The 42,794-nt window shown below is 75.6% G+C and carries 41 protein-coding genes; 18 read left to right on the top strand and 23 right to left on the bottom strand.

Translation table 11 applies throughout. The features are described 5' to 3' along the window. Positions 1-37: 37 nt before the first annotated feature. The 4 genes from mmsB to ACI78Q_RS20245 form a co-directional block, all read right to left on the bottom strand. A complete protein-coding gene (mmsB, locus tag ACI78Q_RS20260; protein ID WP_456925251.1) occupies positions 38-1,303 on the bottom strand; it encodes a multiple monosaccharide ABC transporter permease in 1,266 nt (421 codons plus the stop codon). Continuing rightward, entirely contained in the window at positions 1,300-2,838 is a 1,539-nt protein-coding gene (gene mmsA / locus ACI78Q_RS20255) for a multiple monosaccharide ABC transporter ATP-binding protein (protein ID WP_456925250.1), read from the bottom strand. Before mmsA ends, mmsB begins: the two co-directional genes overlap by 4 nt. A gap of 168 nt (positions 2,839-3,006) precedes the next feature. Next, positions 3,007-4,164 (bottom strand): multiple monosaccharide ABC transporter substrate-binding protein, encoded by a 1,158-nt coding sequence (chvE, locus tag ACI78Q_RS20250; protein WP_456925249.1) that lies wholly within the window; start codon positions 4,162-4,164, stop codon positions 3,007-3,009. Between the two features lie 418 nt (positions 4,165-4,582). Continuing rightward, complete coding sequence (locus ACI78Q_RS20245) at positions 4,583-5,521, bottom strand: DUF5926 family protein (RefSeq protein ID WP_456925248.1); 939 nt, start codon at positions 5,519-5,521, stop codon at positions 4,583-4,585. 50 nt (positions 5,522-5,571) lie between these two features. On the opposite strand from ACI78Q_RS20245, the gene ACI78Q_RS20240 reads away from it, so the two are divergent. Beyond that, positions 5,572-6,780, top strand: a complete 1,209-nt coding sequence (locus ACI78Q_RS20240) for a cytochrome P450 (RefSeq protein ID WP_456925247.1) — start codon at positions 5,572-5,574, stop codon at positions 6,778-6,780. A 166-nt stretch (positions 6,781-6,946) separates the two neighbouring features. Continuing rightward, positions 6,947-8,566, top strand: a complete 1,620-nt coding sequence (locus tag ACI78Q_RS20235; protein ID WP_456925246.1) for a long-chain fatty acid--CoA ligase — start codon at positions 6,947-6,949, stop codon at positions 8,564-8,566. A gap of 39 nt (positions 8,567-8,605) precedes the next feature. Here ACI78Q_RS20235 and ACI78Q_RS20230 read toward each other — a convergent pair whose 3' ends face one another. Next, positions 8,606-8,935: a rhodanese-like domain-containing protein gene (locus tag ACI78Q_RS20230; RefSeq protein WP_456925245.1), complete on the bottom strand. Its 330-nt coding sequence runs from the start codon at positions 8,933-8,935 to the stop codon at positions 8,606-8,608. A gap of 57 nt (positions 8,936-8,992) precedes the next feature. Between ACI78Q_RS20230 and ACI78Q_RS20225 the strand changes: the two genes are divergently transcribed. Beyond that, the gene (locus ACI78Q_RS20225; protein ID WP_456925244.1) at positions 8,993-9,502 is read left to right on the top strand and encodes a PH domain-containing protein; all 510 of its coding nucleotides are present in this window, start codon (positions 8,993-8,995) and stop codon (positions 9,500-9,502) included. Positions 9,503-9,579: 77 nt separating this feature from the next. Beyond that, entirely contained in the window at positions 9,580-11,061 is a 1,482-nt protein-coding gene (locus ACI78Q_RS20220; RefSeq protein ID WP_456925243.1) for a PH domain-containing protein, read from the top strand. On the opposite strand, the gene ACI78Q_RS20215 is transcribed toward ACI78Q_RS20220, so the two are convergent. From ACI78Q_RS20215 to ACI78Q_RS20205, 3 genes are all read right to left on the bottom strand, one after another. After that, positions 11,012-12,343, bottom strand: coding sequence for a glutamate mutase L (locus ACI78Q_RS20215; RefSeq protein WP_456925242.1), 1,332 nt, complete (start codon positions 12,341-12,343; stop codon positions 11,012-11,014). The two genes, ACI78Q_RS20220 and ACI78Q_RS20215, sit on opposite strands and share 50 nt — an antisense overlap. Further along, positions 12,340-13,440, bottom strand: coding sequence for a saccharopine dehydrogenase family protein (locus ACI78Q_RS20210; RefSeq protein ID WP_456925241.1), 1,101 nt, complete (start codon positions 13,438-13,440; stop codon positions 12,340-12,342). The genes ACI78Q_RS20215 and ACI78Q_RS20210 overlap by 4 nt, the downstream gene beginning before the upstream one ends. A gap of 83 nt (positions 13,441-13,523) precedes the next feature. Next, positions 13,524-14,210 (bottom strand): response regulator, encoded by a 687-nt coding sequence (locus ACI78Q_RS20205; RefSeq protein WP_456925240.1) that lies wholly within the window; start codon positions 14,208-14,210, stop codon positions 13,524-13,526. Positions 14,211-14,277: 67 nt separating this feature from the next. On the opposite strand from ACI78Q_RS20205, the gene ACI78Q_RS20200 reads away from it, so the two are divergent. The 3 genes from ACI78Q_RS20200 to ACI78Q_RS20190 all read left to right on the top strand — a co-directional run bounded on the left by ACI78Q_RS20200 (position 14,278) and on the right by ACI78Q_RS20190 (position 16,349). After that, positions 14,278-15,009, top strand: coding sequence for a sensor histidine kinase (locus ACI78Q_RS20200; protein WP_456925239.1), 732 nt, complete (start codon positions 14,278-14,280; stop codon positions 15,007-15,009). Positions 15,010-15,149: 140 nt separating this feature from the next. Beyond that, complete coding sequence (locus ACI78Q_RS20195) at positions 15,150-16,010, top strand: manganese catalase family protein (protein ID WP_456925237.1); 861 nt, start codon at positions 15,150-15,152, stop codon at positions 16,008-16,010. A gap of 108 nt (positions 16,011-16,118) precedes the next feature. Continuing rightward, positions 16,119-16,349 (top strand): hypothetical protein, encoded by a 231-nt coding sequence (locus ACI78Q_RS20190; RefSeq protein ID WP_456925236.1) that lies wholly within the window; start codon positions 16,119-16,121, stop codon positions 16,347-16,349. Positions 16,350-16,456: 107 nt separating this feature from the next. Here the strand turns inward: ACI78Q_RS20190 and ACI78Q_RS20185 are convergent, their stop codons facing one another. Together ACI78Q_RS20185 and ACI78Q_RS20180 are read right to left on the bottom strand one after the other, a co-directional pair. Next, entirely contained in the window at positions 16,457-18,103 is a 1,647-nt protein-coding gene (locus ACI78Q_RS20185) for a solute symporter family protein (protein ID WP_456925235.1), read from the bottom strand. Next, positions 18,093-18,482, bottom strand: a complete 390-nt coding sequence (locus ACI78Q_RS20180; RefSeq protein ID WP_456925234.1) for a DUF485 domain-containing protein — start codon at positions 18,480-18,482, stop codon at positions 18,093-18,095. Before ACI78Q_RS20180 ends, ACI78Q_RS20185 begins: the two co-directional genes overlap by 11 nt. Positions 18,483-18,641: 159 nt before the next feature. On the opposite strand from ACI78Q_RS20180, the gene ACI78Q_RS20175 reads away from it, so the two are divergent. Further along, entirely contained in the window at positions 18,642-19,949 is a 1,308-nt protein-coding gene (locus ACI78Q_RS20175; RefSeq protein WP_456925233.1) for a Rieske 2Fe-2S domain-containing protein, read from the top strand. A gap of 10 nt (positions 19,950-19,959) precedes the next feature. Here the strand turns inward: ACI78Q_RS20175 and ACI78Q_RS20170 are convergent, their stop codons facing one another. Then, a complete protein-coding gene (locus ACI78Q_RS20170; RefSeq protein ID WP_456925232.1) occupies positions 19,960-20,103 on the bottom strand; it encodes a hypothetical protein in 144 nt (47 codons plus the stop codon). A gap of 166 nt (positions 20,104-20,269) precedes the next feature. Here ACI78Q_RS20170 and ACI78Q_RS20165 point away from each other — a divergent pair, with 166 nt between their 5' ends. Next, complete coding sequence (locus tag ACI78Q_RS20165) at positions 20,270-21,484, top strand: MBL fold metallo-hydrolase (RefSeq protein ID WP_456925231.1); 1,215 nt, start codon at positions 20,270-20,272, stop codon at positions 21,482-21,484. A 44-nt stretch (positions 21,485-21,528) separates the two neighbouring features. Here ACI78Q_RS20165 and ACI78Q_RS20160 read toward each other — a convergent pair whose 3' ends face one another. The 6 genes from ACI78Q_RS20160 to ACI78Q_RS20135 form a co-directional block, all read right to left on the bottom strand. Further along, entirely contained in the window at positions 21,529-22,167 is a 639-nt protein-coding gene (locus tag ACI78Q_RS20160) for an HAD family hydrolase (RefSeq protein ID WP_456925230.1), read from the bottom strand. A gap of 13 nt (positions 22,168-22,180) precedes the next feature. After that, positions 22,181-23,035, bottom strand: a complete 855-nt coding sequence (locus tag ACI78Q_RS20155; RefSeq protein WP_456925229.1) for an Fpg/Nei family DNA glycosylase — start codon at positions 23,033-23,035, stop codon at positions 22,181-22,183. A gap of 81 nt (positions 23,036-23,116) precedes the next feature. Beyond that, positions 23,117-24,619 (bottom strand): malic enzyme-like NAD(P)-binding protein, encoded by a 1,503-nt coding sequence (locus tag ACI78Q_RS20150; RefSeq protein WP_456925228.1) that lies wholly within the window; start codon positions 24,617-24,619, stop codon positions 23,117-23,119. A 99-nt stretch (positions 24,620-24,718) separates the two neighbouring features. Next, positions 24,719-25,159: an SRPBCC domain-containing protein gene (locus ACI78Q_RS20145; protein WP_456925227.1), complete on the bottom strand. Its 441-nt coding sequence runs from the start codon at positions 25,157-25,159 to the stop codon at positions 24,719-24,721. A gap of 9 nt (positions 25,160-25,168) precedes the next feature. Then, on the bottom strand, positions 25,169-25,969 hold the full coding sequence (locus ACI78Q_RS20140) for a class I SAM-dependent methyltransferase (RefSeq protein WP_456925226.1): 801 nt from the start codon (positions 25,967-25,969) through the stop codon (positions 25,169-25,171). Positions 25,970-26,002: 33 nt separating this feature from the next. After that, the gene (locus tag ACI78Q_RS20135) at positions 26,003-26,497 is read right to left on the bottom strand and encodes a DUF309 domain-containing protein (protein WP_456925225.1); all 495 of its coding nucleotides are present in this window, start codon (positions 26,495-26,497) and stop codon (positions 26,003-26,005) included. A 155-nt stretch (positions 26,498-26,652) separates the two neighbouring features. Between ACI78Q_RS20135 and egtA the strand changes: the two genes are divergently transcribed. The 9 genes from egtA (at position 26,653) to egtE (ending at position 35,298) form a co-directional block, all read left to right on the top strand. Continuing rightward, positions 26,653-27,936, top strand: a complete 1,284-nt coding sequence (gene egtA / locus ACI78Q_RS20130) for an ergothioneine biosynthesis glutamate--cysteine ligase EgtA (protein ID WP_456925223.1) — start codon at positions 26,653-26,655, stop codon at positions 27,934-27,936. Beyond that, positions 27,933-29,234 (top strand): ergothioneine biosynthesis protein EgtB, encoded by a 1,302-nt coding sequence (gene egtB / locus ACI78Q_RS20125; protein WP_456925222.1) that lies wholly within the window; start codon positions 27,933-27,935, stop codon positions 29,232-29,234. The genes egtA and egtB overlap by 4 nt, the downstream gene beginning before the upstream one ends. Next, on the top strand, positions 29,234-29,923 hold the full coding sequence (gene egtC / locus ACI78Q_RS20120; RefSeq protein ID WP_456925221.1) for an ergothioneine biosynthesis protein EgtC: 690 nt from the start codon (positions 29,234-29,236) through the stop codon (positions 29,921-29,923). The genes egtB and egtC overlap by 1 nt, the downstream gene beginning before the upstream one ends. Before the next feature lie 16 nt (positions 29,924-29,939). Next, positions 29,940-30,908: an L-histidine N(alpha)-methyltransferase gene (gene egtD / locus ACI78Q_RS20115; RefSeq protein ID WP_456925220.1), complete on the top strand. Its 969-nt coding sequence runs from the start codon at positions 29,940-29,942 to the stop codon at positions 30,906-30,908. 328 nt (positions 30,909-31,236) lie between these two features. Next, positions 31,237-32,052 (top strand): DUF4397 domain-containing protein, encoded by an 816-nt coding sequence (locus ACI78Q_RS20110; RefSeq protein WP_456925219.1) that lies wholly within the window; start codon positions 31,237-31,239, stop codon positions 32,050-32,052. Between the two features lie 21 nt (positions 32,053-32,073). Next, the gene (locus ACI78Q_RS20105; RefSeq protein ID WP_456925218.1) at positions 32,074-32,754 is read left to right on the top strand and encodes a class F sortase; all 681 of its coding nucleotides are present in this window, start codon (positions 32,074-32,076) and stop codon (positions 32,752-32,754) included. Positions 32,755-32,801: 47 nt separating this feature from the next. Further along, positions 32,802-33,386, top strand: a complete 585-nt coding sequence (locus ACI78Q_RS20100; protein WP_456925217.1) for an RNA polymerase sigma factor — start codon at positions 32,802-32,804, stop codon at positions 33,384-33,386. Further along, entirely contained in the window at positions 33,367-34,116 is a 750-nt protein-coding gene (locus ACI78Q_RS20095; protein ID WP_456925216.1) for an anti-sigma factor, read from the top strand. Before ACI78Q_RS20100 ends, ACI78Q_RS20095 begins: the two co-directional genes overlap by 20 nt. Before the next feature lie 48 nt (positions 34,117-34,164). Further along, positions 34,165-35,298 carry an ergothioneine biosynthesis PLP-dependent enzyme EgtE gene (gene egtE / locus ACI78Q_RS20090; RefSeq protein ID WP_456925215.1) on the top strand — a complete coding sequence of 378 codons (1,134 nt, stop codon included), beginning with the start codon at positions 34,165-34,167 and terminating at the stop codon, positions 35,296-35,298. A gap of 4 nt (positions 35,299-35,302) precedes the next feature. On the opposite strand, the gene ACI78Q_RS20085 is transcribed toward egtE, so the two are convergent. The 6 genes from ACI78Q_RS20085 to ACI78Q_RS20060 all read right to left on the bottom strand — a co-directional run bounded on the left by ACI78Q_RS20085 (position 35,303) and on the right by ACI78Q_RS20060 (position 42,455). Next, positions 35,303-36,670: an 8-oxoguanine deaminase gene (locus ACI78Q_RS20085; protein WP_456925214.1), complete on the bottom strand. Its 1,368-nt coding sequence runs from the start codon at positions 36,668-36,670 to the stop codon at positions 35,303-35,305. Positions 36,671-36,715: 45 nt separating this feature from the next. After that, positions 36,716-37,018 carry a DUF4333 domain-containing protein gene (locus ACI78Q_RS20080; RefSeq protein WP_456925213.1) on the bottom strand — a complete coding sequence of 101 codons (303 nt, stop codon included), beginning with the start codon at positions 37,016-37,018 and terminating at the stop codon, positions 36,716-36,718. A 121-nt stretch (positions 37,019-37,139) separates the two neighbouring features. Then, on the bottom strand, positions 37,140-38,735 hold the full coding sequence (locus ACI78Q_RS20075; protein ID WP_456925212.1) for a methyl-accepting chemotaxis protein: 1,596 nt from the start codon (positions 38,733-38,735) through the stop codon (positions 37,140-37,142). A gap of 99 nt (positions 38,736-38,834) precedes the next feature. Further along, positions 38,835-39,950, bottom strand: coding sequence for an allantoicase (gene alc, locus ACI78Q_RS20070; protein WP_456925211.1), 1,116 nt, complete (start codon positions 39,948-39,950; stop codon positions 38,835-38,837). Between the two features lie 70 nt (positions 39,951-40,020). Further along, the gene (allB, locus tag ACI78Q_RS20065) at positions 40,021-41,337 is read right to left on the bottom strand and encodes an allantoinase AllB (protein WP_456925210.1); all 1,317 of its coding nucleotides are present in this window, start codon (positions 41,335-41,337) and stop codon (positions 40,021-40,023) included. Further along, a complete protein-coding gene (locus tag ACI78Q_RS20060) occupies positions 41,334-42,455 on the bottom strand; it encodes an epoxide hydrolase family protein (RefSeq protein ID WP_456925209.1) in 1,122 nt (373 codons plus the stop codon). The genes allB and ACI78Q_RS20060 overlap by 4 nt, the downstream gene beginning before the upstream one ends. Positions 42,456-42,794 lie beyond the last annotated feature (339 nt).

Genomic DNA, 42,794 nt, shown 5'->3' with positions numbered 1-42,794 from the left:
GCGGTCCCGCGGCCCCCCGCGGGACCGCCCCGGCGACTCAGCGCGAGGCGCCGGCCCGCCGCTTGTTGTAGACGTCGAAGGCCACGGCGAGGAGCAGGACCAGGCCCTTGACCACCGACTGGATGGACTGGTCGATGCCCATGAGCTGCATGCCGTTGCTCATCACGGCCATGATCAGACCGCCGACCATGGCGCCGACGACCGTGCCGACACCACCGGTGACGGCCGCACCGCCGATGAAGCACGCGGCGATCGCGTCGAGCTCGAACATGTTGCCCGCGCTGGGCTGGGCGCCGTTGGACCGCGACGAGAAGACGATGCCCGCGACCGCGGCCAGGAAGCCCATGTTGACGAAGATCCAGAAGTTGACCGCCCGGACCTTGACGCCGGACAGCGTCGCGGCGGCCAGGTTGCCGCCGATCGCGTACACCTGGCGCCCGAACACGGTGCGCTTGGTGATGACGCCGTAGGTGATGATCAGCACGGCCAGGATGATCAGCACGATCGGCAGGCCGCGGGCGTGCGCCAGCTGCCAGGCGAACCACATGACCACCGCGCCGACGAGGACGATCCTGGCGACGAACAGCGGGAAGCTCTCCACCGGCTGCTGGTACTTGATCCGGGCCAGGCGGGTGCGGAAGCTGCTGAACGCGTAGCCCGCGACGGCGATCGCGCCGATGAGCAGGGTGAACGCGTCGTAGCCGTTGCCGCCGATGAGCCCGTTGAGGAAGCCGCTGGCGATGCGGCCGTACCCGGGCGGGAACGGCGAGAGCGAGATGTTGTCGAGCACCTGCAGCGTGAGCCCGCGGAACAGCAGCATGCCGGCGAGGGTCACGATGAACGCGGGGATGCCGACGTAGGCGACCCAGAAGCCCTGCCAGGCGCCGATGGCGAGGCCGACCGCGATCGCGGCCAGCGCACCGGCCCACCACGGCATGCCCTGGCGGATGACCAGGACGGCGGAGACCGCCCCGGTGAGCGCGACCACCGACCCGACGGACAGGTCGATGTGCCCGGCGATGATCACGATCACCATGCCGATGGCCAGGATCAGGATGTAGCTGTACTGCAGGACGATGTTCGTGACGTTGCCGGGGCTCAGCGAGGTGCCGCCGGTCAGCACCGCGAACAGCGCGACGATGACCACGAAGGCCACGTAGATGCCGCTCTGGCGCAGGTTGCTCGTGAGCAGGGTGCGGACGTTGCTGGTCCCGGTGTGCAGCGCGACAGCGGGGGCGACGTCCTTGGGAGCCGTGGCGGTCTGGGCCTCCGGGTCCGACGAGGGGGGAACGGTCCTGGTCATGCCGCGAGCTCCTTCTCCTTGGTCATGAGCTCCATCAGGTTCTCCTGGGTTGCCTGCCCGACGGGCATCTCGCCGGTGATCCGGCCCGCCGACAGCGTGTAGATCCGGTCGCTGATGCCCAGCAGCTCGGGCAGCTCGGAGGAGATGACCAGCACCGCCTTACCGGCGGCGACCAGCCGGTTGATGATCGTGTAGATCTCGTACTTCGCCCCCACGTCGATGCCGCGGGTGGGCTCGTCGAGGATGAGCACCTCGGGGTCGGTGTACAGCCACTTGGACAGCACGACCTTCTGCTGGTTGCCACCGGAGAGCTTCCCGACGACCGACGTCACGCTGGGCGCCTTCACGTTCATGCTCTTCCGGTAGCCCTCGGCGACCTTGATCTCCTCGTTGCCGTTGACGAAGCCCTTGGTGGCGAGCTTGTTCAGGGCGGCGGCGGAGACGTTGCGCCGGATGTCCTCGATCAGGTTGAGGCCGTAGTGCTTGCGGTCCTCGGTGGCGTAGGCGATCCCCGCGTCGATCGCCTCGGCGACGTTCTTCGGCCGGACCTCCTTGCCGTGCACGAACATCCGTCCGGTGATGTTCCGCCCGTAGGCCCGCCCGAAGATGCTCATGGCCAGCTCGGTGCGCCCGGCGCCCATCAGGCCCGCGATGCCGACGACCTCGCCGGCGCGGACGGTGAAGGTGGCGCCGTCGACGATCTTGCGGTCCTGCGTGGGGTGCCAGACGGTCCAGTCCTCGACGCGCAGCACCTCCTCGCCGGGGTGCGACTCGCGCTCGGGGTAGTAGCTGTCCAGGTCGCGGCCGACCATCCCCCGGATGATCCGCTCCTGGGTGACCTCGCCGGCGTGCAGGCTCAGCGTCTCCACAGTCTTGCCGTCGCGGATGACGGTCACGTTGTCGGAGACCGCGGTGATCTCGTTCAGCTTGTGCGAGATCATGATGCAGGTGATCCCGCGCTCGCGGAGGCGCCGCAGCAGGTCGAGCAGGTGCGCGGAGTCGTTGTCGTTGAGCGCCGCCGTCGGCTCGTCGAGGATCAGCAGCCGCACGTCCTTGGACAGCGCCTTGGCGATCTCCACCAGCTGCTGCTTGCCGACGCCGAGCTGGCCGACCGGCGTGACCGGGTTCTCCGCCAGGCCCACGGACCGGAGCAGCTCGGCGGCCTCGGCGTTGGCCTTGTTCCAGTCGATCAGCCCGCCGCGGCCGCGGCGCTCGTTGCCGAGGAAGATGTTCTCGGCGATCGACAGGTAGGGCACCAGGGCGAGCTCCTGGTGGATGATCACGATGCCGACGTGCTCGCTGTCGCGGATGCCGTTGAAGCGGACCGGCTGACCGTCGTAGATGATCTCGCCGTCGTAGTCGCCGGCCGGGTAGACGCCGGAGAGCACCTTCATCAGCGTCGACTTGCCGGCGCCGTTCTCGCCGCAGATGGCGTGGATCTCGCCGCGGCGGACCTTCAGGTTCACGTCCGACAGCGCCTTCACGCCGGGGAACGTCTTGGTGATGGAGCGCATCTCGAGGATGTGGTCGTCCATGGGACCTCGTCGTCCTGTCGTCGGTGCGCACCGAGCGCGCCCGCGGATGGTGGAGAGTGTGCGCCACCCCCGCACGGGGTGGCAGGTCGGACGGGACGGATGTCCCGGGGGCCGGCCGGGCCCGGCAGCGACCGCTGCCGAGCCCGGCCGGGGCTCAGGTGACGGAGGTCAGTCCGCCTGGCCGGCGGCGACCTCTTCCTGCGTCCAGTACTCGGAGTCGATCAGGACCGACTGGATGTCGTCGGCGAAGACCGTCTCGACCGGGAGCAGGTACGACGGGACGACCTTGACGCCGTTGTCGTAGGTCTCGGTGTCGTTGGCCTCGGGCTCGTTCCCCTCGGCGAACGCCGAGGCGGCGGCGACGGCCTGCTCGGCCAGCAGACGGGTGTCCTTGAAGATCGTGGAGCTCTGGACCCCGTCGGCGATCAGCTTGACCGAGGCGATCTCGGCGTCCTGACCGGTGACGATCGGCATCGGGTTGGCGGCGTCGAGGGTCGGGCCGTACCCGGCGTTCTGCAGGGCGGTGATGATGCCGCGCGAGATGCCGTCGTAGGGCGAGAGGACGCCGTCGACGCGCGAGCCGTCGTTGTAGGTGGAGGTCAGCAGGTCCTCCATGCGCCGCTGGGCGGTCTCCTGCTGCCAGCGCAGGATCGCGGCCTGCTCGATGTCGGTCTGGCCCGACTTCACGACCAGAGTGCCGTCGTCGATCTTCGGCTGCAGGACCGACATCGCGCCGTTGAAGAAGAAGAAGGCGTTGTTGTCGTCCAGCGAGCCGGCGAACAGCTCGATGTTGAACGGCCCGGTGGCGGTGCCCGGCGAGCCGTCGGCGTTGAGCAGGCCGAGGCCGGTCAGGAGCGCGTTGCCCTGGGCCACACCGACGGCGAAGTTGTCGAACGTGACGTAGAAGTCGACGTTCTCACTGTCGCGGATCAGCCGGTCGTAGGCGATGACCGGGATGTTGTTCGACGCCGCGTTCTCCAGCTGGCCCGCGAGCGCGGTGCCGTCGATCGCCGCGATGACGAGGATGTCGGCACCCTCGGTGATCATCTGGTCGATCTGCTGCGACTGGGTCGGGATGTCGTCGTTGGCGTACTGCAGGTCGACGGTGTACCCCTCTCCCTCCAGCTGCTCCTTGACGTTGTTGCCGTCGGCGATCCAGCGCTCGGAGGTCTGGGTCGGCATCGAGACACCGATCGTCAGGTCCTCCGCGTCGCCGCCGCTGCCGGCGCCTCCGCTGCCCCCGGCGCCCTCGCCGCCGCAGGCCGCCAGCGAGAGCGCGAGCACCGCGCTCGCGGCGGTCAATCCGAGCCTTGTCCGCACTGCCATCTCCTCCTCGAGACGTCTGCCCGCCGAGAACCCCGGCGCTCAGGCTCGCCCCGGGGCGAGCGCATAAGTGTGAGCGCTAACAAGCGCAGTGCGTCAACTCCTGGCCGCCAAGAAACCGTCACGTTCTCGTAACGTCGCCGTCGTTCGGGCGCACTCTGTCGGGATGGCGTCGCAGCGCGTCGCGACGACCCTTACCCTCCGGTAACTTCGCGCCGCCTCACGACACCGAGCGGCTCGCCCGGACCGGGGCTGACGCGCGAGATCGGCGGTCTCGTGGCGATCAGCCGCTGATGGTCACGAGATCGCCGATCTCGGCGCGGGGAGAGCCCGTCCACCCCCGCAAGGCAACCGTGCCCCGCCCACCGGGGTGGACGGGGCACGGGGTCGCGAAGGGGCCGCCCGGGCGGGCGGCGGGCGGTCAGCGCAGGGTGATCTGGCGGGAGAGCAGGCCCGCGCGGGCCCGGCGCTCGTCGGAGGTGAGCGGGTCGGTGACGGCCAGCGCCTGCTCCAGTCGCTCCCCGAACTCCCGGGCCGGGCCGGCCCACTCGGCGGCCGGGGCGTCGGCCGGCAGGTCCCACACCGGGACGACGAGCCCGTGGGCACGGAAGGCGCCGGCGTACCGGGTGCTCTCCCCGAGGGTGATCTGCTCGGCGGCGCGCAGCCTGGCCAGGGCGTCGAGCAGCGGCTCCTCGGCCTCCGGGCGGACCCAGCGCAGGTGCGCCCGCTCGCCCCCGGGCCGCACCCAGTAGGCCGCGCCGAGGCCGGGCAGCAGCTCGGTGGGCAGCACGGCGGCGTTGGCCTGCTCCAGCCCGGCCCTCGCGGCGGGCCCGGCGTCGGTGCCCTCCAGCCAGAACCCGAAGTCGGCGTGCACGGTCACCTCGAGCGGCGCGTCGAGGTCGAGCAGCTCCTGCAGCCGGGGCCCCGCCGAGCCGGCGCCACCGATCGGACCGGGCTCGACCGGCGCACCCTTCGGCGCCTCGAGCGCCGCGGCCAGCGCCGTCCCGAGGTCGCGGCTGACGTCGTCGGAGGAGGCCTGCAGCTGGACGCCGAGCAGGATCTCCCCGTTGGCCCGCACCAGCGCCGGGGCGCCGCCGGGCAGCACGCTGGCCAGGGTGACCTCCCGGCCGTCGGCGGTCTTCAGCGGCGCGGTCGCCGCGGGCACCAGCTCGCGCAGGGCCACCCAGTGCGGCTCGCCGGGCAGCCCCTCGAACGGGCGGGTGACCGGCGGGGCGTAGCCGGAGCCGTGGCAGTGCTTGTACCGGCGGCCGGAGCCGCAGGGGCAGGGCGCCTTGGGGTTGACACCGCCGTCGGTGGCGGCGGGGGCAGCGGAGCGCTTGCGGGTCGCGGAGCGGGCCATGGGGACGAGCCTAGGTGGGTGCTCACTGCGGCCCTTCTAGGCTCCGGAGGGTGACCAGCACCGCCCCCCTGCTCGACCTCACCGACCCCGACGTCGTCGCCGACCCCTACCCGGCCTTCGCCCGGGCGCGCGCGGCCGCACCGGTCCAGTGGCACGAGGAGCTGGGCCTGTGGCTCGCCTTCGGCCACGCGGAGGCCAACGCCGTCCTGCGCGACCGCCGGCTGGGCCGGATCTGGCGGGACAGGGAGCCGGCCGAGCGGTTCGGCGACTTCAACCTCATCCACCGCAACGCCATCCTCGAGATGGAGCCCCCGGACCACACCCGGCTGCGGCGGCTGATCAGCACCGCGTTCGCCCGTGGCCACGTGGAGCGGCTGCGGCCGTGGGTGGAGGAGCTGGCCGGCCGGCTGGTCGACGGGCTGGTGGAGCGCTCCGGCGGGTCCGAGCCGGTCGACGTCCTCTCGGGCATGGCCGAGCAGCTGCCCGTCGACGTCATCGCGGAGCTCCTGGGCGTGCCGGACGCCGACCGGCCGCTGCTGCGCCCGTGGTCCAACGCCATCGTGAAGATGTACGAGTACGGGCGGACGACGGCCGTCGAGGAGGCCGCGGAGCGCGCCGCCGGCGAGTTCGTCGCCTACCTGCGCGAGCTGGCCGCCGACCGCCGTCAGCACCTCGGCGACGACCTGGTCAGCCACCTGGTCACGGTGCGCGACACCGAGGGCGACCGGCTCACCGAGGACGAGCTGGTCACCACCTGCATCCTGCTGCTCAACGCCGGCCACGAGGCGACGGTCAACGTCACCGGCAACGGCCTGCTCGCCCTGCTGCGCCACCCGGACCAGCTGGCCCGGCTGCGCGCGGACCGGGCGCTGCTGCCGACGGCGATCGAGGAGCTCATGCGCTTCGACTCGCCCCTGCAGCTGTTCGAGCGGACCGCCACCGAGGACGTCGAGATCGCCGGGGTGACCGTCCGCGAGGGGCAGAAGATCGCCGCGCTGCTGGGTTCGGCCAACCACGACCCCGCCGTGTTCGCCGACCCGGAGACCCTCGACGTCGGCCGCACCGACAACCCGCACATCACCTTCGGCGCCGGCGTCCACTTCTGCATCGGCGCGCCGCTGGCCCGGGTCGAGCTGCAGGCCTCGTTCGGCGCGCTGCTCGACCGCACCGCACGGCTGGAGCTCGGCGGCGAGCCGGTGCGGCGTCCGGAGTTCGTGATCCGCGGCCTGGCGCGGCTGCCCGTCGTCCTCGGCCGCTGACGCACTCGGCGCCCGGGCCGAGGCGGGACCCCTGACGGCTCGGTGCCGCCTGCCACGCGGTACACCGCGAGGACGGCGACCACACCGCGAGGTGGGTGACCGTCGCGCCGCCCCCTCCCCGCCCGAGCGGTAGAACGTGGGCCAGGTCACTGGCACGATCCAGACCATGCGTGGGCTGATGCAGGACTACCCCCTGACCATCGATGCGATCTTCCGGCACGTCGAGCAGCACTACGGCGACGGGACGATCGCCACGGCCGGGCCGGGCGGCACCACGCGGACGACGTACGCGGAGTGGGCGCAGCGCACCCGGAAGCTGGGCGGGGTGCTCGACACCCTCGGCATCAGCGCCGACGGCCGGGTGGGCACGTTCGGCTGGAACAGCCAGCGCCACCTGGAGCTGTACTTCGCCGCGCCGTCCACCGGCCGGGTGCTGCACACCCTCAACATCCGGCTGTTCCCCGAGCAGCTGACCTACATCGCCAACCACGCCGAGGACGAGGTCGTCTTCGTCGACCGCACCGTGCTGCCACTGCTGTGGCCGCTGATCGACACGATGAAGACGGTCAGGCAGGTCGTGGTCATGGACGACGGCGGCTCCAACGAGATCCCGGACGACCCGCGGGTGCTCGACTACGAGGCGCTGCTGGCCGAGGCGCAGCCGGTCGACTTCCACGTCGAGGACGAGTGGCGCGCGGCGTCGATGTGCTACACGAGCGGTACCACGGGCAACCCGAAGGGCGTCGTCTACAGCCACCGCTCGACCTGGCTGCACACCATGGGGGTGATGGCGCCCAACGCCTTCGGCCTCGGCATCCAGGACGTCGCCATGCCGGTCGTGCCGATGTTCCACGCCAACGCCTGGGGCATCGCGCAGGCCGCGCCCGCCGCCGGCGCCTCGCTGGTCATGCCGGGCCCGATGATGCAGCCCGAGGCGCTCGCGAACCTCATCGTCGAGGAGGGCGTCACCTTCACCGCCGGCGTCCCGACGATCTGGCAGGGCGTGCTGCCGCACCTGGCCGGCCGGTCGCACCGGCTGCGGGAGATCGGGTGCGGCGGATCGGCGGTGCCGCGGGCGCTGAGCGAGGCCTACCGCGAGCAGGTCGGCCTGCCGATCCTGCAGGCGTGGGGCATGACCGAGACCCACCCGGTGGCGTCGTCGGGCATCCTGCCCCGCCGCTACGCCGACGCCGACGACGACACCAAGGCCAGCCAGCGGGCGCGCGCGGGCATCCCGTTCCTCGGTGTGGAGGCGCGCATCGTCGACGCCGAGACGTTCGAGCCGCAGCCGTGGGACGACGAGGCCACCGGAGAGCTGCAGGTGCGCGGGCCGTGGTGCGCGCAGGACTACTACAACCCCGACGCCGGCGTGGAGCTGTCGACGCCGGACGGCTGGATGAGGACCGGCGACGTCGCCGCGATGGACGAGTACGGCTCGATCCGCATCGCCGACCGCACCAAGGACCTCATCAAGTCCGGCGGTGAGTGGATCAGCTCGGTCGACCTCGAGAACGCGATCATGAGCCACCCGAAGGTCAAGGAGGCCGCGGTCGTCGGCATCCCGCACCCGAAGTGGGACGAGCGTCCGCTGGCCTGCGTCGTCCTCAAGGAGGGCGAGGAGATGAGCGCCGACGAGGTGCTCGAGCACCTCAAGCCGCAGGTGGCCAAGTGGTGGCTGCCGGACGCGGTGACGTTCATCGACGAGGTGCCCAAGACCAGCGTCGGCAAGTTCTCCAAGAAGGACCTGCGCGCCCGCTTCGCGGAGTTCCCGCTCGAGGGCCGGTAGCGGTCCGCTCCTCGCTCGCCGGCGCTGCTCCCGCGGCTGTCAGCGCACGAAGGGCGGCCGGCCGGTCTCGCTCACCATCGGCCGGCCGGCCGCCTCCCACTCGCCCATGCCGCCGCCGACGTTCACCGCGTCGAAGCCGTTGGCGTTCAGCCACGCGGCGACCCGCGCCGAGCGGCCCCCGCCCCGGCAGGCGATGTACAGCGGATCGCCCTCGGGCAGGTCGTCGAGACGGGACGGCACCTCGCCCATCGGGATGTGCGTCGCACCCTCGATGTGCCCGTGCACCCACTCGTCGTCCTCACGGACGTCGAGGACGACGGCGTCCTCGGGGAGCTCGCTGGCGGAGACGGTCGGGACCTGCTGCGGCATCACGCACCCCATCGTGACACGCGGCCACGGAGTGCCGGGCTGCGAGGATGGGCCGCGATGAGCACCGACGCCACCGCCCCCGTGCGGGACCCCGCCTGGGCCCTGTCCCGCTCCGCGATCGGGTTGTGGGTCGTCGAGGGCGTGCTCGGCGCGCTGTTCTACGGGGCGCTGGTCACCGCCTTCGTGCTGTTCGTCCCGGTCGGCGGCCCGGTGCCGGTGCTGCGCTGGGTGCTGTCGACGCTGGTGGCCGGCTACGCCGTGGTGGCGATCGGCATCCGGCCGTGGTTCCGCCACCGCGTGCACCGGTGGGAGGTCACCGAGGAGGCGGTCTACACCCTCACCGGCTGGCTCACCCGCACCTGGACGCTGGTGCCGGTCTCGCGCATCCAGACCGTCGACGTCACCCGCGGCGTGCTGCAGCAGCTGTTCGGCCTGGCCACCGTCGCGGTGCTCACCGCCTCCAGCCAGGGCACCGTGCGGGTCTGGCACCTGGAGGCCGACGTCGCCGCCCGGGTCGCCGACGACCTCGCCCGGCGCGCGGAGCTGGTCCGCGACGAGGCGACGTGAGCGGACAGGAGCGCGAGCATCGCGGCGAGGAACGAGCGAGGAGCGGAGCGCTCCGCGGCGGCGAGCCGGAGGGCACCGTGAGCGGACCCCCGGCTCCGGCGCCGCCCGGCCGGCGGACCTCGCCGTGGATCGTGGCCGTGCACACCGCCACCTTCCGGCAGGCCCGGCAGCTGGTGCCGGTGCTGATCCCCGTCGTCGCGGTCACCGGTCTGGACGACGGGTTGACCACGGTCGTCGTCCTGGCCGCGGCGATCACCGCGCTCTCGCTGGCGGCCGCCGTCCTCAGCTGGTGGCGGTTCAGCTACGCCGACGGGCCCACCGCGGTGGTCGTGACCCGCGGGCTGCTGGCCCGCTCGGTGCGGACGGTGCCCAACGACCGCATCCGCGGCGTGGAGGTCGAGACGCCGCCGCTGCACCGGGTGTTCGGGCTGGTGCGCGTGCGCATCGACGCCGCGGCCGGCGCGGTGGGCGTCAACGGCGAGGAGGTCGTCGTCGACGGCGTCCCGCGGGCCGAGGGCGACCGGCTGCGCGCGACGCTGCTGGCCCGCCGGGGCGCCGCACCGGCCGGCGTCCCCGCACCGGCGGACGGCGTCGCCGAGGAGGTCCTCGAGGAGGAGTTCGCCCGCTTCGACAACCGCTGGCTGCTGTACGCCCCGCTGGTCGGCAGCTACCTCGTCGTGCCGATGGCCGCCGTCGGCACGCTGTTCCGGTTCCTCGACGAGCTGCCCGACTCGCTGGTCCCCGAGCTCGACGGCCCCGACCTCTCCGACGTCCAGCTGCTGGTGGTCGCCGCGGTGCTCGCGGTCGTGCTGCTGGCGCTCGCCGCGGTGGTCGGCGCCGCGCTGGTCAACTGGCGATTCCGGCTGGTGCGGCGCGGCGCCACGCTGGTCGCCGTCCGCGGGCTGCTCACCCGGCGGCACACCGAGCTCGAGGTCGACCGCATCCGCGGGGGCACCCTCAGCGAGGGCCTCGGCATGCGCTGGGTGCGCGCCGCTCGGGTCAACGCGCTGGTCACCGGCCTCGGCCAGGCGAACCGGCGGGGGCAGCTGCTGCCGCTGGGCCCGCGCACGGAGGCCGAGGCACTGCTGCGCCGCCTGGTCGACGAGCCCGGACCGCTGGTCGCCCACCCGCCCGCGGCGCGGCGCCGACGGCTGGTCCGCGCGGTGCTCAGCGGCCTGCTGCTGACCGCCACCGGGGCCGTCGCCACGGCCACGCTCGGCTGGTGGTGGCTGCTCGCCGCCGGCGGAGTGCTCACCGCCCTCGGCGTCCCCATGGGGATCGGCCGCTACCACTCGCTCGGGCACGCGGCGGGCCCCCGCACGTTCAGCGTGCGCAGCGGCTGGCTGGTGCGCGAGCAGGCGGTGCTGCAGCGGCGGGCCGTCGTGGGGTGGCAGGTCCGGCAGAGCGTCTTCCAGCGCCGGCAGGGGGTGGCCACGGTCGTGGCGTGCGTCGGCGCGGGCAGCGGTGGCTACGCGGCCGTCGACATGGCCGCCGACGACGTCGCCGGCTTCACCGCGGCCGCGTCGTCGGGGACGTGGGCGCGGACCCTGCGCGCGTGAGCAGCCCGGTGGCGGCGTCCGGGCTGCCGGACGCCAGCAGGCCGGCCGCGGCCAGCACGTAACGCCGGTCCACGAGCACCTCCGCGTCGGCCAGGACGCCGCCGGCTCCCCCGCGGTCGGCGGCGATCCGTGTGATCGCGGCGGCCAGCGCGGCGGGGTCCGCACGCCGGAAGACCCCGCCGGAGAGGACGACGAGGCCGCAGGTCCGCGCGCCCGCGCCGCCCGGGCCGTACGCCGCCTCGGCGCGCAGGTGCCGGCGCAGCGCGATCGTGGCCGCCGCGGCGCCCAGGTCGAGCGGGGCGTCACCGGGGACCGGCACCTGCTCGGCGGCCGCGGCCGCGCGCAGCGCTCCGACGCTCGCCTCGACGCCGAGGTCGCCCTCCACCGTGCGGCGGGCGGCCGGGACGCCGACCGCCTCGCGGCCGAGCGTCGCCTGCTCGGCGTCCGGGTCGGGCACGCAGTACACGTCGGTGGTGGCGCCGCCGACGTCCACCACCACCACGCCCGGCGCCGGTCCCCCGGACCGCGTCGCCGCCAGCACGCCCACCCCGGCGAGCACCGCGTCGGGGGTCACCGTGCGCACCCACTCCCGGAGCCGGGGGTCGGTCGAGAGCCGGTCCCCGCCGATGACGTGCCGGAGGAAGACCTCCCGGATCGCCGCCCGCGCCGGCTCGGGCGCCAGCCGGCCGATGTCGGGCAGCACGTTGTCGGTCACGGTCACGGGCCGCCCGCCGGCCCGGAGCACCGCGGCGACCTCGTCGCGGACGGCGGCGTTGCCCGCCAGGACCACCGGGACGGACCGCGGAAGGACCCCGCTGCCCCCCAGCACTCGCAGACTCGCACCGGGACCCTGCAGCGGAGCCGATGAGGCGAGGACCGCCGCGTTGTGCCGCAGCACCGAGGCCTCCCCGCCGTCCGTGCCGCCGACCAGGAGGACGACGTCGGGGTCGGCCGCCGCCAGCCGCGCCACCGCCTCGCCGGTCAGCCGCCCGGCCGCCACGTGCACCACGCGGGCACCGGCCGACAGCGCCGCCCGGTGCCCGGCCTCGGCACTGATCAGCTCCTCGTAGCCGACCACCGCCAGCCGCAACCCGCCGCCGGCGCTGGAGCAGGCGAGCACCGGCGCCTCGGGGAAGCCGGCGGTCGCGGCGAGCACCCCGCGGACGACGTCCCCCCGGTCGGTGGGCGCCTGGGCGGTGGCGAGGAGGTCGCCGCGGGGCAGCCCCACCAGCGCGGCCTTCGTCCAGGTCGAGCCGATGTCGACGCAGGCGACGGCGCTCATGCCCGGTGCAGCCCGGCCGCGGCGGCGCCCGCGGTGAGCGCCTCCAGCCCGAACGCCTGCACCGGCCCGAGCGCGCCGGTGCCCCGCAGGCCGTGCTCGGCGGCCTGCGTGGCTCCCCAGGCCAGCAGCTCGGCGGTCAGGCCGTAGGGCTCCGGGCCGGCGAGCTCCACCCGGCTCAGCACCGCGCCGCCGGCGTCCCGGACCTCGGCGACGGTGCGGGTCCGCGCCTCGGCGAGGGTGCGCTCCGACGGGGCCTCCCCCACGCGGGCGCCCACCAGCGCGGCCAGCTGCTGGGCGCCGCGGCGGACCAGCGGCAGCCGCCCGGCCAGCGGCCCCAGCGGGGCCAGCTGGTGGGCGATCGGGGTCAGCGCGCCGAACCAGTCCAGGTACACGCCGACCTCGCGCAGCCCCGGGGCGAGCCCCGGCAGGGTCAGGTGCTCGGAGCCGCCGGCCGACAGACCACGGCGGGGCCGCCCGGCGGCCTCGAACCGCCACAGCCGCCGGCCGGCCGCCTCCTCCTCCAGCCGCCCGCCGGTGAACGCGAACCCGGGCTCGAGCAGCACGCCGGCCAGCGAGACGAGCGTGCCGCGGGAGAACGCCTGCCCGGAGGTGCCGTCGAGCGCGTACCCGACGTCGACGCGGTGCGCCCGGTCGCCGGCCTCCACCAGCGCCAGCGCGCCGGCGAGCGTGCCCGGCACGTAGTCCAGGCCGAAGGCGGGGACCAGGCCGGCGCCGGTGGCTGCGGCCCGCGGCCCGGCGTCGTCGAACACCCGGCGGACGAACGGCGGCTCGCCGGTGGAGTCGAGGTACGCCGCGCCGGCGTCGACGGCGGCCTCGACCGCCGCCCCGCCGAGCCGGAGGAACGGGCCCACGGTGCTGACCAGCACGTCCCCGGTGCCGAGCAGCGCCCGTACGGATGCCGGGTCGGTGACGTCGGCCCGCGCGGTCTCCAGCCCGCCGAGCCGGCCGGCCAGCGCTGCGAGCCGGACGGGGTCGCGCCCGGCGAGCACGGGGCGGGCGCCGCGGGCGGCGAGGGCCTCCGCCGTGCGGGATCCGGTGTAGCCGGTGGCACCGAGGAGGACGATCCGCGCGCTCACCGGCCCGACCCTAGCCACGCGTGGCGAGCGAGGTGGTCGGGTAGCGGTGCCCTCATGCACCCGTGGCCGGTTGCCAATGCAACTCACCGTTGCGGGCGACCGGCGCCCCTGTCCAGGTTCACCCGGCCGGCCAGCGCGGCCGCCTCCACCCGGGTGGCGACGCCGAGACTGCGCAGCAGGTGGGCCACCAGCCGCTTGGCGGTGCGCTCGGAGACGTGCAGCGTGGTGGCGATCTCCATGGTGCTGGCGCCGTCGGCGACCAGCCGCCACAGCCGTCGCTCGTCGGCGGTCAGGCGCTCGGCGAGGCCCTTCTCGCCGGTCGGGGCAGCGTCCTCGAGCAGCCGGCGCAGCAGGTCCTCCGGCACGACCGACCAGCCGTCGAGGACGGCGAGCAGCGGCCGGACGAGCGCCTCGGGATCGGCGGTCTTGGGCAGGAAGCCGGCCGCGCCCGCGCGCAGCGCCTCGATGGCCCCGTCGGCCTCGGCCAGCCCCGACATCGCCACGACCCGGACCATCGGATCGGCCCGGCGCACCGCGGCGATCGCCCGCGTCCCGCCCGGCGGGGGCATGTGCAGGTCGATCACGGCGACGTCGGCGTGGTGCCGGCGGACCAGCGCGGCTGCCGCGGAGGCGTCATCCGTCGTCCCCGCGACCCTCACCCGCCCGTCACTCACCTCGGGCAGCAGCAGAGCCAGCCCGCGGCTGAACAGCGGGTGGTCGTCGACGAGCACGACGTCGACGGGTCGGCGCTCAGCCCCGGCGTCGGTCAACCGGATCCCCCCACACGGTCACTGCGCTCCGGTGCGCTGCTGACCGGACCGCACGTCGGAGGTGCCCATGACCCTGGCCGCCAACCCATCGACGCGTCCCCACCCCCGGCTGCTCGCCGACCTGCTCCACCGTGTGCACGCGCACCTGCGCCGGCCACGGCCCGAGGTCCCGGACGAGCGGGCACCCAGTCCCGAGGACGCCGTCGTCCGGGCGCTGTGCCACGACATGCGCACCCCGCTGGCCTCCCTGGAGGCGGCGCTCGGTTCGCTCGGGAGCGCGTCGGCGGACCCGGTCGAGCTGCTGGAGCTGGCCCGCGCCCAGACCGCGCACCTGTCGTCGATGCTGCGCACGGCGGCGGCCACCGGCGGGGCGGTCTCCCGCGGCCGCGGCGCCCGCGCACTGGGCGACGTCGTCCGCGTCTCCGTCACGACCGCCGGCCTGCCCGAGCGGCAGCTCACGGTGCGGTTCGGCGGAGGAGCGGAGGACGTCGCGGTGGCCGACGCCCGCGTCCAGCGGATCCTGGTCAACCTGCTGGAGAACGCCCACCGCCACGGGGACGGTGCCCCGGTGCGGCTGGCGGTCACGCGGCGGCCCGGCTGGGTCGACCTCGCCCTCACCCAGGCCGTCGCCCGGCCCGAGCGGCTGATCGGCCACCTCCGCACCGAGCTGCCGCCGCCGGACCTGACCGGCCTCGGCCTGTGGTCGGTGCGGCGGCAGAGCCGGGAACTCGGCGGGCGTGTGGTGTGGGACGTCGGTGGCCGGTCGCTCACGCTGACCGTGCAGCTGCCCGACCGCTGAGGCCCCGGCAGGTGTCCCCACGGGACGCCGTCGATTGGCACGCGGGGGCCACCGCTCGGCACGGGCGGGCCACCGGGCGCGGGCAGGTCCCTGGTGTCCCGCACGAGCGGGGACGCGACGACGCCAGGGAGAACACGCGCATGTTCACGCACACCCACGCCCTGCAGTACGAGGCCAAGCCCGACGGCCCCGACCCGGACTTCGCCCGCAAGATGCAGGAGGTGCTGGGCGGTCAGTGGGGCGAGATGACCGTCGCCACGCAGTACCTGCTGCAGGGCTGGAACTGCCGGCTGCCCGGCAAGTACAAGGACCTGCTCCTCGCCATCGGCACCGAGGAGCTGGCGCACGTCGAGATGATCGTGACGATGATCGACCGGCTGCTCGACCACATCCCGCTCAAGCCGGACGCCGCCGACCGCACCAAGGAGGCCGCCGCCGGGTACGGGCAGCACAACCCGCAGCACCCGATCGTCAACGGCGCCGGCGCCTCCTACATGGACAGCATGGGCAACCCCTGGACCGGCGCCTACGTCACCGCCAGCGGCAACCTCATGGCCGACTTCATGTACAACGCGACCGCCGAGATGCAGGGTCGGCTGCAGGTGGCCCGGCTCTACAACATGACCGACGACCCCGGCGTCAAGGACCTGCTGCGGTTCCTCATCACCCGCGACCACTACCACCAGCAGCAGTGGCTGGCCGCCATCGAGGAGCTCAAGGACGACGGGCTCGAGGGCATCCCGGTGCCCGAGGCGTTCCCGCTGGAGGAGGAGGTCGCCGACCTCGGTTACACCTTCATCGACGCCTCCGACGGTCCGGAGGCGGCCGCGGGTCGCTGGGCGTCCGGCCCGTCCGTCGACGGCCGCGGCCAGTTCTCCGCGCGGCCGATCGAGGCCACCGCCGACGCGCCGATCCTGCCCCCGGGTGACCCGCGGCTGTTCCCGACGCCCCAGCAGCCGGGGCAGTCGATGCTGCAGAAGGCCAAGGACCTGCTCAAGTAGGCCGGCTCACCCGTCCCGTCCTGCGCCGTCGCCGTGCCGGTGACCGGGTCCCCCACGACCCGGTCACCGGCCGGCGGGACGCCTCCACCCGCCCCCGGAGGGAGCACCGTGCACCTGCACCTCCCCGCCGTCCTGCTGACGGTGGTCTACGCCGCGGCCGTCGCCGTCGCGGTCACCGCGCCCGGCGAGCACGCCGTGGCCGGTCTCGTCGTCCTCGCCGGCCTCGTCACCCGCTGGGCCGTCCGGCACCGCCGCGCCGGGGTCGCGCCCGCTCCGGCCGCCCCCGGCGTCGACGCCGTCCTGGCACCCGACACCGCCCCGGCCCGGGCCGCCGCCTGAACCGCGCGAGGCGCGCGCCCCCACCCGGGGACGCGCGCCTCGGCTCAGGCCCCCGTGCAGGGCCCCCGCCGCGAGCCTGCGAGCGGTGGGGGGCACGGGGTCCTTCCTCAGTGCTGGACGGCCTTCTCCGCGCCGATCCCGGTGAGCGCCCGCACCTCGAGCTCCGCCCACTTCTCCTCGTTCGGGCGCTCCTTGGACAGGACGGTGCCCAGCCAGCCGAGGAAGAACGACAGCGGGATGGAGACGATGCCCGGGTTGGAGAGCGGGAACCAGGAGAAGTCGACGCCCTGGATCAGCGAGGTGCTCTTGCCGGTCGCCTCGACGATCGGCGCCCCCGACACCACCGGCGAGAAGATGATCAGGACGATGCAGGCGATCAGCCCGCCGTACATCGACCACAGCGCGCCCTGGGTGGTGAAGCGCTTCCAGAACAGCGTGTAGAGGATGGTCGGCAGGTTCGCCGAGGCGGCGACGGCGAAGGCCAGCGCCACGAGGAAGGCGATGTTCAGGCCGGCCTGCAGCGCCAGGATGCCCAGCCCGATGGCGATCGCGCCGATGACGACGGCGGTGATGCGGGCGACCCGCACCTCGCCGTTGGGCGGCACCTTGCCCTTCTTGATCACCGACGCGTAGACGTCGTGCGCGAAGGACGCCGACGCGGTGATCGTCAGGCCGGCGACGACGGCGAGGATCGTGGCGAAGGCGACGCCGGCGATGATGCCCAGCAGCACGGTGCCACCGAGCTCGAAGGCCAGGAGCGGGGCCGCGGAGTTCACCGCACCCGGGGCGCCGAGGATCCGCTCCGGGCCGACGAGCGCACCCGCGCCGTAGCCGATCACCAGGCTGAACAGGTAGAAGATGCCGATCAGCCAGATCGCCCAGACCACCGAGCGGCGGGCGTCCTTCGCCGTCGGCACGGTGTAGAAGCGCATGAGCACGTGCGGCAGGCCCGCCGTCCCCAGCACCAGGGCCAGGCCGAGGGAGACGAAGTCCAGCTTCGAGGTCCCGGTCGCGCCGTACTGCGCACCGGGCGCCAGCACGTCGCGGCCCTCGACGGCGTTGTCCACCGAGGCCCCGAGCAGCGCGGACAGGTTGAACCCGAACTGCGCCAGCACCCACAGCGTCATGACCAGGGCGCCGGCGATGAGCAGCGAGGCCTTGATGATCTGCACGTACGTGGTGCCGCGCATGCCGCCGACGAGCACGTAGATGATCATCAGCGCGCCCACCAGGACGACGACCAGCGCCTGCGCCGCCTCGCCGGTGACGCCGAGCAGGAGGGTCACCAGCCCGCCCGCGCCGGACATCTGGGCCAGCAGGTAGAACAGCGACACCGCGAGGGTGGAGATCGCCGCCGCCGTCCGCACCGGCCCCTGCCGCATCCGGAAGGCGAGCACGTCGGCCATGGTGAAGCGCGCGGTGTTGCGCATCAGCTCGGCGACCAGCAGCAGCGCCACCAGCCAGGCGACGAGGAAGCCGATCGAGTAGAGGAACCCGTCGTAGCCGAAGACGGCGATGGCGCCGGCGATGCCGAGGAACGAGGCCGCCGACAGGTAGTCGCCGGCGATGGCCAGCCCGTTCTGGGTGCCGCTGATGTTGCGGCCGGCCGCGTAGTAGTCCGCGGCGCTCTTGTTGGTGCGGCTGGCCCGGAAGGTGATGACCAGGGTGATGGCGACGAAGACCCCGAAGATCGCGATGTTGATCGCCGGGTTGCCGATCGTCCCGCTGTCGGCGGCGAGCACGTCAACGATCACGGGTGACCTCCCCGCCCACCGACGCGTCCCGGTGGCGGGCGTAGTCGTGGTGCTCCAGCCGCTCCCGCATCTCGTCGGCGATCGGGTCGGTGCGCCGGTCGGCGTGGGCGACGTAGAGGTGCGTGATGACGAAGGTCGTCACGAACTGCGCGAGGCCCAGCACGATCCCCAGGTTGACGTTGCCGAACACCGGGGTGGACATGAAGCCCGGCGCGTAGGTCGAGAGCAGCACGTAGAGCAGGTACCAGGCCAGGAAGGCCACGGTCATCGGGAACGCGAACCGACGGAACCGCCGCTTCAGCTCGGCGAACTCGGGTGAGTTCTGGGCCTCGCGGTACTCCTCCGGTGTGAGCAGCCTGCGTTCTGCGGGTGGTGTCACGGTGCGTCCTCCCCTGTGGGACCGGTGACCAGCGAGAATCGTGATCGAGGTCACTGTAGAGAGCACTCACCGCGGAGTCTCCCCGTCGAGACCGATCCGTGTCGCACGACCGTCCGACGGGCGTAACGGCACGGGAACGCGCGGACGCTGCAATGGGGCATGGCTGCATCCGGAGGCACGTCGACGGGCTGGTTCCCGGTGGCGCGGGCGGGCGAGGTCGGGACGACGCCGGTACCGGTGGGCGCCGGTGGGCGGGCGTACGTGGTTGTCCGCCTGCGGCCCGGCGGTGAGGTGAGCGCCTTCCCCGCCCGCTGCCCGCACCGGCTGGTCCCGCTGGCCGCGGCCACGGTGACCGACGGCCGGCTGCAGTGCCCGTACCACGGGTGGCGGTTCGACGGCGAGGGCCGGTGCGCGTCGATCCCCTCGCTCGGCGGCGACGGCACCCCGCCCCCGCGCGCCGACCTGGCGCTGCCGTGGGCCGTCGACGAGCGGCACGGCTGGATCTGGCTGGCGCCCGAGCGCACCGCGGTCGCCGTCCCGCCGCGGCCCTCCGCCGGCACCGTCACCGAGCCGGCACCGCCGCCGCCGGAGCCGAGCGGGCCGGTGTTCGGGAACCTGGAGCCGGCGCTGGAGCACGCGTGGCACCCGGTGGCGCTGTCCGGCGAGCTGCGCGCCGGCGGGTGGCTGCAGGTGCGGCTCCTCGGCCGGACCTGGCTGCTCCGCCGCACCGAGGAGGGGCTGCAGGCCGACGCCCCGGCGTTCGCGGTGCGGGAACGGCTCGGCGTCGTGTGGCTGGCGCCGGCGCAGCCACGGGACGTGCCGCTGGAGGTGCCCGAGGACGGCGACCGGCGCTTCGTGAGCACCTGGCTGCCCCCCGTGCGCTCGCCCGGGCCGGCCGGGCCGCTGGCCGACACGTTCCTCGACGTCGCGCACGCCCCGTTCGTGCACAGCCGGATCGGCGGCCGGCCGGACGAGGCGGAGGTCCCGCCGTTCGAGGTCACCCCCGAGCGCGGCGGGTTCCGGGCCGCCCTGGAGCGGCCGTACGAGACCCCGCACCACCCCGACGGGATCGACGGGCCGCCGGTCCGGCGCCGGGCCACCTACACCTTCCGGGCCCCGTTCCAGCTGCGCCTGCGGCTGGACTCCCCGGAGACCGGGGCCGTGACGACGGTCCTCTGCCTGCTCCAGCCGGAGGACGCCGACTCGACCCGCGTCTACACCCGGATGCTGCTGTCCGCGGGTCCCGGCGCCCGGCTGCCCTGGCCGGACGACGTCGCCCGCGAGGTCGGCATCCAGCGGCAGGTGCTCGCCGAGGACCTCGCCGTCCAGGCCCTGCTGCCCGACCACGGTCTGCCCCTGGACCTGCGCGAGGAGCTGCACGTGCGCTCCGACCGGCTCGGGGTGGCCCTGCGGCGGGCGCTGGCCGACTTCGCCGACGCCGTCCCCGGGCTGCGCGGCGTGGCCTGAGCCTGCCGGCTCACTCCGCCGGCAGCAGCTCCCCGCACGCGGGGCACCGTGTGGGCGGGTCCTCGTCGGCCAGGCGGCCGCAGGCGGGGCACACCCGCCGCAGCCAGCAGGCCGGGTCCCCACCCTCCGGCTCCTCGGTGGACGACGGCGTCACGCGGCCCATCGTCGGCCGGACCCCCGCGGCCGGCAACGCCAGGCGCCCCGCGGGGGCGACGCCGGGCGCATCGCGCGGGCGGCGCCGGGCGCATCGCGCGGGCGGCGCCGAACGCACGGGCTCCCGTCGCGGCGGGCCCACCACTCCGGCTGGGATGCTGGCGGTCGTGCCGTCCGCCTCTGCCCGTCGCACCGCCTTCGCCGTCGTCGCCACCCTCGCCGGCCCCGCCGTCTGGGTCGCCCGCGCCGCGTGGGGGCTGCCCACCGCCCTCGGCGCCAGCCGCCGCGAGGTGCGGGCCTACGCCGCGGGCTCCCCGCAGTTCGCCGGCGGCCGCTTCCACAACCGCCTCACCACCCCGCAGCTGCCGCCCGCCAACGCCCGGCGCGGGCTGCTGCGGCAGATGCACGAGGAGCGGCACACCGGCCTCCCCGCCCGGCCGGTGCCGCTGGTGCAGCCGGAGCTGCCGGCCGAGGCGGGGGAGCTGGCGGTCACCTGGTTCGGCCACTCCAGCGCGCTCGTCGAGGTCGACGGGCGGCGGGTGCTGGTCGACCCGGTGTGGGGCGAGCGGGTCTCGCCGTCCCCCCTGCTGGGCCCCACCCGGCTGCACCCGGCGCCGGGGCCGCTGGCGGAGCTGCCGCCGGTGGACGCGGTGCTGGTCTCGCACGACCACTACGACCACCTGGACCTGCCGACGGTGCGGGAGCTGCTGCGCACGCAGACCGCGCCCTTCGTCGTGCCGCTGGGCATCGGCGCGCACCTGCGCGGCTGGGGCGTGCCGGAGGAGCGGATCGTCGAGCTGGACTGGGACGACGCGGCCGAGGTCGCCGGCCTGACGCTCACCTGCACCGAGGCGCGGCACTTCTCCGGCCGGTTCTTGACCCGTGACACCACGCTGTGGGCCTCGTGGGTGGTCGCCGGCCCGCGGCACCGGGTGTTCTTCGGCGGGGACACCGGCTACACCCCCGCCTTCGCCGGGGTCGGCGCCCGGCTAGGCCCCTTCGACCTCACGCTGCTGCCGATCGGCGCGTACAACGACGCGTGGCAGCTGATCCACATGACGCCGGAGGAGGCCGTCCGCGCCCACGGCGACCTGGGGGGCGGACTGCTCGTGCCCGTCCACTGGGCGACGTTCAACCTCGCCTTCCACCGCTGGGCCGAGCCGGTGCAGCGGCTCTGCGCGGCGGCCCGTCGCTCGGGGGTGCAGGTGGCGGTGCCGCGGCCCGGGGAGCGGGTCGACGTCCTCGCGCCGCCGCCGCTGGAGGACTGGTGGACGCCGGTCGGCTCGGCCGTCGACGAGCCGGGGGACGACGGCGACGCCGGCGTGGGCAGCTCGGTGCTGGCGCGGGCGGCGTCCTGGCTGGTGGCCCGGCGCCAGGCCTGAGCGGAGTGCCACGGGCGCGGATCCCGCGTCCGTGGCACTCCACCTCAGCTCAGCAGCCGCGCCACCTCGGGCAGGTCGGCGGCCTCCCGGCGCGGCGTCCCGCCGTCGGGGTCGAGCACGTGACCCGGGCGGCGCAGCCGGACGACGTCGACGCCGGCGGCCAGCGCACCGCGCACGTCCCGCGCCGACGTCGCCACGTGGGTCAGCCGGCCTCCCGCCCGCTGCAGCGCCCGCCGGTAGATCTCCGCGGCCGGCTTGTAGGCGCCCAGCCGCTCGGAGGTGAGGACGGCGGCGTCGTCGACCAGCGGCGCGACCCGGGTGCGGGCGAAGACGGCGTCGTCCACGTTGGACAGGACGCCGACCCGGGCGATGCCGCCCAGCGCGGCCAGCCCCTCGGGGACGTCGGGCCACAGCGGCCAGTCGCCCACCGAGGCCAGCAGCTCGGCGCAGTCGTCGTCGGCGTCGCGGGCGAGACCCAGCTGCGCGTAGGCGGCCGCCAGCGCCCGGCGGCTGTGCTCGGCGAACGGCACCCAGGCGGGCTCGTCGCGCTGCGAGGCCTTGTTGGCGGCGTCCCAGGCGTCGTACAGCCGCCCGCCGTCGGTCCCGGTGATCCGCGCGAGCGCCGCCGACCCGCCCACGCGGGAGTCGATCAGCGCGCTGAACAGGTCGACGGTGACGAGCACGGAGCGGCCCCGTTCAGCGCAGCAGCTTGGACAGCCGCCGGTCGGCCAGCGGCTTGCCCCCGGTCTGGCAGGTCGGGCAGTACTGCAGCGAGGTGTCGGCGAAGCTGACCTCGCGGACGGTGTCCCCGCACATCGGGCAGGGCAGGCCGGTGCGGGCGTGCACCTGCAGCCCGGACCGCTTCTCGCCCTTCATCGTCGCCGCCCTCTGGCCGACCTGGCGCTCCAGCGCGTCGGTCAGCGTGGCCCGCATCGCGTCGTAGAGGCGGACCACCTCGTCGTCGCTGAGCTTGTCGGCCATCTTGAACGGCGACAGGCGGGCGGCGTGCAGGATCTCGTCGGAGTAGGCGTTGCCGATGCCGGCCACCAGCGTCTGGTCGGTGAGGGCGCCCTTGAGCTGCCCGGAGCGGCCGGCCAGCAGCGCCGCGAACGCCTCCCGGTCGACCTCGAGGGCGTCGGGGCCGAGGCGGGCGATGCCGGGCGCCTCGGCCGGCGTCCGGACGACGTACACCGCCAGCCCCTTGCGGGTGCCGGCCTCGGTCAGGTCGAAGCCGTCCCCGCCCTCCAGGTGCACCCGCACCGCGAGCGGGCCCTTGCCCGGCTTGGGCGGGGCGGTGGGCAGCCCGGCCCGCCAGTGCAGCCAGCCGGCCCGGGCCAGGTGGACGACGAGGTGCAGGCCGGAGACGTCGAGGTCGAGGAACTTGCCGTGCCGGGCGACACCGGTCAGCTCGAGGCCGCCGAGCGCGGACAGCGGCGGGTCGAAGGTCTTGATCGCCTGGACGGCGGCGAGGTCGACCCGCGTCACCACCCGGCCGACGGCGTTCTCGCGGAGGAACGCGACCAGCGCCTCCACCTCGGGCAACTCGGGCACCCGGCCATGATGCCCGCTCAGACCCCCGGTCGCCGTCCCCCGATCCGGGCGGTCCCGGTGCAGGACCGCCCGGCTACGGCGTCAGTGGGTGCCCTCGTCGTCCCCGTTGAGCGTGACGGTGGCGCCGGGCTCGTGCCGCGCCTGGTCGGCGACCGCGGCGGCGACCGCGTGGGTGACCTCGGGGTCGAACACGCTGGGGATGATGTAGTTGGCGTTGAGCTGGTCGTCCTTGACCACCGCGGCGATCGCCTCGGCCGCGGCGAGCAGCATCCCGTCGCTGATCTCCCGGGCCCGCGCGTCCAGCAGCCCGCGGAAGACACCGGGGAAGGCCAGCACGTTGTTGATCTGGTTGGGCAGGTCCGAGCGGCCGGACGCGACGATCGCCGCGTGCTGCCGGGCGCGGACCGGGTCCACCTCGGGTGTCGGGTTGGCCATCGGGAAGACGACGGCCCGGTCGGCCATGCGGGCGAGGTCGTCGACGTCGAGCACGTTGCCGGCGCTGACCCCGATGAAGACGTCGGCGCCCTCGAGCGCGTCGGGCAGCTCGCCGCGCACGCAGTCGGGGTTGGTGCGCTGCGCCAGGTCCAGCTTGGCCGGTGACAGCCGCTCGTCGTCGGGGGCGAGGATGCCCTCGCGGTCCCAGACCAGCACGTGGCGGGCGCCGGCCTTGAGCATGAGGTGCACGATCGCCGTGCCGGCCGCACCGCCGCCGGCGACGACGATCTTCACGTCCTCGAGCCGCTTGTCGACGACGCGCAGGGCGTTGCGCAGCGCGGCCAGGGCGACGATCGCCGTCCCGTGCTGGTCGTCGTGGAAGACCGGGATGTCGAGCTTCTCGCGCAGCCGGGCCTCGATCTCGAAGCAGCGCGGGGCGGCGATGTCCTCGAGGTTGATGCCGCCGAAGCCGGGGGCCAGCAGCTCCACGGTGCGCACGATCTCGTCGACGTCCTGGGTGTCCAGGCAGATCGGCCACGCGTCGATGTCGGCGAACCGCTTGAACAGGACGGCCTTGCCCTCCATCACCGGCATCGCGGCGCCCGGGCCGATGTCGCCGAGCCCGAGGACGGCGGAGCCGTCGGTGACCACGGCGACGGTGTTGCCCTTGATCGTCAGCCGGCGCACGTCGTCGGGGTTGTCCGCCAGCGCCAGGCAGACCCGGGCCACGCCGGGGGTGTAGGCCATCGACAGGTCGTCGCGGGTCTTCAGCGGCACCTTCGAGGCGACCTCGAGCTTGCCGCCCAGGTGCAGCAGGAACGTCCGGTCGCTGACCTTGCGGACCTTCACCCCGGGGACGGCGCGCAGCGCGTCCACCATCTCCTCGGAGTGCGCGGCGTCGGCGGCCGAGCAGGTCACGTCGACGGTGAGCCCGTCGGAGCGGGAGTCGACGACGTCGATCGCGGTGACCGCGCCGCCGGCCGAGCCGACCGCGGTGGCGATCCGGCCGATGGAGGCCGGGTCGCCGTCGGCGGTGAGCCGCACGGTGATCGAGTACGAGGCCGAGGTCACCGGCCCCCGGGGCGGCGTCGCCGGCTCGCCGAGGGAGGTGTCGTCGGTGCTGGGCGTGGCTGCGGTGTCGGTGCTCATGGCGAGCACCATGGTCCCACCCCGTCCGGCGCCGGACCGCCTTGCGGTCACAACGGTCGTGTGGGTCCCAGCACCAGTTCGAGCCCGGCGTCGGGCGCCTCAGGTCGGCGGCCGCGACACCCGCCCCTCGGCGCGGGCCTTGAGCCCGTCGCAGAACTGGCGGAACGAGGGGTTGAGGTCCGGCGTGGTGCGGCCCAGCACGGCGGCCAGCGGGCCGGTGTGGTCCTCGCGCACGGTCAGCACCGTGCCGCCGTCCTCCTGCTCGTCGAGGCGGTACGTGCGCTCGATGACCGCCAGCCCGAACGGCAGCCCGCCGCGCCAGCGCATGGCCTCACGGGGCCGGAGCTCGGTGACGGTGACGACGAACGGGCGGCTGCGGATCATCGTGGCGTAGAGCGTCAGCCGCTCCCCGAGCGCGACCCGGCCCTCCACCCGGTCGACGCCGGAGTCCCAGTCCCGCCAGCTGCCGACGTCGGTCAGCAGCGTCCACACCTGGTCCGGGGAGGCCTCGATCCGGGCCGCCGCCTCGAAGCTCCTCATCGCTCCCCCTCACCCGGCCCGCACGCCGGTGACCTGCAGATAGGTGTTGGGCACGACGATCCCCGGCCCGCCACCGCGGGTGAAGCTGCCCCACATGTCCCCGAACTCGCGCTCGAGGGCGTCCCGGCCGGCGTCGTCCAGCCGCTGCCACGCCACGTGCACGGGGCCGAACCAGTCGCGGTAGCGCTGCCACTGCGCGTCGACCGAGGGCGCGGTGAACTCCACGGTGCGCTCGGCGTGCTTGACCTGGCGCAGCTCCCCGCGGCCGAAGAGCGCGTCCACGCCGTCCGGGGTGCCCCACAGCAGCGGGTTCCCGGTGGCGTCCTCGGGGTCGTGCCGGGCCACCAGCGCGATCAGCCGGCCGCCGGGCGCCTCCGGCCGCCAGGCGGTGAGCCCCAGCCGGCCGCCGGGCCGCAGCACGCGCAGCAGCTCCCGCGCGGCCCGCGCCGGGTCGGCGGCGAACACGACGCCGAACGTGGAGACGACGACGTCGAACGACGCGTCGGGGAAGGGCAGGTCGCAGGCGTCGGCGGCCTCGGTGGCGAAGGTCAGCCCCTCGACCTCGGCCCGGCGGACGGCGTAGTCGAGCAGCTCGGGGACGATGTCGCTGCAGACGACCTCGGCGTCGCGGCGGGCGGCGGCCAGCGCCGTGTTGCCGGTGCCTCCGGCGACGTCCAGCAGCCGGTCCCCCGGCCGGACGGCGAGGTCGGCGACCAGGTGCTCGCTGGCCGGCACCAGCCGGACCCCGACCTTCTGGTAGTCCCCGGCCGCCCAGACCTCCCGGGTGCGTGCGGGGGTGGAGGCGGTCATGCCCGCAGTGTGCCCTGCACCACAACGGGTGGGCTAGGGGCCGGTCGGGGGCTCCCCCGCGGCCTGCAGCCGGGGGGCCGCGGTCCGCAGAGGCCGGCCGGCGGCCGCGTCGGCCGCCAGCGCCCGGGCCCACGCCACCAGCCCCACGGCGTCGATCCCGTACGGCGGGTCCGCGGCGGAGCCCTCGACGTTGCCCGCCCCACGCTCGAGCAGCGTCGCGGCCCCGGTGGCGTTGCCGCGCGCGGCGTGGGTCAGCCCGACGGCGAGCTGCGCGAGCCCGCGCCACAGCCGGCGTTCCTCCTCGGGGGCGGACTTCCAGGCGTCCTCGAGCACCTCGTGGGCGTGGAAGGGGCGGCCGGCGTCGAGCAGCCGCTGCGCCTCGACGAGGGACTCGGCCGGCGGGCGCACCACCCCCTCCGGCGCCCGCTCCACGCCCGCGGCGCCGTAGGGCAGGGGCCGGCCGAGGGCGTCGCGCGGGCGGGCGTTGCGGGCCCGGCCCTCCCGGTCGCGGTCCCGGTCGGCATCCACCGGCCCATCCTGGCGCGAACACCTCCCGGAGGTCCCGCTCGGCCCGTCTTGTCGGCGGGCGGGTGCACGATGGGTCCCGAGGACGGCCGAGGGGCCGCCCCCGCACCGACCCGCGGTCGATCCCGACCGGTCCGGACCTGGAGGGGGTGGGGCCCGTGGCCCCCGTCATCGAGGAGCGCGCGGCAGTCCTGGACCTGGACACCGCGTGGGCGCAGGTCGCCGACGGTGCGCTGCGGCCCGGCCGCGTGGGCACCGTCGGGCTGGAGCTCGAGGCGCACCTGGTCGACCTCGCCGCCCCGGCGTCGCGGGTGCCGTGGTCCCGCGTCCGCGGAGCCGTCGACGCCGTGCCGGTCCTGCCCGGGGGCAGCCGGGTCACCGTCGAGCCCGGCGGCCAGGTGGAGCTGTCGGGGCCGCCCCTGCCGGACGTGGCCGCGGCGGTGCGTGCCCTGCGCGCCGACCGCGACGTGCTGACCACCGCCCTGGCCGCCGAGCGCCTGGGCCTGGCCCCGGTGGGCGCCGATCCGCTCCGGCCGCCGCGGCGGGTCAACCCGGCCGCCCGCTACGCCGCGATGGAGGCCCACTTCGCCGCCGTGGGCTGCGCGGAGGCGGGCACGGCGATGATGTCCGGGACGGCGTCCCTGCAGGTCAACCTGGAGGCCGGGCCGGGGAGCGGGTGGAGCGAGCGGGTCGCCCTGGTGCACCAGCTGGGCCCCGTCCTGGTCGCCGTCTCGGCCTGCTCACCCCTGGCCGCAGGGCGGGTCACCGGCTGGGCGTCGTCCCGGCAGCAGGTGTGGGGCGACGTCGACCAGGCGCGGTGCGGCCCCCTGCTGGGCGGCGCGGACCCCGCCGGCGAGTGGGCCGAGTACGCCCTGGCCGCCCCGGTGATGCTGGTCCGCGACCCCGTCCACGGCGGCGCCGCGCCCGTGCGGGCCCGGGTGCCGTTCGCCGCGTGGGTGCGCGGCGAGGCCCTGCTGGGCGGCCGGCGCCCCACCCCGGCGGACCTGGACTACCACCTGACCACGCTCTTCCCGCCGGTCCGCCCCCGCGGCTACCTCGAGATCCGCTACCTCGACGCCGCCCCGGAGCCGTGGTGGCCCGCCCTCGCCGCGGTGACGACGACGCTCGCCGACGCCCCCGCCGCCTCGGAGCGGGCCGCGGCGGCCAGCGCGCCCGTGGCCGGCATGTGGGACCGCGCCGCCTCCGCCGGGCTGGCCGACCCCGCGCTGCACGCGGCCGCGCGCGCCTGCCTGGCCGCCGCCTGCGACGCCGTCCCGCCGCCGCTGCGGCCGGAGGTGGAGGCGCTGGCCGATCTCGTCGACCGCGGGCGCAGCCCTGGTCACGCCCTGCTCGACGCCGCCCGGGCCGGTGGCCCCGCGGCCGCCCTGCTGGCCGCCACCGCGCCGGCCCTTCCCGTCCCGACCGCACCGGAGGCCCGATGAGCGACCTGCGGGAGCTGCTCGCCCGCGAGCTGACCACCGCCCGCGACCGCACGCTGCGGCTCACCGACCACGACGAGCCCGAGCTGCTGGCCCAGCACACGCCACTGCTCAGTCCGCTGGTCTGGGACCTCGCGCACATCGGCCAGCAGGAGGACCTCTGGCTGCTCCGCGGTGGCGACGCCGCCTGCCCCGGCCTGCTGCCGCCCGACGTCGAGGTGCTCTACGACGCGTTCACCCAGCCGCGCGCCGTCCGCTCCCGGCTGCCGCTGCTGCCGCCGGTGGAGGCCCGGGCGTTCTGCGCGGAGGTCCGCGGCCGCGTGCTCGACCGGCTCGACCGCCGCGGCGCGGACGACGACCCGTTCGCCGTCGCGATGGTGGTCAGCCACGAGCAGCAGCACGACGAGACGATGCTCCAAGCGCTGAACCTGCGCCCCGGTCCGCCCCTGCTGGGTGTCGGGACCCCGCTGCCCCCCGGGCGCCCCGGGGTGGCGGGCACGTCGGTGCCCGTGCCCGGCGGGGAGTTCGTGCTCGGGGTGGACGCCGCCGACGAGCCGTTCTCCCTGGACAACGAGCGCCCGGCGCACCGTGTCCACGTGCCGGCCTTCCGCATCGGGCGGGTACCGGTGACCAACGCCGAGTACGCCGCCTTCGTCGCCGACGGGGGCTACGCCGACCGGCGGTGGTGGTCGGCCCGCGGCTGGGCGCACCGGGTCGAGGCCGGGCTGGAGCGGCCGCAGTTCTGGGGCACCGACGGCACCCGCACCCGCTTCGGCGTCGTCGAGGCCGTGCCACCGGACGAACCGGTCCAGCACGTCACGTTCCACGAGGCCGAGGCGTACGCGGCGTGGGCCGGCGGGACGGGCGTCGTCCCGGCCGGGGCGCGGCTGCCCACCGAGGTCGAGTGGGAGAAGGCGGCGGTCTGGGACCCGTCGACCGGCCGGCGCCGCCGCTTCCCGTGGGGTTCCGCGGAGCCGACGGCGGCGCTGGCCAACCTGGGCGGCGCGGCGCTGCGGCCGGCGCCGGTCGGCGCGTACCCCGCCGGCGCCTCCGCGTACGGCGCCGAGCAGCTCATGGGCGAGGTGTGGGAGTGGACCTCGTCGGCCTTCGAGCCGTGGCCGGGCTTCCGGCCGATGCTCTACGCCGACTACTCCGCGCCGTTCTTCGGCGGGGACCACAAGGTGCTGCGGGGCGGGTCGTGGGCGGTGGGGCCGTCGATCCTGCGGCCGAGCTTCCGCAACTGGGACCACCCGGTCCGCCGGCAGCTGTTCAGCGGGTTCCGGCTGGCCTGGGACGCCTGATGTGCCGGCACCTCGCCTGGCTGGGACGGCCCCGGACGCTCGCGTCGCTGGTGCTCGACCCACCGTCGTCCCTGCTCGTGCAGTCGTGGGCGCCGCGCCGCCAGCGGTACGGCACGGTCAACGCCGACGGCTGGGGGGTCGGCTTCTTCCCCCCCGGCCGGGCGGCGCCGGCGCGCTGGCGGTCGTCGCGGCCGCTGTGGGCGGACCCGTCGTTCGCCTCCGTGGCCCCGGTGCTGAGCTCCGGGTGCGTGGTGGCCGCCGTCCGCTCGGCGACGGCGGGCATGCCGCTGGAGGAGAACGCGGTCGCCCCGTTCACCGACGGCCGGTGGCTGCTGTCGCACAACGGCCGCGTCGACCGTGCGGTGCTGCCGCCGGTGCGGGACGCCGAGTCGACCGTCGACAGCGCCCTGCTGGCGGCCCTCGTGTTCGCCCGCGGCCCGGATGCGCTCGCCGACGTCGTGCGCGAGGTCGCCGCCGCCGACCCCGGCGCCCGCATCAACCTGCTGGCCGCCGACGGCACCCGGCTGCTGGCCACGACCTGGGGCGACACCCTCTCGACACTGGTGACCCCCGAGGGCACCGCCCTGGCCAGCGAGCCGTGGGACGACGACCCGGCGTGGACCGACGTCCCGGACCGCTGCCTGGTCGAGGCCACCCCCGACGGCCTGACGCTCACCCCGCTCGACTGACGCCCCGAGGAGCCCCGTGCCGAACTCGCTGACCAGCCACCTCGCCCCCGGCGACGCCACGGCCGCGTTGCGCACCGACGCGCTGGCCGGGCTGACCGCGACGCCGAAGTCGCTGCCGCCGCGGTGGTTCTACGACGCCCGCGGCAGCGAGCTGTTCGACGAGATCACCCGGCTGCCCGAGTACTACCCGACGCGCGCGGAACGGGCCATCCTCACCGCCTCCGCCGGGGAGGTCGCCGCGGCGTCGCAGGCGGAGGTGCTCGTGGAGCTCGGCAGCGGGACGTCGGAGAAGACCCGCCTGCTCCTCACCGCGCTGCAGCGGACCGGCACGCTGCGCCGGTTCGTCCCCGTCGACGTCGACCCGTCGGTGCTGCGGGGCGCGGCGGAGGCGGTCACCGCCGAGTACCCGGGGGTGGAGGTGGACGCGGTGGTCGGCGACTTCACCCGGCACCTGGGCGAGCTGCCGCGGTCGGGACGGCGCCTGGTGGCCTTCCTCGGCTCCACGATCGGCAACCTCGAGCCGGGCCCGCGGGCGGCGTTCCTCGCCGAGCTGGCCGGCACCCTGCAGGCGGGCGACTCGTTCCTGCTCGGCACCGACCTGGTGAAGGACCGGCAGCGGCTCCTGCGTGCCTACGACGACGCGGCAGGGGTCACCGCGGAGTTCAACCGGAACGTGCTGGCGGTGCTGAACCGGGAGCTGGGCGCGTCGTTCGACCCGGCCGCGTTCGAGCACGTCGCGCTGTGGGACGAGCAGCGGGAGTGGATCGAGATGCGGCTGCGGTCGCGGGTCGACCAGGTGGTGCGGGTGGCCGGCCTCGACCTCGACGTCCCCTTCGCCGCCGGTGAGGAGCTGCGGACCGAGGTGTCGGCCAAGTTCCGCCGGGACGGCGTCGAGGCCGAGCTGGCCGCCGCCGGGCTGGCGCTCACGCACTGGTGGACCGACCCGGACGGCGACTTCGCCCTCTCCCTGTCCGTGCCTGCCTGAGGCCGATCCCGACCCCGCGCCGGCCACTGCCCTGGCCCGGCCGTCCCCGCCGCCGCCCGCTGCCCGGACACCTTCCTGCCCGGACGCTCGTGCTCTGCCCACACCACTGGGCAGAGCACGATCAGCGCACCCCACACGTCCTTCCCCGCATGCTCGTGCTCTGCCCACGGAGGTGGGCAGAGCACGAGCTTCCGCGGACACAGGCGGTCGGTGCCCGGGTCCCGCTCCCGGCGCGGCGGACGCCTGCCGCCCCACCTGCATCCAGCTCCGGGAGCGCGCCGGAAGAAGCGGTGACAGGCACCCCACCGCACTCCGGAAGGACCGCATCGTGACCCGGACCCGCACCGCCCTCGTGCTCGCCGCCGGCACCACCGGCACCCTGCTCGTCCTCGGGGCCTCCCCGGCGCTGGGCGCCGACACCGCCACCGTCTCGGTCCTGCACGGTGTGCCGGCCACCCCGGTCGACGTCTACGTCGACGGCGAGCGGCTGATCGACGACTTCCAGCCGGGCACGCTGACCGACCCCCTGGAGCTCCCCGCCGGCGAGTACGACCTCGCCCTGTACCCGGCCGACGCGCCCGACGCCTCCGGCGCCCCGCTGCTGTCGGCCGACGGGGTCGCCGTCCCTGCGGGGGCGAACGCCACCGTCGTCGCGCACCTGACCGCCGACGGCGCGCCGGCGCTCACCCCGTTCGTGAACGACACCTCGGCCGTCCCGGCGGGGCAGGCGCGCGTCGTCGTCCGGCACACCGCGGCGGCCCCGGCAGTCGACGTCCGGGCCGGCGGCGCCGTCGTCGCCCCCGGGCTCGCCAATCCCGACGAGGCCACCCTCACCGTGCCCGCCGGCACCGTGAGCGCCGACGTCGTGCTGGCCGGCACCGACACCGTCGCGATCGGCCCGGCCGACCTGTCGCTGACCGAGGGCGCGACCACGATCGTCTACGCCTGGGGCTCCCAGACCGCCGGTTACCAGCTCGCCGTCCAGACGGTCTCCGGCGCCCACTCCGCTCCCTCCGGCGTCCCCGGTGGTTCGGCGGGCCTGGCCGACGACGACTCGTTCCCTGCGCCGCTGGCCGCCCTGTCGGTGGCGGGCCTGGCCGCGGCCGGTCTCGCTGCCCGCCGCCTGGCCGGCACGCGGGCCTGACCCGCACCGGGGAGCGATCCGATGGTGCGACCCGCTGCCGCCGGCGTGCTGCTCGGCCTGGCCCTGGCGGTCGGTACGCCGTCCGCCTGGCTGGTGACCCGGGAGCCGGTGGCTGCGGGCGCACCGCTGGAGCAGGCGCTCCCCGCTCCGACCACCCCGGTGCCGTCGTCGAACAGCACGGCGACGGCACCGGCCCGATCCGGCGGCCCGTCCGGCGTCACGACGAGGGCGGCCACCCCGGCCACGGTCCCCGCCGCACCGCCGCCGGTGGCGCTGGTCGTCCCGGACGTGGGCATCGAGGCGCCAGTGGACGCGGTGGGCGTAGATGACGACGGCCGGATGCACCTGCCCCGGGACGTCGACCGCGTGGGCTGGTACCGGTTCGGGCCGGCACCCGGAGCCGGCGGGTCGGCCGTGATCGCCGGCCACGTCGACGACCTCGAGCAGGGCCTGGGCGTGCTCGCGCCGCTGCGGACGACCGCCGTCGGCGCCGACGTCCTGGTCACCGACGCGGCGGGGGCCGTCACGCGGTGGCGCGTCGTGTCGCGGGAGACCGTCCAGAAGCAGGCGCTGCCGCTGGACCGGTTGTTCACCCGCGACGGGCCGGCCCGCCTGGTGCTGATCACCTGTGGCGGCCCGTTCCTCCCCGAGCTGCGCGGCTACCGGGACAACGTGGTCGTCGTCGCGGAGCCCGTCCGGTGACCGGGACACTGGAACGGCGCGGCTCGCCAGGGCCTAGGGTCGGGCACGTGCCCCCCGAGTCCCCGGCCCTGGAGCCGGACGACGCCGAGGTGGGCCGCCGCTTCGCGGCGGGCGAGGAGCAGGCCCTGGCCTGGGCCTACGAGCGCTTCGCCGGGCAGGTGCACGGCATGGCAGTCCGGGCGTTCGGCCCCGGCCCGGACGCCGAGGACGTCACCCAGCAGACCTTCGTCTCCGCCTGGACCGGCCGCGCCGGCTACCGCCCGGAGCAGGCCCCCCTGCCGGCCTGGCTGGTCGGCGTCTGCCGGCACAAGATCGCCGACACCTGGGCCCGCCGCGACCGGCAGCGCCGCACCGCGGAGGCGGCCGCCGCCCATGCCCAGGCGGGGCCCCAACCGGGCGACCCGCCGGTCGACACCACCGTCGCCGACCGCGTCCTGCTGCTCGGCGAGCTCGACCAACTGGGCCAGCCGCAGCGGGGCATCATCGAGATGGCCTTCTTCGAGGACCTCACCCACAGCCAGATCGCCGCCCGCACCGGGCTGCCCCTGGGCACCGTCAAGAGCCACATCCGGCGCACGCTCGAGCGCCTGCGGACCCGGTTGGAGGTGGACGGTGCCGCACTGCACGCCTGACCAGCTCGCCCTGGCCGCGCTGCGCGAACCGCTGCCGGCCGCCGACGCCGCCCACCTCGAGGGCTGCGCGCGCTGCCGGGCCGAGGTGGCGTCCCTGCAGCGGGGGGTCGACGCCCTCGCCGTCCCCGCGCTGGCCGCACCCCGCGGCCCGGTGCCGCCGCCCCCGGCGGTCTGGGCGGCGATCGCGGACGCCACCGGCGTGGGCGTCCGCCCCCGGCCCGAGGTCGTCGCCGGAGCCGGGACGGCCGACACCCCGCCGGCCCCGACCCCGGCGCCGGTCACCCCACTGCGGCCGCGTCGCTCGCGGTTGTTGCTGGCCGCCGCCGCGGCCCTCGTCGTCGGTGCCGGCATCGGCGCGGGCGCGGTGGCCCTCGGCAGCCGGGACGACGACGGCGCCGCGGTGGCCGCGACCGCGCTCGACCCCCTCGAGGGCAGCGACGCCTCGGGCCAGGCACGGGTCGTCGAGCGGGACGACGGCACCCTGGTGCTCGAGGTGGACCTCGCCGCACCGGGGCTGCGCGACGACTTCTACGAGGTCTGGCTGATCGACGAGGCCGTGCAGGACATGGTGTCCGTCGGCGTCGTCCAGGGCGGGGCCCAGGTGGCGCTGCCGCTGCCCTCCGGCATCGACCTGGGCCAGTACCCCGTGGTCGACGTCTCCGTCGAGCCGCTGGACGGCGACCCCACGCACTCCGGCGACTCGGTGGCCCGGGGCCTGCTCGAGACCTGACCGCCGCCCGGCGACGGGCCCGGCGCGGCGCGCGCCTAGCGTGGAGCGGTGACCCTGCTCGACCCCGACCTCGTCCACGAGGACCTCGGCGCCGCCTGGCGCTCCGCCCGCCCCCGTCCCGCCGGCCGGCACCTGGACTCCGCCGCGTGCAGCCGGCAGAGCCACCGGGTGCTGGAGGCCGTCGCGCACCACGCCCGGCACGAGGCCGAGCTGGGCGGGTACGTGGCCGAGGCGACCGCCGAGGACCTGCTCCAGCAGGGCCGGTCGGTGATCGGCGGGCTGGTCGGCATGGCCGCCGCCGACGTCGCCTTCGTGGAGTCGGCGCAGGCGGCGCTCCTCACGCTCCTGTCCGGGTGGCGGTTGCCGGCGGGCACGCGGGTCGCCTGCCTGCCCGGCGAGTACGCGCCCAACGCCGCCCAGCTGCGCGCGGCCGGGCTGACCCCCGAGCCGCTGCCGGTCGACGACCTCGGCCGGGCCGACCTCGACGGCGTGGCCCGCCTGCTGGCCACCGCGCCGCCGCGGTTCGTGCACCTGACCCACATCGGCAGCCACCGCGGGATCGTCCAGCCCGCCCGGGAGATCGCCGCGCTGTGCCGGGAGGCCGGTGTGCCGCTGGTGCTCGACGCCGCCCAGTCCCTCGGGCACGTCGACACCGACGTGGGCGCCGACGTCGTCTACTCGACGTCCCGCAAGTGGCTGGCCGGGCCGCGGGGGGTCGGCGTCCTGTGCGTGCGGCCGGCGGTCACCGCGCAACTCACCCCGGTGCTGGTCGAGCCGGCCGACGTCCCGCCGTTGCGGGCCTTCGAGTCCGGGGAGGCGCACGTCGCGGGCCGGGTCGGACTGGTGCTGGCCGTCGGCGAGCACCTGGCGGCCGGCCCCGAGCGGGTGCGGGCCCGGCTGTCGGCGCTGGGCCGGACCAGCCGGGAGGTGCTGGAGGGAGTGGCCGGCTGGCGGGTGGTGGAGCCGCTGGAGGAGCCGACCGCCACCACCACGCTGCGGCCGCCGGACGGCGTCGACGTCGTCACCACCCGGGCGCGGCTGCTCACCGAGCACGGGATCGTGACCACCGCGATCGGCCCGGAGCGCGCCCCGGGGGAGATGACCGGCCCGGTGCTGCGGATCTCCCCGCACCTGGACGCCACCGCCGACGACCTGGAGGCCCTCGCGGCCGCCCTCCTCTGAGGCGCTAACCGGCCTGCATCGCGGCCGACACCCGGCGGTGGACGGCGAGCCGCTCCTCCAGCGCCGGGTGCACGGGCACGCCGTCGGCGACCACCGACCGCCCCGCGACGACGGTGTGCCGCGCCGACACCGGCCCGCAGCGCAGCCAGGCCTCCACGGGGTCCGACAGCGCGCCGGCGAACCGGACGCCGTCCAGCGGCCACACCGCCAGGTCGCCGCACGCCCCGACCGACAGCTCGCCGATCTCCCCGCTGCGGCCGAGGCACGCCGCGCCGCCGCGGGTGGCCATGACCAGCGCGTCTCGGGCCGACATCGCCCCGGCACCGTTGCGCAGCTTGCCCTGCAGCATCGCCGTCCGGGCCTCCAGCCAGAGGGAGGCGGAGTCGGCCGAGGCGGAGCCGTCGACGCCCAGCCCGACCGGCACGCCGGCGGCCCGCAGCTCGGCGACCGGCGCCAGGCCGCTGCCCAGCACCATGTTGGACGACGGGCAGTGCGCCGCCCCCACCCGAGCCGCCCCCAGCCGGACCACGTCGGCCGCCGAGGGCCACACCACGTGCGCCAGCCACGCCCGGTCGGTCAGCCAGCCGACGTCGGCCAGGTACTCCACCGGGCGGCGGCCGAAGGTGGCCAGGCAGAACGCGTCCTCGTCGCGGGTCTCGGCCAGGTGCGTGTGCAGCCGCACGTCCAGCGCCTCGGCCAGCTCGGCGGTGCGGGTCATGAGCGACGTCGACACGCTGAACGGCGAGCACGGGGCCAGCGCGACCCGGGTCATGGCGTGCGGCGAGGGGTCGTGGTGGGCCGCCACGAGCCGGGCGGAGTCGGCCAGGATCTCGTCGTCGTCCTGGACGACCGACGCCGGCGGTAGCCCGCCGTCCTCCACCGACAGCGACATCGAGCCGCGGGTGGCGGTGAAGCGCACGCCGAGCTCGCGGGCGGCGGCCACCTCCGCGGAGACGAGGTCGCCGGCGCCGCGGGGGTGCACGTACAGGTGGTCGCCGGAGGTGGTGCACCCCGACAGCGCCAGCTCGGTCAGCCCCACGAAGGCGCTGACGTGCGCGGCCTCCTCGTCCAGCCGGGCCCACAGCGGGTACAGGGTGACCAGCCACTCGAACAGGCCACCGGCCAGCGCGGGCGCGAAGGCGCGGGTCAGGTTCTGGTACAGGTGGTGGTGGGTGTTGACCAGGCCCGGGGTGACCAGGCAGCCGCGGGCGTCGATCCGGCGGACGGCGTCCGGTCGCGGGTCCGCCGGCCCGCCGACCGCGCTGACCACGCCGCCGGTGACCGCCACCCAGCCGCCGGCGATCTCCCGGCCGGCGTCGTCGACGGTGGCCAGCAGCTCCGCGTCGTGCACGAGCAGGTCCGCGGTCTCCACGCGGGCATCCTGCCCGCGGCGCGGGTGCCCGGCGACGTCAGCGGCTCACTCGACGGTCTCGATGTCGAACTGCGCGGTGCCGTCCTCGACGGAGGTGACGGTGATCTTGAGCTCGATCTCCTCCTCGGTCTCCGGGTCGGTGGCGGTGCACTGGGTGGACGCGTCCACCTCCGCCTCCAGGTCACCGGGGCAGGAGACGTCGGGGGCGACGCCGAACTCGGCCTCGATCGCGCTGGCCACCTGGTTCTCCAGCTCCCCCTGCTCGATGGCCGAGCTGCACGCGGTCAGTCCGAGGGCCAGGGCGGGGCCGGCGAGGAACAGGACCGGACGACGGCCGGGTCGGGGCACGGGGTCCTCCTGGAGGTGGTGCGCGGGGAGATCAGCCGACCCTAGTACCGAGACGCGAACGGCCCCCGCGGGGCCGGGTGGCTCGCACCCGGCCCCGCGGGGGCCGTCGTCGTCGCGGTCGTCAGAGGGTGAAGAGGGCGACCCGCTGCTGCAGCTCGGAGGCCTCACCGGCCAGCTGCTCGGCGAGCACCCGCGACTCCTCGATCCGGCCGGCGCTGGTCTCGGACGCCCCGGCCACGGCCTCGGCGCCGCGGGCGATGTCCTCGCTGCCCTGCGCGGCCACGCCGATGTTGCGGTCGATCTCGGCGGCGGCGGCGGTCTGCTGCTCGACGGCGGCCGCGATCGTGGCCTGCAGGGCGTTGATCTGCCCGACGGTCTCCCCGATCCGGCCGATCGCGCGCACCGCCTGACCGGAGTCGGCCTGGATGGCCTGGATGCGCTGGGAGACGTCCTCGGTCGCCTTGGCCGTCTCCTGCGCGAGCTCCTTGACCTCGTTGGCCACCACGGCGAAGCCCTTGCCGGCCTCCCCCGCCCGCGCCGCCTCGATGGTCGCGTTGAGCGCCAGCAGGTTGGTCTGCTCGGCGATGCCGGTGATGACCTTGATGACATTGCCGATCTCGGCCGACGAGCTGCCCAGCTGGGTGAGCGTGTCGTTGGTGCTGGCGACGATGCGGACGGCGTCCTCGGCGACGCCGGCGGCCTCCTGGGCCGACCGCGAGATCTCGCGGATCGAGGCGCTCATCTCGGCCGAGCCGGTGGCCACCTGGCCCACGTTGCCGGAGACGGCGGCGGCGGTGCCGGACACCGACTGGGCGTGCTGCGCGCCGGTGCGGGAGGCGTCGACCACGCCCGCCGTGGCCCGGGTGAGGTCGCCGACCAGGGTGGTCATCGAGCCGGCGGACGTCGCGACGCCGGCGACCATCTCCCGGATGCGGCCCACGCCCTGGGAGAGCGCCCGGCCCAGCTGGCCGAGCTCGTCCTCGGTGTCCGCGGTGATGGCGTGCGACAGGTCGCCGCGGGCGAGGGCGTCGGCCGCCTCGCGGGCCGGCAGGATCCGGCGCCGGATGTCCCGGGCCAGGGCGATGCCCAGGCCGAGGGCCAGCGCCGTGCCGACGGCGAGCAGCGCCAGGGTCCAGGCCCGGGCGGTAGCGAAGCTGTCGCCGATCTTGGCGCGGCTGGCCGCCTCGTCGGCGACGAGGACGTCCTTCATCTCCGACAGGTCGGCCTGGAGCTGGATGTAGGCCGCGGTGGCGGCGTCACCCAGCGTCTGGGCCTGCGGGTCGCGGGCAGCCGTGGCGGCGCGGTAGGCGGCGTCCTTGGTCACCATGTCCTCCCAGTCGGCGGCGAGCAGCTCGGCGTGGTCCTGCAGCGCAGCCGGGGTGTGGGCCAGCAGTGCTGCGATGTCGGCGTCCGTGGCCGCCCGGGACTCCTCCTGCAGGCCGGTCTGCATCTGGGCGATGTCGTGCTGGCCCTGGACCGCGCCGAGCGCGGCGACCAGCCCGTGCACCGAGTAGGCCTGGAAGTCGTCGGTCAGCTCCTGCAGGTCGGCCAGCGGGCGCACGTCACGGGCGGCGAGATCGTCGACCCGGCCGTGGATCGACGACATCTGCGCGACGTTGATCAGCCCGAGGGTCACCATGACCGCCGCGACGCCCAGGAAGGCGGCGACGAGCTTGGTGCGGACGCTGCGCCGCAGGAACGAGGGGGTGAGGGACACCGGGTGGGCTCCATCGACGAGACAGGGAGGGACTCTCGGTCATCGGCCCGCCGTCGTCCGCATTGAGCGGAGCAGCCGGATGTGACCCATCCCATCCCGTCAGACCCCCAGCACCAGCCGGGCCACCGCCGGGGGGAGGTCGTCGCCCAGCGGCCGGCGGCCGACCAGCCGCCCCGTCTCCGCCGGGGGGACGCCGGCGGCCTGCAACACCTCGAGGGCCTGGACGTCGGGCAGCGCCTCGAACCAGCGCCGGCCGAGCGCGGCCCGCCCCGCGGCGGTGGGCCGCCCCCACAGCCGCAGCCGCGCCATGCCGCCGTCCGGGAAGACGTCCAGGCGCACCCGCTCGACCGCCGGTCCACCCGCGAGCACGAACCGGTGGCGCGTGTCGGGCTGCAGCCGGGTCCGGGGGAGGACGACGACCTCGCCGGCCGGGCCGGTGCCGGTGAGAGACGCCGAGCCGGGCGCGTTGCCCAGGAACCAGGTGGTGTCCAGCTCGGCGAGGGTGACCACGCCCTCGCAGGCCAGCGCGAGCTCCACCCAGTCGTTGCCCTCGCCGCGGCGCCGGCGGGTCTCCCAGCCCTCGCCCATCGAGCGGGCCGGGCCGGGGCCGATCAGCTGCCGCGGGGAGCCGTAGAACTCGTCGCTGACCCCGGTCACCCGGCCCCCGGACTCCTCCGCGGCCAGGTCGAAGGGGCCGGCGTCGAGCAGCCGTGGATCGGGCAGCACGGTGCCGTGCACGCGCAGCCGGGCGACGCCGCCGTCCGGGTGGATGGTGAGCCGCACGTGGGTGACCCGCCGGTCCGGGTCGACGGGGAAGACGTTGGCCGCGTCGCCGGCGATCTCCGACGGCGGCAGCAACGGCCGCCAGTCCGCCCGGTCGAGCTCGGCCACGGTGGGGTGGCCCTCCACCGCGGTCTCGTCCACGGACGCCCGCGTCGGTGAGTTGCCGGTGAAGAACGTGGTGTCGACGACGACGGCGGCCACCACCCCGGGCGCGCCCAGCCGGACGACGGCCCAGTCGGCCCCGGGCGTGCGCCGGCGGCGGGTCTCCCAGCCGTCGTACTCCTTGCCGCGGGCGCCGAACTCCGTGCGGGGCACCGGCGGGTGCGGCAGCAGGAGGTTCTCCTTGGCCGCGAAGAACTCGTCGCTGGCGGCGACCACAGCACCTCCCAGCGCGCGGCCGGCCAGGTCGGGCAGGCGGGTCCAGTCCGTCATGGCGCTCCCTCGCGGTGCGGGGCCGGGGCGGGGCAGGGCGAGGCCACTGTGGCACCGCCCGGGCCGCCGTTCACCGTGCGGCGCCGCGGACCAGCAGCCGGCCGATCGGTGCGCCGTCGGCCGGCCGCCCGCGCAGCCACGTCCGGCGGACGACGCCGGTGAGCTGCCGGCCGGCGTAGGGCGTCAGGGCGTGCCGGTGCCGGAGCGCGCCGACCGGCGCGACCTCGTCGGGCGCGAACGCCACCAGGTCGGCGTCGCGCCCGACCGCGATCGCCCCCTTGGCCGGCAGCCCGGCCAGCCGCGCCGACGCCGCGGACATCCACTCCACGACCTGCGCCAGCGACAGCCCCCGCGCCCGCGCGCCGGTCCACACCGCGGGCAGGCCGACCTGCAGCGACGCGATGCCGCCCCAGGCCGCCCCGAAGTCCCCGCTGTCGAGGTGCTTGAGCTCGGGCGGGCACGGCGAGTGGTCGCTCACGACGAGATCGACGTCGCCGTCGGCCAGCGCCGCCCAGAGCGCCTCCCGGTGCTCCGTCCGGCGGATCGGCGGGCAGCACTTGAACGCCGTGGCGCCGTCGGGCACCTCCTCGGCGGCGAAGGTGAGGTAGTGCGGGCAGGTCTCCACCGTGATCCGCACCCCGTCGGCGCGGGCGCGGCGCAGCAGCGGCAGCGCGCCGGCGTCGGCCAGGTGGACGACGTGCGCCCGCGCCCCCGTGTCGCGGGCCGCCGCCACCAGGCCGGCGACGGCCGTCTCCTCCGCCGCCTCCGGCCGGGACGCGAGGAAGGCGGCGTAGCTGGGGCCGCGGGGCGGGGGCGCTGCGGCGATGACGTCGGCGTCCTCGGCGTGGACGATCAGCAGCCCGTCGAGGCGGGCGAGCTCGGCGAGGGCGGCCCGCAGGCCGGCGTCGTCCAGCGGGGGGAACTCCGGCACCCCGGAGTCGAGCAGGAAGCACTTGAACCCGGCGACGCCGGCCTCGTGCAGTGGGCGCAGCTGGTCGACGTTGCCGGGCACCGCGCCGCCCCAGAAGGCGACGTCGACGGCGACCTGCCCCCGGGCGGCCTGCTGCTTGACCCGCAGCGCCTCGACCGTGGTCGTCGGCGGCACCGAGTTCAGCGGCATGTCGACGATCGTGGTGACGCCTCCGGCGGCCGCGGCCCGGGTCGCGGTGGCGAAGCCCTCCCACTCGGTGCGGCCCGGCTCGTCGACGTGCACGTGGCTGTCGACCAGGCCCGGCAGCAGCACCTCGTCGTCGGCGAGGGTCACCGCACCGGCCGGGGCGTCGTCGAAGCCGGTGACGGCGGTGATCCGCCCGCCCCCCGTGTGCACCGCGGCGGCCCGTTCCCCGTCGGGCAGCACCACCCGCCGCGCGCGGACGACGAGGCTCACCGCAGGGGCCGGAAGAGCTCCCGGACGTCGGCCACGAGCAGCTCGGGCTGCTCCATCGCGGCGAAGTGACCGCCGCGGTCGTGCTCCCGCCACAGCCGCAGGTCGGCGAACTGCTCCTGCACCCACTCGCGAGGCGGCTGGAAGATCTCGTGCGGGAACAGCGACACCCCGGTGGGGACGCCGACCGCCGGCGTCCGCCCGGCCGGCGACTGCGCCATCTGCCAGTACATCCGCGCCGACGAGGTGGCCGAGGCGGTGAACCAGTAGGTGCTGACGTGGTCGAGGATGCGGTCGGCGCCCAGCACCGCGACCGGGTCGCCGTCGCAGTCGGCCCACGCGGCGAACTTCTCCAGGATCCAGGCGCACTGACCGGCCGGTGAGTCGGTGAGCCCGTACCCGAGGGTCTGCGGGCGGGTGCGCTGCTGCTGGTTGTAGGCCGCGCCCTCGGCGCGGAAGCGGCGCTCCCGGTCCAGCGCCCGCTGCTCGCGCTCGGTGAACTCCGTGCGGCCGGCCGGCGGCCCGGTGACCACCATGTTCAGGTGGATGCCCACCACCCGGTCGGGGTGGCGGGCGCCGAGGTTGGCCGAGACGAACGAGCCGATGTCGCCGCCCTGGGCGCCGAAGCGCGGGTACCCGACCCGGTCCATCAGCTGCAGCCACGCGTCGGCGGTGCGCTCCAGGCCCCACCCCGGCGCGGACGGCTTGCCGCTCCAGCCGAACCCGGGCAGCGAGGGGACGACGACGGAGAAGGCCTCACGGCCGTCGGCGGGGTCGGTGAGCGGCCCGAGGACGTCGAGGAACTCCGCGACCGACCCCGGCCAGCCGTGGGTCAGCAGCAGCGGCAGCGCGCCGTCGTGCGGGGAACGCACGTGGAGGAAGTGGATCGGCAGCCCGTCGATCTCGGTGACGAACTGCGGGACGGCGTTGAGCCGCTCCTGCCGGGCCGGCCAGTCGTAGCCGTCGGCCCAGTACCCGCAGAGGTCGTGCAGGTACTCCAGCGGCACGCCCTGTGACCAGTCGTCGACGGTGGCGGGCTCCGGCCAGCGGGTGCTCCGCAGCCGCCGGCGCAGGTCCTCGACGTCGGCGGCAGGCACGGCCACCGTGAAGGGGCTGATCACCGCGCCACCGTAGCGGGGCTCGTGCGGCTCGACCGAGCACTTCTGGGGTTCATCACATGGGTAACGAACCAGCGAACCGACGGGGCCCGTCCCGGGATCCGTCGTGAACGAAGACGGCGGCCCGATCTTCCGGCAGGTCGCCGAGCAGATCGAGAACGCGATCGTCGACGGCTCCCCGCGACCCTCGTCCGGGGCGAACAGGACCGGGCGCGGTCGTGATTGTTCCGGGGAATGCCGGCAGGGCCCCAGCACGGATGCTGGGGCCCTGGCGGAAAGGTTTGTCCGGCGGCGTCCTACTCTCCCACCCCGTCTCCGGGGCAGTACCATCGGCGCTGAGAG

This window comes from Geodermatophilus sp. SYSU D00705 (assembly GCF_054050135.1).
Note: the sequence above shows the minus strand (reverse complement) of the source record. Positions and strands in the feature narration are given on the sequence as shown.

What these genes read in the sequence shown, in the direction of transcription:
- mmsB (WP_456925251.1), bottom strand. Translation starts at nt 1,303, where the DNA reads ATGACCAGGACCGTTCCCCCCTCGTCGGACCCGGAGGCCCAGACCGCC.
- mmsA (WP_456925250.1), bottom strand. Translation starts at nt 2,838, where the DNA reads ATGGACGACCACATCCTCGAGATGCGCTCCATCACCAAGACGTTCCCC.
- chvE (WP_456925249.1), bottom strand. Translation starts at nt 4,164, where the DNA reads ATGGCAGTGCGGACAAGGCTCGGATTGACCGCCGCGAGCGCGGTGCTC.
- ACI78Q_RS20245 (WP_456925248.1), bottom strand. Translation starts at nt 5,521, where the DNA reads ATGGCCCGCTCCGCGACCCGCAAGCGCTCCGCTGCCCCCGCCGCCACC.
- ACI78Q_RS20235 (WP_456925246.1), top strand. Translation starts at nt 6,947, where the DNA reads ATGCGTGGGCTGATGCAGGACTACCCCCTGACCATCGATGCGATCTTC.
- ACI78Q_RS20230 (WP_456925245.1), bottom strand. Translation starts at nt 8,935, where the DNA reads ATGCCGCAGCAGGTCCCGACCGTCTCCGCCAGCGAGCTCCCCGAGGAC.
- ACI78Q_RS20225 (WP_456925244.1), top strand. Translation starts at nt 8,993, where the DNA reads ATGAGCACCGACGCCACCGCCCCCGTGCGGGACCCCGCCTGGGCCCTG.
- ACI78Q_RS20215 (WP_456925242.1), bottom strand. Translation starts at nt 12,343, where the DNA reads ATGAGCGCCGTCGCCTGCGTCGACATCGGCTCGACCTGGACGAAGGCC.
- ACI78Q_RS20200 (WP_456925239.1), top strand. Translation starts at nt 14,278, where the DNA reads ATGACCCTGGCCGCCAACCCATCGACGCGTCCCCACCCCCGGCTGCTC.
- ACI78Q_RS20195 (WP_456925237.1), top strand. Translation starts at nt 15,150, where the DNA reads ATGTTCACGCACACCCACGCCCTGCAGTACGAGGCCAAGCCCGACGGC.
- ACI78Q_RS20175 (WP_456925233.1), top strand. Translation starts at nt 18,642, where the DNA reads ATGGCTGCATCCGGAGGCACGTCGACGGGCTGGTTCCCGGTGGCGCGG.
- ACI78Q_RS20150 (WP_456925228.1), bottom strand. Translation starts at nt 24,619, where the DNA reads ATGAGCACCGACACCGCAGCCACGCCCAGCACCGACGACACCTCCCTC.
- ACI78Q_RS20145 (WP_456925227.1), bottom strand. Translation starts at nt 25,159, where the DNA reads ATGAGGAGCTTCGAGGCGGCGGCCCGGATCGAGGCCTCCCCGGACCAG.
- ACI78Q_RS20140 (WP_456925226.1), bottom strand. Translation starts at nt 25,969, where the DNA reads ATGACCGCCTCCACCCCCGCACGCACCCGGGAGGTCTGGGCGGCCGGG.
- egtB (WP_456925222.1), top strand. Translation starts at nt 27,933, where the DNA reads ATGAGCGACCTGCGGGAGCTGCTCGCCCGCGAGCTGACCACCGCCCGC.
- egtC (WP_456925221.1), top strand. Translation starts at nt 29,234, where the DNA reads ATGTGCCGGCACCTCGCCTGGCTGGGACGGCCCCGGACGCTCGCGTCG.
- ACI78Q_RS20105 (WP_456925218.1), top strand. Translation starts at nt 32,074, where the DNA reads ATGGTGCGACCCGCTGCCGCCGGCGTGCTGCTCGGCCTGGCCCTGGCG.
- alc (WP_456925211.1), bottom strand. Translation starts at nt 39,950, where the DNA reads ATGACGGACTGGACCCGCCTGCCCGACCTGGCCGGCCGCGCGCTGGGA.